This window comes from Caldicellulosiruptor sp. F32 (assembly GCF_000404025.1).
Lineage (GTDB): Bacteria > Bacillota > Thermoanaerobacteria > Caldicellulosiruptorales > Caldicellulosiruptoraceae > Caldicellulosiruptor > Caldicellulosiruptor saccharolyticus.
On sequence record NZ_APGP01000008.1, the window covers coordinates 1 to 57671 of the forward strand.

The following is a 57671-nucleotide window of genomic DNA, read 5'->3' on the forward strand; positions in this document are numbered from 1 at the left end:
ATAAATTACCATGTCATATTTTCTTCCCGTAAGATAACTCTGTAGGGTTGTTGTAATTAAAACTACAACAACCCTATGTCTTATGTTGAAAACAAAATAAGGAATGGAGTGAGCATAGCAATATGTCTAAAATTATCGTATACAATTTAAATGAATTATTTAATATTTTTGGAAACTCTACTAATTTTTATATTTCTTCATTATTAGCAAAAAACATTAATAATGTAAGTGTCATTTATCAGAGTAATAGTTACGTGTTATTTACCATTAGCGATTGTTATGATACCTATAATATACAATCAATTATAATTGTGGCATTAGAAAATAACAATATTAAAGCGACTTTTACTCATATCATAAAAAACGAAATTTCAGAAATAATTTATTTTGATGAAGAAAAATTAAGCTTGCTTGGTTATTCAGTAAAAGCCATCTCATCAAATTTAGTCGAATTGAAAATATTTCAAATTGATTTAATTAAGAATGAAGAAAAAATAGTTTACAGATATACTTTAGATTATTGTGAAGAGAATGCAAATTTAATAAACCACATACCCATCCATGTATGTGCTATAAATAATAGATATATTATGGTAATAATTCCAAATATTGATCATTTTAAAAATAAAATTGCTTTAGTTTTTGACATCATAGGAAAACAACAGATTTTTATCGATCCTTACATTATAGATGAGCACTACATTTATGAATTATTAGACATGTCCGTTGTAAGCATTAATGGCAAAAAAAATATATTAATCAAAACTGGACAAATATGTTCATTTGATAAAAGAGTATTTTTCTATTCAAAAAAGCAATATTTTGTAAACTCAACAGAAACTATTATAATTATACCCTGTGAAGAATTAATTCAGAATTTAGTCAATGGAAAATTTAAGTTTACTAAATACATAGTAGATAAAGCTGAGTATTGCGAAACATTAGATTTCCCAATTAAAGCACGTATTTATAATCCATATTATTATGCAAACAACAAATCCTATTCAATCATATACTATAAAGAAAATTTCATAACTAAAAAAACTGATATTATTTCATACAATCTGGAGACTAAAAAGAGCTCTTATATTGGTTCTTTACCATTCCCGTTAGAAAAAATACCTCCAATATACAAAGAAAAAGATAAACACTTTATTATGTACATTCCTTTTTACCCTCATGCAATTGGAGGAATACCGAGTAAATACTTTATAAAACATTATATTGAATCTAACCAACTTTCTTTTATTGAATTACCAATTTCAATTTCATCAAATGATATTTTAAATGAAGTGGTGTTTTTTAACAATGATACAATTATTGAAACAAAAAACTTTGAGTCAGGACAAAATCTTATATATTCAGTAAATAATGATATGCTTATTGCAAAAATAGGCTTTGGAGAATATTACTTATTTGTTGTAAACCCTAAAACAAATGATCTTAATGCGATTATGGTTTATCCTCGATTTTTAAAAAAAGTTAAAAAGTTGTCGAATAAAAGATATAACCATTGTAAGTAAAAATATACATTAGGAGAAATAAAAAAATATTCTCCTTATTTAATCTTTTCTATATTACGAAATATCCCGAGTATCAAATGTTTTATTAAAAATATTAAAGGTGTCGAAAAAAAAGAAATTATCTGCAGACTTAAGGAAAGAATTATAAGTGACTCATTTTTTGTAAAGGAAAGAATATTAGATTATGGAAAATTAATTGATGAAAATTTATTCTATGTTGTAATAGTTAGTAGAATAAGTCTATATTGTTCTAAAATTTCAATCTTATATATTGGAAAATGCGTTGACAAAAAAGATTATTATTTTGAATTTGAAGAAAAAGAAAACGTTATTAAAATAAATATTTTTGAAAACTATATGATTACTTGCAAAATGTGCTTTGATGAAGAAGATATATACACAAATCCCGACAATCTCCATTTAGCTTATAAATGCTATAGTTTCCCTGACAAACAATTTATTTATTCCGTAGATGGTATTCACATGTTATACAAAGAGTTAATTTTTGAAAATCCTTTTGATAAAACTGAAACACTTTTTTACTTTCACTAAAGGAAAGCTGGTAAGCACTTGCAATTAATTTAAAAAAATAGAATTTGCAAAAAATTTGGTCTTCCAAAATTACTAAAGGGTTTTGATGAGGAGTTTACAACAGGTTGGTTTTAATAGCAAAGCTTACAGATTATGAGGAACTTAATATTAAAACTTTGACAACTTTATTCATGCGATTTTTATCTGGTAATCTCGACGCATTTTTATACGCCTAATATCAACATATAAAAAAATCTCCCTTTCTTGGCATTAGCTTTTACTAATAACCTGCATGCAGCCAAGATAAGGGAGCTTTTTTCTTGTAATTTCTAAAAATAATCTTTAATCCAAATACTCCCCAACAAAAACCTCCTCAGCAGAGCCGGTCATGAAGACTGTATCATCATCCTGCCACTGTATCTCAAGAGTTCCAAAATAAAGGTGGACATTTGCTTTTCTTTCTGTAAACCCATTTAAGTTTGCTGCTATCACAGAAGCACAAGAACCCGTGCCACATGCAAATGTAGCCCCTGCACCTCTTTCCCAAGTTCTCACCTTTATATTATTCTTGTCAATCACCTGAACAAAGTTGACATTTGTCTTTCTTGGAAAAGCCTCATGCTTTTCTATTTTTGGTCCCAAGGTATAAATGTCGACCTTTTCAACATCATCAACAAACAAAATAGCGTGCGGAACACCCATCAAAAGAGATGTAATTCTGTATTCATTGCCATCAACTACAATAGATGTATTTATGGCATCACTTCCTGGGTCGCCTTGCATTGGTATATCTTTTCTTTTAAAGCTGGGCTTTCCCATATTCACTTTAACTTTATCAACAAGTCCATATTCGTTTACAAAAAGCTCTGGCTCAATTATGCCTGCCAATGTCTCAACTTTGAATTTAGTGGCTTTCACAATTCCTCTTTCATATACATACTTTGCAAAACACCTGATTCCATTTCCACACATCTCAGCTTCAGAGCCGTCAGAGTTGATAATTCTCATCCTGATGTCAGCAATATCTGAATTTAATACAAGCAGCAGACCATCTGCACCAACTCCAATGTGTCGATGACACATCCTCTTTGCAAGCAAGTTATAATCTATATCCTCTTTGCCTCTTGCATCTATTACAATAAAGTCATTTCCAAGCCCGTGCATCTTTGAAAAAAGCATTTCCTGAACCTCCTTTTAAAAAGTTTTAATTTCTCAGCGAAATTATAGGTGGTGGAACTCTTCCTCCACGTTCAATTAGTCTTTTTGGTGAACTTCTGTTGACACTCATCACCTTTGCTCTTCCCAAAAGCCCACCAAAGTTGACCTCATCTCCTTCTTTTTTGCCATATGCAGGAATTACGCGCACAGCTGTTGTTTTGTTGTTGTAAACGCCAATTGCAATCTCATCTGCAATCATAGCAGAGATAACTTCAGCTTCTACATCGCCTGGCACAACTATCATGTCAAGACCGACAGAACATACACTTGTCATTGCCTCAAGTTTTTCTAAAGAGAGTGCCCCTGCCTCTACTCCCTTTACCATTCCAGAGTCTTCTGATACAGGAATAAATGCCCCAGAAAGTCCACCTGTAAAACTTGCCGCCATAGCGCCACCTTTTTTCACAGCATCATTCAAAAGTGCTAAAGCAAATGTTGTGCCATACCCGCCAACCTTTTCAATCCCTATCTCTTCAAGTATCTCTGCAATGCTATCACCAACTTTTGGTGTTGGTGCAAGCGACAAATCTACAATCCCGGCTGGAATTTGGAGCTTTTTGCTTGCATACTGCAAAACAAGCTGACCAGCCCTTGTTATTTTAAATGCCATCTTTTTTATTGTCTCATAGACCTCATCAATTGAAGCATCTTTTTTTTCTTCTAAAGCCCTTTTTACAACACCAGGGCCTGAGATTCCCACATTTATGCAACAATCTCCCTCGCCTGTCCCATGAAACGCACCTGCCATAAATGGATTGTCATCTGGTGCGTTTGCAAACACAACAAACCTTGCGCATCCGAAACTGTCTTTGTCCTTTGTTTTTTGTGCAATGTCTTTTATTATATGCCCAAGATGGGCAATCACATCAAGGTTAATACCTGACCTTGTTGTGCCAACGTCAACCGAAGAACATAGTCTATCTGTTGTTGCCAATGCATCTGGGATAGAAGATATGAATTTTTTAGTATTTTCATCATAGCTTTTGTGAACAGAAGCAGAGTAGCCACCTATCAGATCAACCTCAAGTTCTTTGGCAATCTCATCAATGGCTACTGCTACCTTTATCAGATCTTCATATGAATAAGAAAAGGTCAAAAGTGAAATTGGTGTTAGCGCAACTCTTCTGTTGACAATTGGAAGTCCAAACATATCCTCAATCTCATTTGCCACATTTCTGAGATTTCCCGCATATTTTATAATCTTTTTTCTCATGTTCTCAATAAACCTCTGTGGAATGTCAGAGCAACAATCAAAAAGACTTATCCCAACTGTGATTGTTCGAATATCCAAGTTGCTTTGCTTTACCATATTGATAGTTTCAATTATCTCCTGTGATGTGAACATTCTGCTTTCATCTCCTCAAAAACAAAAATTACTATATCCTGTTTATGCTATTGAAAAGGTCTTCGTGCTGCAAATTTACATCAACACCTATTTCCTGCCCTTTCTTTATGAGAAGGTCTTTCAGTTCAGAAAACTTCAATTTGCACTCTTGTAGGTCAACAAGCATTATCATAGTAAAAAACCCCTGCATAATTGTCTGGCTTATATCAAGAATATTTACATTGTTCTGGGCAAGTAAGCTCGAGATTGCCGCAATTATACCAACTTTATCTTTACCAACAACCGTTATTATTGCTCTCATCATTCTTTCCCCCAAAGGTTTTTATAATAAAGTTTTTTGGACTTCAAAGCCTTTCTAAAACTTCACTGTACTCAGGAATTGCAGGAATAGCCCCTTTTTTGGTTGCACAGAGAGCACCTGCTATGTTCGCTTTTTTTACAATATTTACAATTTCATCTTCTGATAGATTTTCAACTGGCAAAGATTTTGAGATTTCATGCAAAAACATGCCGACAAAACAGTCTCCACATCCAGTTGTGTCAACAACATCAACCTTTATTGTATCAACAAAATATGACTTTCCTTTAAAGAAAACCATGCTACCCTTTTCGCCAAATGTCACAAGGAAAATCTTTACCTTGTCTTTTATTCGGTTATAAAAGTCATTTACACCCTTTTCATATAACAAAACCTCTTCCTCGGACATCTTCAGAATATCCACAAACCCATTTTCAACAGGTTCAATCATGGTCTCTAAAGCCTTTTTTTGGCTTTCCCACAGGCTACTTCTGTAGTTTGGGTCATATGAGATTGTGCTGCCACTTTGTCTTGCAATCTTTAAAAGCTCTAAGGTGGTTCTTTTGTTTTGTTCATATGTCATTGAAAGTGAGCCAAAGTGAAATATATCAGCTGACTTTACAATATTCATATCAATATCTTCCACTTTTAGGTAAACATCTGCACCATATTTTCTTGAGAACGAAAAAGACCTCTCGCCCCTGCTATCAAGCTTTACAAACGCAAGTGTTGTAAAATATTCATCTGTTATTTTAACATTTGAAATGTCAACACCGCAAGAAGAAAGAGAATCTATAATCATTTTGCCAAACATGTCATTCCCAACTTGTGAAATTAAATAGGACGTTCCTCCAAATTTTGCAACTGCTGCTGCAACATTTGCCGGTGCACCGCCTGGGTTTGCTTCAAACAGATTACCTTTTACATTCAAAAAATCTATTAAAACCTCTCCGTAGCAGACAACTTTCAAAAACTAGTAGCCCCCTTTTCTTTGAGTATAACATTATTATAGAACATTTAATATTCAGAAGTGAAGAAGATATAGAGGGATAAATAAACCTTGTGAGAAGCCTTTTAATATACTCTTAAGCATATTTTTTAAAAGTTCTTCACAGAAGAAGTGTCAAAATTTTATATATCATAATAAAAACAAGGGGCTCTTCTGCCCCTCTCAAAAGATCTCAATATCATGCACACTATCAATGCTTATATTCTTTACCTTCTCCTTCTCAAACACATCCTTTACCCTCTTTGTAACTATTAAAGATACACCACCAAGCAGGTTAAAATCACTGCCGTCCCAGTCCTCAGGCTCAAAATACCATCCAAACTTCCTTATCTTCTTAGTCCCATTTAGCCTCTCCTCTACTACCTCTCGATATAAATCCCTCCTTCTTCTCAATATATTGCTCACAACACTTATTCCCCAGTAACCTTCGCTTATTACGCCCTTCTTCTTATCCTTTATCACTACCTTAAATTTCCTCCACCCCGTAAACCCATACCTCTCCAAAATCCCTATCACCCTGCCCGTCACTACCAGTATACCACTTCCTGTGGTAAGAACATCTGATAACCTTTTATTCCTTATCCTCCAAAACTCTATCGCCCCTTCTTTTTCCACTATCTCATGCCCTCGTCTTAATATCTCTAAATATTTACCACTTAAATAGTCTTCCTGTCGCATTTCTACTTGCATTGAACGCCAACTAGGTATAAGATGATAAAAATTGTCATAAAAGCTAAAATCTAACCCTTGTAAACCCATATCTGCCCGCTATCTCCCTTCCTTTTTCTATCACTTCAATTATATCAATATCTTCTATCCTGTTTCCGTGTTTTTCCTTCAAATCGTCCATTTCTTTAAACCATACTTCATTATAATCATATTTTTTCTTCAAATGGTCCTTTGCATCCCACAGCCCCAAAAACCTCACATCGTGGACATTCAATCTCGCTCTTTTAAATATCGATTCATAAAGACCACCTTCCCCAAATAAACTCTGTGGAAATATGTGGTGAACTTGATATGCCTTGTTTGCCAAATCCTTTATGTTATCTATACCCAGATATTTATACAAGCAATCTCGTTAGTTGGATTCTTTGAAAGCACTCACACCCAGCGACTTTGCCAGCTCATTGCTGCTATTTATAAAATATACTAAATCTTCTTTATTCTTGATTTCTCTTGTATTTTTAAAAATTACAGCCAGTCTTCTTTCGGCATTCTCCAACCCCTCGTGAATACTCAAATAAACTGCCTCTCTGCCATACTCTTCTGATAATTCCATCAGTTTTTTGTAATGTGAGTCTATATAGATATTTAATCCTTGGGTAAAAAATTCGCCTATCTTATCATACAGTCTTCCTGCCGCTGATATTTCAGAATTCGACAATTTCCTGCAAATTTTTTCGGCAAACTCAGGTGAATATTTCGCAACAGAGTCCCTGAATTCTTTACTTGAATTTTTCTCTATTTCATCCAAATATTTAAGCCACTTTTCAATATCATCTGCTCTTCTTATATCATTAGCATTTAAAGTTAAAAACAGTAACCTTTCAACTCTCTCGATACCTGGAATCTCTTCGCCAGTTAGGATGTCTTCGCCTGCTAATATTTCTATGATATCTTTAATACCACAAGGATCTAATAATCCTAAAATAGCTGAAAATAGAGTTTCGCTTGTTGATGCTCCCTCAAATTTTACGATAGGCTCTATGGTTTCTAAAAACCGTGTATGTCTATCTACAATAACCTTAGGATTTACTTGGCGCAAAATTGAGCAATATTTGTGCCCTTCAAATACACAATCATTTATAAATACTATTGTTTTGTGATAATAAGCATGTATTCCAATGCTATTGTTTCTAAATGCACAGGATAAAAATAGAATGTTTTTTGAGCCTCTTTGCAGTGTTCTAAATGCCGGTTCATCTTTGCTGTTATTGCAGTTTTCGAATATACATTCATCAAACCTCAAATTTGCATCCTTGCTGTCAACTATAACAGGGGCACTATAAAATATGCTCTTATTTATCCTGACAGGTTTGATATTTGCGCAAAGCCACAGCCCGGCTGTTGAGCAGCTATGGAATGTGGTATTTGAAATCAAAAGCTGGGAACCCTGCGGAGAACAAACCGGGCTTACATATACACCCGTCTTCACATTCTTAAGTGTGCAACCATCTATCTTAACATATCCCTTGTGTCCTATGCTTAAAAAACCCGCAAATGAAGAAAGCTCTATATTCGTAATTTCGCATCTGGGTTGGTTACCACACTCCATTGGGGCTACTACCGCAAAAATGGTCATTCTTGAAGTATATTCTCTAATTGCTTTGAGTGTATTGGACTTTGATGAATTATTTGGATTTCCTATTTTCACATAAGTTTTTTTGTTAGGTCCACCTATTTTTAAAGAGCCGTAAACTTTAAACAATTCAGGGTATTTGCTGTTAACATAAATAGTTGAGCCCTCACAAATTATTAACTCTTCATCCGGTTCAATCAGAAGTTTTTCATCATTTCTTGAGCAAAAAACTATGTTTTTATTCAACATTGTAACTTTGCTTCTTTTTCTGGAATTATTTAAAGTTTGCTGCTTTTTGTAAAGAGAGTATGTTGTTGTTAAGATTACATCCTCAACTGTGTTTCTTTTCACATAAAGCGGAAGCTCTTCTCTTAAATAGAGGAGTGCTTCTTCATAGTCACATCCCCACAAAGTTGTTTCAGTGTTAGGATCAAAAGCTTCATCACCAGGAAATAGATAAAACTCAACACTATCACTCAAACCATCTTCATCGCTATCAACAACAACCGGATTTGTCCCTGCTTCTATTTCCTCAAGATCGCTCAAAAGGTCGCAGTCGGTATCATAATCGATAGGAGATGTTTTGTATTTAAGTACCTCATCGTAATCTGAAAGTCCATCCTCATCACTATCAACTTTGGTAGGATAGCTTACAAAATCCCAAATTTCTAAATTTTCCAGCAATCCACCCCATGGAAGTTCCAGTGTTATTTTCTGGGAGTTCTTTAGCTCCTCAGAGTCAGCAAGTCCATCTCCATCAGTGTCGGTAACACTGTCGTTTAAATCTGGAGCTTTTTTAAGTTTGATTATATCCAGATTGGACAAAACAATCCAGCTGCCATCATTGACATATTGGTTTGCTAAATCAATTAACTTTTCAAGTGTTGAAGAAAAGTCAGAATAGATGTCTGCAAAAATACCTTTTGTTTGGCTGGAAAAAGCAAAATACAATTCTTCAAACGACGTAGGACTTACAACTGAAACAATAATATTATCACTTTTGAGTCTTTCTATTATCTCATCTGCTGACTTTATTCCAAACCTGTTCTCAAGCTTATAGTTGGCATCTGTTAAAACAACTATGAATTTTGTGCTGTTTTCTCTAAAGCCAAGCAACCTTGCAGTTTCAAGAGCATCAATCAGCGTCTCAGGTGTATCGCCACCACCATCAACTTTTATACTGCCGAGTGCATTTTTGAAGTCATCTGCTGATGAGAAAAATCCATGACCTACTGTTGAATTTAGACCATCACATGTTATATCTTTGTATGTTACAAGCCCTAAATTTACACTAATATCTTTTGTATTTAGCTTATCTACAAAATTGTTAATGTTTCGCTTGACAGCATCTATTTCGTCTGACATTGAACCTGTTGTGTCTATAACAAACACAATATCAGCCTGCCCGGAAGGTGAAACAGTCCCACTTTTTAAGCCAGTTATATCTAAATACTTCTTAAGATTTATAAGATAGTATACACTGAAATGATTTGTTTCAACAGTAATAGTTTTTGAACTCTCATTATATGTTGCCTTTGGTAAGCTAAACTTGCCACCTTTGGTATCATAGCACACAACCACAAAATGGTTCAGCTGCTCTCCCTTTAAAACAGTGTCATTTAACCTAAACTGAAGCTGGGCTACTTCAAACGGTTCAAAACATTCAATTTTAACAGGTTCTCCTACTATAAAGCCATTTGCAAAAAATGTGGATGAATTATAAACTTTTTGGACAACAACACTGTTGACTATTTCACCCTTTGCTTTTATCTTGAGTCCAAAGACAACCTGTTCATTTTGATTAACACTTCTTAGCCTTTCGCCTGACACAACTTGGTAGATACTTTCTTCTCCATCAATCACGCCATTGCCGTCACTGTCTTTGCTAAGTGGATTTAAACCACTATCTACTTCTGTTTTATCAAACAAACCATCTTCGTCAGTATCTACTTTTATTGGATTTGTTTTTGAGATAAATATTTCATCATAATCACTAATTCCATCAAAATCTGTGTCTGCAAAAATTGAAGATGTAAAAGTCTTTTCTTCAGACAAATTATCAAGCTTATCATTGTCAAAATCTTCTTTGGAATCAATAATGCCATCACTGTCAGAATCAGAAATGAGTGGGTCTGTTTTCGAAATTTCAAGTTCAAAATAATCACTCAGTCCGTCATTATCAGAATCCTTAGAAAGTGGATTTGTGCCAAGCTCTGCTTCATAACTATCTTCAAGCCCATCTCGGTCACTATCCTGCACTTTGGGGTTCAAACCCTGCATGCTCTCTTTCTTGTCATTTATGCCATCAAAATCGCTGTCGAGGTTGCGAACATCTACTATTTCTTCGTTTGAATGACTCTCTCCAAAGCTGTTGTAAGCATACACCACGTAATAATATCTGCCATCTTCATAACATGTTGTATCTACAAAACTTGTATTTTTTGTCTTTGCTATTTCCTTGTAATTCTCTTCAGTTTCTGCTTTTCTCTTTACAACATAATATTCAGCATTGCAAACTTCATCCCATTCAAGATAAACATCTCCATAGACACTGTCTGCCATAAGAACAAATGGATACGGATACTTGTCGTGGACAACAATCCTGCAAACATCAAAACTTCCTGTCTCAGGCAGATTTGCCTTAACCCTTGTCTCTCCTACTGAAACTCCTTTTACATTGCCCTGTGAGTCCACCTCAGCAATATCAGGATTTAAGCTAATCCACTCAATCTTGCCTTTATACCCTACAGGTTCAATTATATATTCTATCTTTCTGCTTTTGCCAATCTCCACATCCAAACGAGTCTTTGCAAAAGAAATCTGATATGGCACACCAGACTCTACAACAGTGACTTTACATACAGCCTTATATCCTCCATCCTTAGTTTGTGCAATTATATTTGTGGTTCCGGCTGCAACTCCTGTTACCATACCTTTTTTGGTCTACTTCGGCAATTGAAGGGTTTTCGCTGCTAAAAATTACTTCTTGATTATCCGCCCACTCTGGAATAACTTTAGCAAATAAATATAAACTCTCACCTATTTCAATTTCCATTTCCTTCGGCTCTAAGCTGATGCCACAAACTTTTTTTGAGAATATCTGTATGTAATTTAAAACTGTTTTTGAATTACCGTGAAAAGATGTGCTGAGTGTAAGGTATTCATCATTTAAAATTACTTTCTTTTTTATCTGCTGAAATTCACCTCTTTTGAGTTTCAAATTTAAACAGAACTCCTGCCCTTCCACAATAACTGTGTTACATGTGTCCTTATTTGCACTCCCCACACTTATTACAACATCATAAGCTCCATTGGGAAGTTTTATCTGCCATTTATTGTTATGTTCTAATATCACGCCGGTACAAACAAGAGGGTCTTTGCAGGCATTATCCCTGAAGGTTTTCGCCTTCTTTTCAAATCCAAAATCAAGCCCGAATTGATTTGAAAAAACTTCACCACTGTCTGGTATAAAACCTTCTGTTAAAATATTATTTTGTCCTTTTATATACGGCTGAAAATTAATGGATATAAGAGAAGAGTTAAAATCTAAATTTACAGCCTCTTTGTAAGCTATAGCCCTTTTTTTTTCCCGAAATGTTTTTTATCTCCCAAATCACCCTGTCACCAGTAAATAATGTTGAAAAAGCAGTTGCATGTTTCCCCGGTTCGAATCTGAAAATACAGTCACCTCTTTTGATATCGCCAAATAGTTTAGAGTGCCCTTTCGGAAGTATTATTGTATTCTTATTCGGATTTTCATATCCCCATGTTGCTTTATACTGGTTATTGTCAAGCCTCTCAACTTTTGTCACAAATATCGAGATGTCTTTTAGAAGTTTATCTGAACACGAAAAAGCTTGATAGGAAAGCAAAATTGAAATTAAAAAAGACAAGAGCATAATAAAAGATATTACTCTTTTTGGCATCCTCTATCCTCCACTATTTTTTATTTTTATAATATCATATCCAGTTTATTTTTGTAAATATAGCTTGAAACAAATTAAAACTTAAGGTATGATGAAAATATGTAAATACTCGAAAGAGGTGAAAATAAATAATACATGCTTTTTAATGTTTTCTTCCAAAAATATGTTGAGGTTTTATCTGGAAAAAAATATAATAACGGTTTGTTCTATGTTGATTTTCTTGAAAAAGAAATAGAAAATACTCAGCTGGAAATTTACCAAAAAGTATATTATGGTTCTGTAAATAAAGTTTTAGGATATTACATTCCTGACAAGCAGATAGGTTTTTTAAGAATTAAAATTGAAGCAGTTTTGCAATTTATGCTTGAAATTTTAAAACTTGTTTACCAAAATGGTTTCACAATAAGTTCAGAAAAAGAACTTGCCCAAGTTGTTTATATTATTTTACAAACTATTTATTCTCGCTTCGAATTTTACCACTTCTGTGATGTTTTTGCTAGAATAAATAACTGTAGTCGAATATGGCAGAAAGAAGAAGCTTTTGCTATTGCTTATTCTTATAATTTGATTATTGAAGAGAAAAAGAGTATTAAATTTCTGAAAAGAATGAACAAAAATCTTTTTGAATTTTTGATTGACAAGCTGTTCAATTACAGACCTGTAGAAAGCAATTACGACTGGTATGGATATACTAACAAAAATACTTTTGACAGTGCTTTCAGAAATTATATATATAGTGACAATCCGCATGCAAAAACAGTGGCAGTTAATTTATTCTTCCCTGATTCCTTTTATGGTTTATGCGCTGGTATGAGAAGAAAACGAATAGAAATATGGAGCCCTAATGAAGTCTTTTTACTTGCTTGTAAAGAAATTAACAAAGTTTTGAAAGAATCCCCAGTGACCTTTGAAATTTCTTATTTGAATACGTTTTTTAAAGAGTTTGCTCGTTCTTATCTGGGTGAAAATATGTTTAAATGGCAAGATGAAGGATTTATTATTGATAAAAAGAACGGTTATTTAATTATCGACCCTGCTTCGACTGCCCTTTATTTTCAACTTCCAATTGAGATATTTAACAAGGTTAAATATGATAGTTTCTGTTATGCGAGAGCAAGAGTAGACTTAAATAGTGAAGAAGTGAAAGACAGTAAATATCTTTATTTTGTATTTATGTTAATACGAAAAGCTTCCACTTTGCACTATATCAAAGTTTTGTCACACAGTCTTTATGAAGTTGAAAAAAGGAAACATAAAAATTGAGAATAAGAAAATTATTTGCCTTTCGAAGTATTAATATTCTAATGTCCTGAATTTAACTTTTTTGGTAAAATTTAATATTGTTAAAGGCCATTTCGTTTTGGCAATTAGAGGAAATTGACAGGTGTTAATAGTTAAACGAAATTAAAAACTTTGGACAATACCTCTGTTTCTCGAAAAGTAGTTTGCTGTTGATGTCATGTTTTTTTCATTTTCGACACTTTAAGTTTTCAGAATTCCAAGTTTAGTAAATCTAAAAAAATTGGTGCACAGAAAGTCTTATCTGTGCACCGAAAATATTTTTATTTAAGTAAAGGGGGTCTTTCAGTTAAATATTTTTCCCTTTTTGTATTCTTTCATACATCAAAAACCTCAAAATGTAATACAATTTAAACAAGGTATATCCTCCTTATAGAATTCCCAGTTCCACATCCCTTCAAAACTTTAACGAAAACCTATTTATACCATCAACAAAAAGGAGGTATTATTACAGGTTTGCTACCTTGACAGGTTGTTCGAACAAACCTCTTTTTACCTCTGTAGTTGTCATGTGGCTTGCTTTGAGCATCTCTGTGATGTAGTTGCAAGCCTGCCATGGGTCAACTCTCTCACCACATGTGAACACATCTACAGCTGCATACCCAAGTTCTGGCCATGTGTGAATTGTCAGGTGTGACTCAGAAATTACAACAACGCCACTTACACCCTGTGGTGAAAACTTGTGGAATGCTACCTCTCTTACTTCTGCACCTGCCTTGAGTGCTGACTCTACCATTATCTTTTCAATAAGCTCACGGTTGTTGAGTACTTCCTTGTCACAACCGTAAAGTTCTGCTATTATGTGCCTGCCCAATGCGTGCATCTTCTCTACCTCCTTCTTGGAATTTGCTATTTTCAAGTAACAGAATTTATTTTAGCAAAATTTTTTCAAAAGTCAATATATTTTTTAAAAAAATATCATTTTCCTTTAAATTTTTAAATTAGCCCTCGTTTTCTTATTAACTTATAAGATTTTCTTTTTTTTATGCTATTATATGCATGAAATTTTTAAAACTCAACATTGAATACTTTTTCAACAGCATGTGCAAAGCCACTATTGTCACAGCTCAAAGTTATAAAGCTTGCTACCTCTTTTAACTTCTCTGTTGCATTTTCGACTGCAACCCCAATCCCTGCATATTCAATCATTGAAATGTCATTGTCACCATCACCTATTGCCATTATTTCATCTCTTTTGAGGTTATAATATTGCGCTAAAAATTTCAAAGCATTTCCCTTAGAAACATTAATATCAGTGAACTCCAAGAAAAAAGGCTTAGAAAACATAATGTTAAACTTTTTTGAAAACTCAAGAGGTAAGCTCTCTTTTAACTTTTGAAGCCTTTCATGCTCATCAAAAAACAAAACCTTTGTAACAGGTCTGTCTACAAACTCTAAAAAATTGTCCACCTTCACAGGCTCAAGACCCGTCAGGTTTTTGTAATACTCTACCTTCTCATTAAATACCTCAACATACCAGACATTGTCAATGTATATGTGAACATGTATATTCTCTTCTTTGGCAAGCCTTATAAGCTCTTTTGCATCATTTGGCTGAATCTCACATCCATATAACTTTTTATCGTCTTTTGGGTCGTAAACTAAAGCACCTTGATAAGTTATCATGGGATAAAAATTTTCAAGGTCATAGGCAATCTTTTTCACAGAAGGATAAGGCCGACCTGATGCCAATATCAAAATTACATTGTTTTTCTTCAAAAATTCAATAGCCTTTAGATTTTTGGGAGTTATCTTCAGGTCTTTTGAAAGGAGACTATCGTCAAGGTCTGTTGCAACAAGCTTTATCATCTTACAAGCACTTCTCCCTTCCTTATTGTCTCTTGCAAACCTAATAAAAAACGGTTTGGATATCACACCACATCGGGCATCAATATCCAAACCTTCATAATTTCAGTCTTGCCCTAAAATATCACAACCATTTTTAACTTATTTCTGATGTACAAATATTACATTTCCCGTCATAAGCTTTGGATAAAAGTAGGTGGATTTTTGGGGCATTTTTTCGCCACTCAATGACACCTCTTTTAACTCCTCAGCAAGTGTTGGATTTAATATAAATCCGTATTTCGCTCCACTGTCAACTACATCAATTAACTCTTTATCTGACTTTGTGTACTTCAGATTTCTTTGGTGTAATATATCCTCATCAGTGATATTTAATACATCATTTAATACAAGTTTTTGCAAAATAACAACGTCAAGGTTTTTATACGCTTTGCTTCCCTCAACATTTTTCAAGGCTTTTTCAGGATCTTTTAGCTTTATTAAGTAGTAGTTTCTATTGTAAGTATACACTAAGAACGCATACTTTCTATATGCTGCAAGCTTTTCCTTTAAAGGCTCATACTTACCTTCCTCTATATCAAAGTTTTCCTTTAACCTTTCAATAAAAATATCCTCTTCAACATCTGTTGAAAGAACAATTCTGTGGGTTGGAAGGATTACTATACCTTCATCCTCTAACGCTGTCAATGTTATCATAATGTAGTTATAATCCGCATCCTTGCTATAATCTTCTTTTTGCATCATCTCTTTTTTATACTCCAAAGCAGTCTCATACCTGTGATGACCATCTGCTATGAAAACTTTCTTGTCTGCAAAAAGTTTTTTTAGATTTTCAATAATGCTGTTGTCTGATACAATCCATATTCTCTCAAATGTACCAATACCATTATAACTCACATTCTCTTTCCTTGCCTTTATATCATCCAATATTCTTTTTATATTGAGCTGTTTATCCTCGTAAAGTCCAAATATACTGCTTATATTAGCATGTGTGTGCCGCAAAAGATTCAGCCGCTCTTGCTTTGGTTTTGACAATGTAAACTCATGAGGAATTACAATCCCTTCTTCAAAGTCAACAAGTTCAAGTAAAACTATCAAACCAGTTCTTCTATACTTTCTTCCCTCTATCTCAAACTCTTGCTCAAGCACATATACACTTTCCTTGTCCTCAAATCTCAAGATACCCCTTTGAATCCACTCATCTAAGTACTCTTTTGCGCGGGTAAACTTATTATTTTGGGCATTGTCACCTTCAAATTCTTTCCCAAACTCCACTCTTATAATATTGTACTCACTTTTTCTGTAAAGCTCTTCACGTTCGCTATCTGAAATTATATCATAAGGTGGACAAATACAGCTATCTAACTTGACCTCAGGTGAGTATCTCAAACCCCTAAATGCTCTGATATTTGCCATTTCAAGCAAAACCCTCTCTATTTAGTTTTTATAGAAAAGTTTACAGCCTTGCCATTGTAACCCTCAGGATACCATCTACATTTTTGAGCTTTTCAACCGCTTCATCTGGCAAAGCCCCATCAATCTCACATACCATAACAGCTTTTTCACCTTTTTTGTTGCGCGAAACCTGCATTGTAGCAATGTTAATTCCGTACTCCCCAACAATTGTACCAATTTTACCTATCATACCAGGCTTGTCAATATTTTGAATAAGGAGCATGTACTTTTCTGGCTTGAAGTCAACTTTGTATCCAAAGAAATCTATAATTCTTCCTTCATTGTTGTAAACTGTACCAGCAAGTTCTAATACCTTTTCATCTGTTGTAAACCTTGCAGTTATCATATTCTTGAACTTTCCGCCTTCGTGTGTTTTGCTCTCAATTACCTCAATGCCTTGTTCTTGTGCTAAAACTTGAGAATTTACATAATTTACAGTGTCCTGAACAGAAAACTCAAGATAGCCTTTTAAAAGTGCTCGTGTCAACCAAGTTGTCATTTTAGGATCAATCTGGCCACTGTAGATTATTTCAATTTTATTTGCAAAAGCTCTTTCTGCCTGGATAAAGATTTTTCCCATTGCCTCCGCAAGCTCTAAGTATGGCATAATCTCATCAAGTTTTTCCTTTTCAAACGCAGGAAGATTGACTGCGTTTTTAGCAATTCCGCCCTTTAGCACTGCAGCTACCTCTCTTGCAACAGACACAGCAACATTTACTTGGGCTTCTTGAGTTGATGCTCCTAAGTGAGGTGTTATCACAACATTGTCAAGCTCCAGCAGTGGATTGTAATAATCTTGCTTCTCAACCTCAAAGTTTGGCTCTTTTTCTAAAACATCTAAGGCTGCTGCAGCCACTATTCCTTCTTTTATAGCATTGTATAAGTCTTTTTCGTTGATAACTCCACCGCGTGCACAGTTGACTATTCTTACTCCTTTTTTCATCTTTTTGAATTCTTTTTCAGAAATTAAATTATAAGTCTCCGGTGTCTTAGGCGTGTGAATTGTTATGAGGTCAGATTCTCTCAGAAGTGTTTCAAAGTCAACCCTCTCAACACCAAACTTCTTGAACTTCTCTTCAGACACATATGGGTCGTAAGCTATTACTCTCATACCACAAGCTTTCAGTCTTTCGGAAACAAGTGCCCCAATCTTGCCAAAACCAATTATTCCAGCTGTTTTTTCGTAAAGCTCAACACCTTTGAACCTATTTCTTCTGAAATCGCCATGTTTGCAAGCCATGTATGCCTGCGGAATGTTTCTAAAAATGCTAAATATAAGGCCTATTGTGAGCTCAGCAGCCGCCATAATATTCCCCTCTGGAGCATTTACAACAATGATACCTTGTTTTGTTGCAGCCTCTACATCTACATTGTCAATACCAACGCCTGCTCTTGCAATTACTTTTAAGTTCTTGCCGCACTTTATCATCTGTTCATTGACCTTTGTTGCGCTTCGGACAATTAAAGCATCATAGTCACCTATAATGTTGCAAATCTCATCATGTGAAAGACCTATTTTCTCATCAACCTCAATTCCTTCAGCAAGCAAAATCTCTATACCCTCTTTAGCAATTCTCTCTGTTACTAAAACCTTCATTAACTTACACAACCTCCTTAGCAATTTCCTGCAAAATAGCCCTAGTTGGCTCACCAACCTCAAAATTCTTATATCCACACTCTAAAAGTGAAAGCTCAAAGCACTGAATTGTCTTTAGTAAATCAAACTCATCAACATACCCCATATGTCCTATTCTGATTATTTTACCCTTGAGATTTGCCTGCCCACCAGCTACCATTATATCATACTTTTGGTTCATTATCTTTCTTACCTTTTCAATGTCAATGCCTTCAGGTGCCTTAATAGCAGTAATTACAGCAGATGAGTACTCTTTCTTTGGTAGAAGCTCTAAATTGAGTTTATCAGCAGCAAGCTGTGTGAGTTTTGCAAGCCTTGTATGTCTCTTGAAGTTGTTCTCAAGCCCATAGTCCAATAAAAGTTTCAATCCTACATCAACTGCTCTTATTAATGTAACAGCAGGCGTGAAAGGGGTGTCTTGGCTTTCTTTTAGGAGATTGTCTTGATACTTTTTAAAGTCCCAGTAAAATTTTCTTAGTTTAGATGTCTTGTAAAACTCCCATGCCTTGTCAGACACAGAGACAAACGCAAGACCTGGTGGTGACATCAAAGCTTTTTGAGAACCTGTTACAACCACGTCAACGCCCCACTCATCAGTTTTCAAATCAATTGCACCAAGCGAACTTACAGCATCAACAATTAAAATCTTGTCTGTATTTTTTAGATACCTCGCAAGCTTTTCTATGGGGTTTGTAACACCTGTTGATGTTTCGTTGTGAGTTATAAACACACCTTTTATATCTCTGTTGCTTTCAATTATTTCAATTACTTCATCTATATTTGCAACATCCCCATAGTTATATTTCTTCTCAATAACATTCAAACCAAATGTTTTGCATATATTTATAAACCTATCACCAAAAACCCCCACTGATACAACTAAAACGGTATCGCCTTCAGAAAAGAAATTGACAGCACTTGCTTCCATTGCACCAGTACCAGATGCAGCAAAGGTAAGTACATTGTTTTTTGTCTGAAATACCTTTTTTAGGTTTTCATTCACTCTTGAAAAGATTTCACCAAATTCTTTTGTTCGATGATGAATAATCTGCTGTGACATGGCAGCAATTACCTCTGGTGGAAGTGGAGTTGGACCAGGTGTCATTAGCAGTTTTGGTTTTCTCATGGTTAATTTTCTACCCCTTTCAACAAAACTGAATGATTATTTAAGTTTGATTATATCTAAACTACTTAGCAATGTCAATAATTTGACAATCTTATTATTATACATTTTCAACACAACCAAAGCATATTTTTTTGTCAATCTAAAACAATTGCACTGCTGTGACAAACAAAACATGAAGAAACAAAAAGCCGGCAATTAGCTCACCGGCCTTTATAAATTTCAAATATAATTATTTCTTCTGGTCGTTTTCTTCACTTTCTTCATCTTTTTCATTATCTTCGTAATCTTCATCATACTCTCCATCGTCATACTCTTCTTCTAACTCATCAAGGTAAATGACCTCATTGCAATTTGGACATTCAATCTCGTCTTCATTTAAGTACTCGTCTTCTTCTAAGTAGAATGTCACCTTGCAATTTGGGCATGTTATTTCAATCAAGTCTTCATCCTCATCTTCTTCATCATAGTAGTCATCATACTCTTCATCATCATAATCTTCATACACTTCATCTTCTAACTTTTCTAAATCCTCATCAAGGGACTCAACAACATCTTCAAGCTCACAATATCTGGTATCTAACTCATTTATAGCGTCTGCAAACTCGTCCAGCACATCAATAATACTTCTTATAAGCCTTCCTTCCTTAGACTCTTCGCTAACCCCAAGCCCGTCTGCCAGGCCTCTTAAATACGCTACCTTTTCATATAAATTTTCCATTCGATTGTCCTCCTAAAAAACAAGATAACCTCTCTATACTTAATATTTACCCATTAAAAATGGTTTATACACACTAACATACAAAATTACAACATTTAATAAATTACACTCTTGACAAATACTCTTCTGTTGATGTGTCAATCTTTATCTTGTCACCAACGTTTATAAACAATGGCACCTGAATGACAGCACCTGTCTCAACCTTAGCAGGTTTTGTTGCACCTGTTTGAGTATCGCCTTTGAAGCCTGGTTCTGTGTCAATGACTTCAAGCTCAACAAACCTTGGCGGCTCAACTCCAAATACGCTACCATTGTGAGAAAGAATTGTAACTGTCATGTTCTCCTTTACAAACTTTAGTGCATCACCAACCATTTCTTGGTTTAACGCTATCTGTTCATATGTTTGTGTATCCATGAAATAATAAAGTTCCCCGTCATTGTAAAGATACTGCATTTCCCTTCTTTCAATGTGTGCAAGCGGCATTCTCTCATCAGGTCTGAATGTCTTTTCAATTACAGCTCCAGTTTTTATATTTTTTAATTTTGTTCTTACAAACGCTGCACCCTTACCAGGTTTTACATGCAAAAACTCAATAACCTGAAAGATTTGACCATCGTACTCTATTGTCAATCCTCTTCGAAAATCGCCTGCTTCAACCATCGGCTTCCCTCCGCTATAAAATTTTGCTCTTCTATTTTATCAAAAAATTTATACTTTTTTCAACCAAATTAAAACTCCTTCACATCCTCCTTATTCTCTTCACACACTTCTAAAATCTTGCCTTTTGACATAGTACCATATACCTTTTCAACCTTCGCATAAATATATTTACCAATAAGGTCAGAAGCATCGTCAAATTCTATTCTGTTCTGGTTGACATACCCAACTGCATTTTTGGGATTGAATTTATCTTCTTCCTCAACAAATGCCAAAACCTCATCACCCTCAGAAAGAGCTCCACACAGTGCCATGTAATGGTCTTCATCTTTTACAGGACATATTGTGAACTTGTTAATGTGGATATTAGAAGAAGCTTTTAGATATATTTTCTTCTTGTACTTTTCTTGAAGCTCTTTTATTCTATCTACCTCACCCTTCCTTAAAACCTCGCATACCTTGGTATTTATCTCAACAAAGAACTTTTCCTCAACTCTATTTTTAAAATACCATTCAATCTCCTTTAAGACTTTTAAACCCACTGTCTCGGGTGACAATATTTTCCCACTACCTTCACAGTAAGGACAGCACGACTGCATGATACAGCTAAGTCGTTGCCTGACCTTTTTTCTTGTCATCTCAACAAGACCCAAAGGAGTTATACCAACAACAACTGTTTTGGTCTTGTCGCGTTTCAAAGCTTCTTTTAAAGCATCTAATACAAGTTTTTGGTGCTCAGGTTTCTTCATATCAATAAAGTCAATTATTATAATTCCACCTATGTCACGGAGCCTAATCTGTCTTGCAATCTCAACTGCCGCTTCAAGATTTGTTTTTAGAATTGTCTCTGAAACATCATTTTTCCCAACAAACTTTCCTGTATTGACATCTATCACAGTCAAAGCCTCTGTCTCATCTATTACTATATACCCGCCGCTCTTCAACCATACACGCTTTGACAAAGCCTTTGACAACTTTTGCTCTATCTGAAAATATTCAAAAATGTTTGTTGCAAGATTAAAATACTCAACCTTGCTTTTAAGACTTGGCGCATAAGTAGATAAAAACTCTATTATTTTGTTATACTTTTTCCTGTCATTTATTACAAACCTGTCTACCTGATTTGTGAACATATCTCTTACAGCTTTAAAGACAAGGTCATAATCCTTGTACAAAAGAACAGGCGCACTTTCTTTGCTCTTTTGCTTTATCTTCTGCCAAAGGTTTTTCAAAAACTCAAGCTCATTTTTCAAAACCTCTTCGCTCTTGCCTTCTGCTGCAGTTCTGACAATAAGCCCCATTCCATCTGGTTTGATTTTGCACGCAATCTCTTTTAGCCTTGTTCTCTCTTCTTCAAACTCTATTCTTTTTGAAATTCCAATATACTCTGTGTTTGGTAAAAGAACTAAATACCTGCCTGGCAGTGTTATATTGGTTGTTACCCTTGGTCCTTTTTGGTCATATGCCTCTTTTATTACCTGAACAACTATTTCTTGCCCACACCGCAGGGCAAGCGGATTTGTCTTTATCTCATAGTATTCATCTGTATCGCCAAACTCAAGCCTATTTATATCTCCTAAGTACAAAAAAGCATTCTTGTCCTGGCCGATGTTTACAAATGCTGCGTCCATGCCGGGTAGGATGTTTTCAACAACCCCTTTGTAGATATTTCCAACTATGCTCTGCTGGTCATTCCTTTCGATGTAAATCTCAACAAGTTCTTTGTCTTCTAAAACTGCAACTCGGGTCTCACCAAAACTAACATCTACTATAATTTCACTTTGCATTATATCACCCTTTGATAATTTACTTTTTCTCTTTCTATTTTTACAATCTTATATTCAAGATTATATTTCTCTGAAAATGACTTTATTATATCCTCTGGCTTGATATAACTCCCATTTATGACGTTGATATGAAATACAATCTCTATATTATTTTCCTTTTTATTGCATTCGTAGTTTAAAAGATAGTCCCAGACATTTCGGAATATCACTTTTCCCTCTTTTTCACGTCTTATTTTTGGATTTTCTTTCATAAAATCTTCAAAAAGCTTACAAAAATCTTCCTTAGCTTCAATAAAACATTTATAATACATATCGCTTACTTGTATTTTATCAATTGTTTCTTCAATTTTCAACACTTTTAGTCCTTTTGGTAAAATTAAGTTTAGTTTTTCTATTACCTTTTCATCTAACTCCTCTTCAACATCAACCTCAAACATCTCTTCAGGCGAGCAAAGTCCGACTGCCATTGGCAAGATAAAGGTGATTTTCGGATGTGGGTTAAATCCTTCAGTAAATTTAAGTTTAATACCCAGTCTTCTAAATGCTCTTTCAAACAGTCTTACCATGTCAAGATGTGAGATAAAGCAAGAAGGCAGATCCCGTGAAAAGTAAAATCTATACCTTTTTACCAACACAGATTCCTCCTTTAAAAGTAGCTACCCCACATCCAACACATCTTTCAAAACATGAAGGTGTTGGTTTTGCTTCATATGCAAGCTTGCATTCTTTTATCAAAAACTCTTTTGACACACCAGTATCTATCATATCCCATGGCAGAATCTCATTAAAATCCCTTCTTCTGTCTGAATAGAACTTGTAATCAACGTTTTCTTTTTCAAAAGCTAACTGCCATTTTGAAAAGTCGAAAAACTCTCCCCACTCATCAAATTGGCAGCCAAGTTCAAGGGCATTTTTCAAAACAGCTGACAGTCTCCTATCACCTCGTGAGAGTACTGCCTCAAGTTTGCTCAAATAAAAATCATGCCAGTTGTACTCAACGTCTTTTACTTTTGACAACTTCTCTTTTAACATTTTCATCTTTCTTTTCATCTCATCAATGCTGTCCTGTGGCTCCCACTGAAATGGTGTGTGTGGTTTTGGTACAAAAAATGACGTTGAAACTGTAATTCTGATCCTCTTTTTCAATCCCAGGTCCGAATAAATCTGTCTTATATTTCTTGCAATCTCATATATCCCTATAATATCCTCGTCTGTTTCTGTTGGAAGACCTAACATGAAATAAAGTTTTACATTTTGGAATCCTCTTTCAAAAGCAAGTCTGACTGTAGAGTATATGTCTTCTTCTTTAATGTTCTTGTTTATAACATCTCTAAGTCTCTGCGTGCCTGCTTCTGGTGCAAATGTCAATGTAGGTTTTCTAACTTTTTCTATTTGTTTTAAAAGCTCTAAGGATGTTGAGTCAAGCCTGAGAGAAGGAAGAGAAATATTTACCTTTTTGTCCTCTGTAAATTGTAAGATATTCTTTGCTAAGGTTTCTATGTTGGGATAGTCACTTGTGCTCAGAGAAATAAGCGAAAGCTCGTTACACCCTGTACTTTCAATAAGCTCTTTTGAATACTCTATCACCTTCCCCATACTTCTGAACCTGACTGGCCTGTAAATTACACCAGCTTGGCAAAACCTACATCCACGTCCACATCCTCTGAAAACCTCAACAACTGCCCTGTCATGAACAACTTCAATCAAAGGTGTAATCATTTTTGTTGGAAAGTATACACTGTTCATGTCTTTTATAATTCTCTTTTTTACCTTTCCAGGCACTTGACTTGTTGTTGGTAAAATAGCCTTGATAGTACCATCTTGATTGTACTTTACTTCATAAAACGACGGGACATAACATCCTTCGATGTTTGCACACCTTAGCAAAAATTCCTCTTTTGACATTTCAGAAAATTTATACTCTTTAAAAAGGTCAACAAATTCTAAAATAACCTCTTCGCCTTCACCAATTACAAATACATCTATGAACTCCCAGAGTGGTTCAGGATTATACGTACAAGGCCCGCCTGCAATGACAATTGGCATATCTTTGGGTCTGTTTTTGCTCTCAAGAGGAATTCCAGATAACTTTAGCATCTTTAAAACATTTGTGTAGCTCATTTCATATGAAAGCGAAAAACCTATTATGTCGAATTCATCTAAGGTAGTAAAAGTCTCGAGTGTAAACAGTTTTATACCTTCCTTTTGCATCTTTTCTTGCATATCAATCCACGGCATAAAAGCACGCTCGCAATAGACGTCTTCTCTTTTGTTCAAAAGGTGATACAAAATTTTAAGTCCTAAATGTGACATGCCAATCTCATAAATGTCAGGAAAACAAAACGCAAATCTTATATCAACCTTTTTGGGGTCTTTTTCTACCATGTTTATTTCATTTCCAATATACCTTCCTGGCTTCTCGACGCTATACAGCAGCTTGAACACTTTGTCTTTAACAACCACTTTCTTACCACACCCTTTTTCAAAAATAAAATATAATAAGCTACAGGCTATCCTGTAGCTAAAAGTAATATAGAGATTTTATCTTTATTATTCCTCAAAGAATATAAAAGCAACCGTACCAGGTCCAACGTATGTGCCAATTACACTTCCAATCTGTGTTACAATAAGCTCACCCGGTGATAGCTCTTTTTTTATCATCTCTACATATTCTTTTGCCTCATCCAAATTTCCTGCATACGAAAACCCACAAAGCTGCCTTGTCAAATCAAGCCCTTTTTGTTTTATCTCATCAATTATCCGAGGTATAGCCCTTTTCATACCTCTTACCTTGTCAAATGGCTCAACAACTCCATCTACAATGTGTAATATAGGTTTTATATTGAGTACATTTCCAAGTGTTGCTTTTGCAGGTGAGATTCTCCCACCTTTTTTGAGATACTCTAAGGTCTCAACAGCAAAAAGATGTCGGATAGTTTTTTTCTTTTTCTCAATGATATCTGCTATCTCTTTGCCACTTTTCCCTTCATCTGCTAATCTTTTTGCAAGTATTGCTAAAATTCCTGTGCCAATTGAGGCAGTTCTACCATCAATGGGGTAGATTTTTTCACTTCCTATCATCTCCTTAGCAATGCAGGCAGAATTATATGTTCCAGATAGCTTCGATGAAAGATGTATTGACACAACCTCATTTCCTTTTTCAAGCTCTTCTTTGAAAACCTTTAAAAACTGCTCAGGGCTTGGCTGCGAAGTTCTGGGAAGATCAAGGCTGCTTTGTAGTTTTTGGTAAAAGCTAACTGGATCAATGTCCACCCAGTCTTTATACGCTTCGTCTTTAAAATAAACTGTAAGTGGCACCATCTTGATTCCAAACTTTTCATACATCTCAAGACTCAAATCAGCAGTTGAGTCTGTAACAATTGTAACACCCATTAAAAAATCCCCCTTATCTGTTTTCCATCATCACACCAAATTAGGAAACCCAAGCTGTCTTAGTGCTTCATAAAGGACAATTGCTACTGCATTTGAGAGATTCAAAGATCTCACATCGCTTATCATTGGTATTCTATAGGTCTTGTGGATATTCTGTTCAATGAGCCACTGGGGAAGACCTGCTGTCTCTTTTCCAAACATCAAATAGCAATTATCTGTATATGGTGCTTGAGTATAGTACTGCTTGCCTTTGGTTGAAAAGTAAAAAACATTGGCATCACGGTTTTTCTCAAAAAAGTCGTTCAAATCCTTATATATTTTTACATCTAAGTATTGCCAATAGTCAAGCCCTGCTCTTTTTAAATATTTGTCCTCTAAAGAAAATCCAAGCGGTTCTATCAAATGAAGCTTACTTCCCGTACAAGCACATGTTCTCGCAATATTTCCTGTATTGTATGGAATTTCTGGTTCATGAAGTACAATATTGATTGGCATACTAGTCTTTCAAAAGCCTCCTCCCTCTTTTAGTTTTCCATTAATGCCACGTCCATATCAATCTTATCACCATTGTCAAGCAAAAGAGGTACACATATATTTATCATCTTTGTTGTACTTAAAGTCATGTTCTCACCAATAAGTATTGAAGGCGGTGTTATCTCAACCTTAAGGCCTTTTTGTGAAAAAAGCGTCGATGTGTTTCCCATTATCATGTTTGCCATCTCACCAATTGCGCTTTTAGCAAGCTCATCAAACTCATTTACAGGATACCCACCCATCATCAGTGAAGCAATACTTTTTGCAGTACTTAAAGACATGCAAAAGTTAACTTGTCCTTTTATATTCCCTGTCATTCCAATTATAACAACTACCTGGTCCACCCTATAAGTAGGTTCTTTAATATACACTTTACCAAGTTTAAAATCAATGTTCGCAACCTGTTTTAGTACTTGCTGGCTTGCTTGAATAAATGGATTGATATACTCTACATTCACCTTTGCACTCATAACATTCTGTCTTGCCACTGTCATTAAAATTTTTTAAGACAGCAAGCAAGACCTTCCTCCTTTCTCTTATTTTAGTATTTTCTCAAATAAAAATGACCGCTTTATCATAATAGCTTTTGCAGGACAGAGCTCATGACAGCAGTAACACCTAATACACTTTTTTAAATCAACATATGCTTTCCTGCTCTTCATTTCAATTGCTTGTGCAGGACAAGCATTAAAACATTCTGCACAACCAATACAAATTTTCCTGTCAAAAATCGGCTTTGGAGTGAGAAGTCCATTTATCACATTAGCTATAAACGATGGAGCTCTTCCTCTTACAAATGAAATTTCAGGCCGAAGTGGCACTTTAAAATTTTTCACATTTACATCATCAATTTGCTCTCCCACAATCTCAATATCATTAGGGTTCAGAAGTCCTTTGCTCTTTGCTACATTCAAAAGAGGAACGTCTTTTATTTCAAGCCCAATAATTCTGCATGCAACATAATCAAGTGCAATTGCATCCTGAGAAATCAAAAGTAGTCCCAAATTCCGTGGTTTCCCAGCTGACGGTCCTTCCCCTTCCATCCCAACAATTGCATCCATGATATTTAAAATGGGCTTTGTAGCAGAATAGATGTCAAGTAACATCTCCATAAACTTGTCAACTTCTTGAAGCCTAAAATGTAGTTCTGCCTTTTGTCCACCTGGCACAAGACCAAATAGATTTTTTACAGCACCTGTATAGACCGCCATTCTATGAGTTTTTAGTTTAGAAATATTAATCAAGGCGTCTGATTCAAAGTATGGTGATATAAATGAAATCTTCTTTAAAATACTCCTTTCTAACTGAGCCTCCTTAAATGAAACATCGTAATTTAGACTTACCTTTTCATATTTTTCAAGCTCCTTTAGCCCTGATGTTTGATATATTGCCTCTAATCTTCGTTTTGTATACGGTCCACCGGGACTATCTGCTATCACAATTCTATCTACTTTTTCTTGAGCAATTTTTACAGTTGCTTCAACTACAGACGGATGAGTTGTAACAGCCTCATCAGGCCTTTTTTTCATAAGCAGATTTGGTTTTAATAAAACTTTATTTAATCTTGGAAATTCAAAGTCCAACAGATTTATGCCCTTTTCAAGCGCCTCTTTGACATTATCCACATTATACGTCTTACATCTTACAATAGCAACCCTATGCATTTACCATTTCCCCCAAAACAAACTTTTCAATAGCCTTTGCAACACCATCATTTTCATACGAATCTGTTATGTAGTCGGCAATCTCTTTTAGGCTATCTATAGCGTTTTCCATTGCAATTCCTAAGCCGGCAAACCCAATCATCTCTAAGTCATTTTCATTATCACCTATTGCAATCACCTCTTTTTTATCTATTTTAAGATAAGAGCAGACACACTCAAGCGCATTTCTCTTGTTAACCCCTTTTTTCATAATCTCTAAAATGTTGACATCTGATTTTGTAGTTTCAATATTGTAAACATTTTCTTCTATTTGCCTTCTTACATAATCTACCTTTTCGATGTCTTTGTCAATAATTACAAACTTGGTTATTAGATTGTCGCAGTTTCTTATTGTCTCCAATGAATCATCAACAATAATCTCTATTTTTTCATCATCAGGAAGTTCTTTGTTTTTTTCATAATAGAACCTTGATGAATAGTCAAGCCTTTGCGTTATCATAATATCCTTGTAGTAATAGTGATAATAAATATTGTTGGCTTTACATATCTTGGCAATCTCTATGCTACTATCATTGTCAAGCCCAATGTAATATACATCTTTATTTGTCTTAAGGTCTCTTACTATTGCACCATTGCAAGCTACAACAACCTCATCGGAAAGTCCTAAAACCTTTGCAAAGTGCATAACACCTTTTAGAATTCGTCCTGAACAAAGCACCACGTGTAATCCTTTTTGTTTTGCAAGCTTGATCGCCACTTGGTTTTTTTGAGAGATTTTCTTTTCACGGTCTAAAAGTGTCATGTCAAGGTCAATTGCAAGGAGTTTATACATCTTCTTCTTTCACCTTTTTTCAAAAAGTTTTTGGTTTATTACTTAAAAATATTATATCAAAAAAAAATAAAGGCTACCATTCACGGTAGCCTTTATTTCAAAAACTCATTTTATTAGTACATATCAGGTGCTGGTGCTGGTGGATTCTTCTCCTTTTCTGGTTTTTCAGCAACAACAGCCTCTGTTGTCAGAAGCATTGCAGCAGCTGAAGCAGCATTTTGAATAGCTGTCCTTGTAACCTTTGTTGGGTCTACAATACCTGCTTCAAACATGTCGACAAATCTTTCATTGAGTGCGTCAAAACCAACACCAGCTGGGCTCTCTTTTACTTTGTTTACAATTACTGAACCATCCAAACCTGCATTTTCTGCAATCTGTCTTAGTGGTTCTTCTAAAGCCTTCTTGACAATCATAGCACCTGTCTTTTCATCACCTGTCAATGTTTCAATTAACTTGTCAAGTGCAGGAATAGCATTGATAAATGCTGTACCACCGCCAGGAACAATACCTTCTTCAACTGCAGCCTTTGTTGCAGCCAACGCATCTTCAATTCTCAATTTCTTCTCTTTGAGCTCTGTCTCAGTTGCAGCACCAACATGGATTACCGCAACACCACCAGCAAGTTTTGCAAGTCTTTCTTGCAATTTTTCTCTATCAAAATCGGATGTTGTCTCTTCAATCTGCTTCTTAATTGACTGGATTCTTGCTTTGATTTCGCTCGGATCACCTGCACCGTCAACGATGATTGTGTTTTCTTTCTGAACTTTTACCTGTCTTGCACGACCAAGCTGGCTAATCTTAACCTCTCTTAAATCAAGACCAAGCTCTTCTGAAATTACCTGACCACCTGTTAAAATTGCAATGTCCTGAAGCATTGCTTTTCTTCTGTCACCAAAGCCAGGTGCTTTTACTGCAACACACTGGAGTGTTCCTCTGAGCTTATTTACAACAAGTGTTGCCAATGCTTCACCTTCAACATCTTCTGCAATTATCAAGAGCTTCTTGCCTTGCTGAACTATTTGTTCAAGAAGTGGCAAGATGTCCTGAATTGTTGAAATCTTCTTGTCTGTAATCAAGATGTATGGGTCGTCAAGTACTGCTTCCATCCTCTCTGTATCTGTTACCATGTAAGCAGAGATATAACCCCTGTCAAATTGCATACCTTCAACTATCTCAAGTGTTGTCTCTGTTGTCTTGGACTCTTCAACTGTGATAACACCATCGTTTGTTACCTTTTCCATTGCATCTGCAACAAGTTTACCAATTTCCTCATCGCCTGCAGAAATTGAGGCAACATATGTTATGTCTTCTTTACCTCTTACTTTTTTGCTCATCTTCTTGATTTCATCAACTACCACATCAACAGCTTTTTGAATACCTCTTCTGAGAATCATTGGATTTGCGCCAGCTGCAATGTTTTTCAAACCCTCTCTGATCATTGCTTGAGCCAACACTGTTGCAGTTGTTGTACCATCACCAGCAATGTCATTTGTCTTTGACGCAACCTCTCTTACAATCTGCGCACCCATGTTTTCGAATGGGTCCTCAAGCTCAATCTCCTTCGCAATTGTAACACCATCATTTACAATCTGAGGAGAGCCGAATTTCTTCTCAAGAACCACGTTTCTTCCCTTTGGTCCTAATGTCACTTTAACAGTGTCTGCTAATTTATTTACACCACGCTCAAGCGCCCTTCTTGCTTCCTCATCGAACAATATCATTTTTGCTGCCATAATCAATCTACCTCCTTTTTTTGTTTTTAGTCTTCAATGATTGCCAAGACATCATCTTGTCTGATTATTGTATATTCTTCACCGTCAATCTTGATTTCTGTTCCTGCGTACTTGCTAACAATTACCTTGTCACCTTTTTTGACAACCATTTCTACCTTTTCGCCATCAACAATTCCACCAGGTCCTACTTCAATAACCTCTGCAATCTGTGGTTTTTCCTTAACAGTATCTGGCAAAACTATCCCGCTCTTTGTTACCTCTTCTCTTTCTTTGAACTTAATCAAAATCCTGTCGCCAATTGGTCTTATTTTCATCTTTTCCCGACCTCCTTTTTTAGTTTTGTTAGCACTCATTGAGAGTGAGTGCTAATCACATTAAATACTATAGTATATTCTTCCTTTTCTAATCAAGTTTGATTTTACCCAAAATAGGCACAAGATATTCAATTTTCGTTGAAAATCTTAAGAAAAGATCAATTTATCTTCAAAAAACTTCACCTTGCGCAAAATTCTTTATTTTGTCATTATCATCCCTTTGAATTGCCAAATGTGAGTTTCCTATAATGGGTTGGAGAACAGCCTGTGTACTTTTTAAAAATGTCATTAAATCTTTGCAACGATGAAAAACCACACATGATTGCTATTTCACTAATCTTCAAATTAGATACAGAAAGGTATTCTTTTGCCTTCTCTATCCTTTTTGAAAGTAAATACTCCTTTGGCAAAATCCCAAACTGGCTTTTAAAAAGGCGAGAGATACTACTTTCTGACATAAAAAGTTTTTTGGCAATATCTCCTATTTTTATATCTTCCATGTAGTTTTGGTCTATATAATCTTTGATAAACTTTGCAATCTTAGAATAATCAAAACCTTTTTTGATTTCCAAATTATTCATTTCACGTGTGATATACACAAAAAGCTCTATGGACTTTATATAAAGAAGCAGTCCTTTTTTATTTTCCTTTGCCTCTTGCAAGATTGATTCTAAACAAAAAAAGACATTGCTTCTTTTTCTGATGTGAATAAAATAAAACGGTGAGGAAATGTTTTCTAAACTCTCTAAAAAACCATATATCTCTCTTAATGCCTCTATCTTAGATTTGCTCTCAGGTTTTAAATAAAAACCCATTACTATAAACTCTGCTCTAAAATTTCCCACAACCTCAAACTTGTGTCTTGTATGTGGCTTTATTATAAGAAGGTCACCTGCTCTTAGCTCTATCTTTTCATCTTCAACCCAAAAGTCAATATTACCTTTTTTAACAAATATCAATTCGTAGCTATCGTGTACATTATAATCCATCTTCCAAGAGCTATCATGTACACGCTCTAAGGTCTTTACAATCACTGGCATTATATTGTTAAGCATTTCTATCATTTTCAAACCCCACAACTTTGATATTTTCTTCAAAAGTTATCTCAAAATCTACTTACTTTGGTAAATAGTCTCAAAAATTTCTTCATATGTCATGGCTTTTTTAAAAGTAACCTTTTTGCCTATCTTAAGATGTTTTTTATCTGCATTTACAAATTTTAAAAAACTGTCAAATGAGCTTTTGTCTTGTATTACGCCATTTTGATAAAGCACATCGCTCAAATTATCCATGCTGTTTATATAAATGTCCACTTTGTCCTCTAAATTCCCTTTATTTGAATTATAATTTGCAATAAATAAAAAATACATTGAGCAGATTCCTAAAATCCATCCAATACCAATTCCAAATAAAACAAATTTATACCACTTCAGACCTTTTCCCTCCCTACAATCTTCAGTGCAAGTTTTGTCTCACCCTTGCCTATCTGAAGGGTTGAAGCAATCTCTTCAATGCTAAAGCCCTGCCTATATAGCTCAACAGCTCTTCGATAAATCTCCTCCTTTGATTGTTTCTTAGAAATAAGCTCGAGGTTCTCAAGATTCTTCATATCATTTGCATCTCGCGTGCCTTTGATATCTATTTCCTCATTTCCTGACAAACACTCATAACCCTTTTGTGATTCCTTAAAATTTTCATTTTTCTTGTCTCTTCTTATTTGAGAAGTCTCTTCTTCTGCCCATTTTACCTTGTTTTCTATTCTCTCGATTATATACTCACCAAAATTATCGAGCTCTTCAATTGTTTCAATTGCTTCATTTAAAAGCTGAGAAAGCTTTTGAGCAGTCTTTGCAGATTCAATTAGAACCTTTTCACCCTTTTCTATATCTTTCTTTATTGACTTCAAGGAAATAAATACTACAATAAGCCCAAAAAAGATAAAAAGCACAACATAAGCATCCATCATTTTTCTCCCTCTGTCAAACTCTGATATCTAAACCCTTATTTGGTTTTTTCTCTTTTTTTGCCCTTTGCCTTTCTCTTTCTTGTTTTTGGGGTATTCTTATTTCTGAAACGTTGTCCTTCCCCCTAACTCTTTTTAAATCCTCATCCACCTTTGACTGATTTTTTTGGGCATTTATATGCTTTAGCATATTTTCTTTTTGCTGTTCACCAAACACAATCTGGGAGACCTCTGTAGATTTTGGATACAAAATCTTAACATCAATTGGCCGGATGTTCATAATAAAAATCATCTCCTTTTCCTTAACTATACGGAGCTATCTTTATGTCAGCATCCTCTCTGTAAATCTTACAGTACTTTACAGGCTCTTTTATAAGCTTGGACACATTTCCTATTGTAATCTTCACGCCTGGATAAATCACATCCTGGACCTTTACCATACCTTCATTCCGCTCCTCAAGCCTTTTTTCTATCTCTTCAAACTCAAGTTGAAGTGACCTCAACCTTTCAGCTGATACAATTTTTGAGCGTGTAAACTTTTGGAGCATTTCCCTTTTCTCATCCGTAAGCCCACCAGTTGCTTCAATCTTTCTGAGAACCTCAATTCCCTGTTCACACTTTTTTATATTTTCCTTCAGCTCAGCAATTTCTTTTTTAATATCTCTATATCTTTCAATCATAATCGGGTCAACACCGACCTCAATCTCTGTGGTTGTAGACAGATATGAACCTATAACTTTTGCTTCAACTTCTTTTCCAACTTTACAAGTACCACCTACAATCGAAGCTTTTTTGCCAATTAAAGTTAATTTTCCTCCGCACTTGATGTCGCTGTGGACAATTGCCTCAGCTTGGATATCATCTGCAGCTATCACGGTCGCATTTTCAATAAACTTTGCAACTACACTCTTTTGAGAGATTATTCTGCCCTTTCCCATTCCAGTTATACCTTTGTGCAAAATCACATTTCCTTTTGCTTCAATCTCGGCTGCTTCAACAATCCCCTCAACCTCAACATTTCCCTCAGCAACAACCTTAAACCCAGACAGAACACTTCCCTTTATATGGACATTACCAACAAAGTTTATATTTCCTGTGGAATTATCAATATCAGAAGATATCTCCAATGTGTTTAGAACAACAACCTTACCCTCTATGATAGAAACCTGCCCGTCACATGCAGCCCTCAGTGTATGTCCGTCAGCATCAATGTATGTATTTTTCCCTCGCGGAAGATTTACTTTTTTACCCTTCTGTCCTCTGATCACCCCTCCAAAAACATCAATCCCGTTTTCTCCATCAACAGGGTCAATCATTGTAACAAGAACATCGTCTTTTCTGACATTTTGAACAATTCCTAAATCTTTGTAGTCAACTCTACCATCAGGAAGCTCTTTTGGCTTTATTTCACGTTTTATATCAAAATGATATATGAGCTTGCCATCAACAGGCTTCCCAGGCGGTTTTCCTTGCGCAACCACAACTGGTGATCCAAATACAGGAGCTTCAACAAGCTTCTTTACTGCATTTTCATCAATTCCATAACTAATCTTATTTGCTCTCAAGGCATTCATTACATTTTCAAATGTCAAGTCTACACCATTTTGATTGAGCATTAAAATTACGCTTGCTTTTAATTTATCAGATGTTACCATTACCTTGATGTCAACTTTAAGATTTTCTTCAGGCATAAAAAGGCTCTCCTTTCGACACAAGATTTCTTCAGCCAAGATGCTTTTCCAATTTTGCTCGCAGTTTAAGCAACGCTCGTGTGTGAAGCTGACTTACTCTTGACTCAGAAACGCCTAAAATCTTGGCTATCTCTTTTATGCTAAGTTCTTCAAAATAATAAAGAAGAATCACCATTTTTTCGTTTTCAGAAAGATTCTCTATTTCTTGTCTGAGCACCTCTTTTAGCTCCTCATTTTCAATAAATACTTCTGGATGAGAAACAAAGTCCTCAAGCCCGCCTATTTTTATCTCATAGTTTTGTTCAAGAAAACCCTCAAGTGAAAGAATTATCCCGCTACTTATTTTTTCTTTAAGTTTTTGAAACTCTGATAAAGTAAGGCCTGTTCTTTTTGCTACTTCTTCATCTGTTGGTATTTTACCTTCTTTTTCTATTTCAATATACGCCTTTTCTACTTCCTTTGCTTTTTGTCTGATGCTTCTCGGCACCCAATCCTGGCTTCTGACACAGTCAATAATAGCACCCCTTATGCGTGTATATGCATATGTTTCAAATTTAACACCTTTTTGACTGTCGTACTTTTCAATTGCATCTAAAAGGCCAAGTGAGCCGTAACTGACTAAATCATCATACTCAACATTTCCACCAAAATACATTGCCATTCTGCCTGCAATGAGTTTTACAAGTGGCATATATCTAAGTGTAAGCTGTTCTTTTATTTTTGGATCTTTTGTCTTTGAGTACTTTTCCCACAAAAATGCCTCATCCATTGTATAAATTCCCCTTAAAAATTTAGCTGTCATTTTCAATTAATCCTTTTATAAAATGTCCACAAAGATATCCTACTGCAGATACAATAAATGTGGAAAAAAATGTATATTCCCCTGACTTTTTTGTCGCAAGACATGCCAAAAAAACAATGCTTCCTCCTATCAATGCCAAAATTTCAGGTAATATTTGCTCCCATTTCAAAGCTTTGTCTTCTCCTTTAGATAGTTTTTGTTCCCTTCCCAATTGTCTTTATTTCTAACCTACCATCTTCAGAGTAGAATATTATTGTCCTACCATAATTACCGCCTGTATCTTCAGCAACAATTGGTATTTTTAGCTCATCCAAAATCTTCTTGGCAGCTTCTACATTGCGCTTTCCTATGTTCATAAACTCGCTTCTTGTCACTTCAAACATTTGCGCACCGCCCGCAAGCTTAGCAACCATGTCTTTCTTTTGAGAGCCAAGATTTTCCATCTTCTTTATCAAGAGTGGAATACCTGTGTCAGCAAACTTTGCAGGGTTACTGTTGTTTTTTACACCCCAGCTGTAAGGAAGCATTATATGTATCATACCGATTATCTTGTTTTTACTATCATATATACAAACCCCAACACATGAACCAAGACCAAGTGTTGTAAGAATGTTTGGATACTTGGTTACATTTAAGTCTGCCATTCCTACTTTAATTGTTTCTATCATCTTCTACGCTACTCCCAATGCTTTTAGCATTTTTTGATATGATTCTATTGTTGGTATTAAAAAGAAATCAGCAACAATCCTGCTACTTGACTCAAAAATCTCTGTTTCAATATAAAGAGCAGTATCACCTGTCTCACCAAATTGAATTGCAGGAAAGCTCAATATCGCTCCTGCCATGTCTTCTGCAAGCTGTGGAACAGACTGAATCATCTTAAAACCTGTTAATGAAGCCAAAGCTGTCAGGTATGCCCCAGCTAAGATGTTTCCTATCTCAGTGAGGGCAGATTTTTCAATATCTGTAAATTCGCTATAGCCGTTCAATGATGTGCCAAGGAGCATATTTACTAAAATGTGTGCTGATGCTTGCGACATCACAAGCATAATAAATCCGTCTATATCACCCTCAACATTTAAAAGTATACCAACAACAGGTATCTCCGCCCCACCTAAAATTTCGGGTACTTCTTTCAAATCTACCATTTTAACAACAGGCACCTTCATATCAATGTGCCTTCCAATCATCATGGCAAGGGCAGAGATTGCATTTCCTGTCCCAATGTTCCCAAGTTCTCTTAGGACATCTAAATACATTTCATTTATTTCATTACTTGAAAAATTCATAAAAATTAAACCTCCTCAACCTTTTCAAACAAAACATCTTCCAAATTTATTATGTTTATAAGCACGTTATTATACTTTGCTATTGAAAAAGTAAACTCGTTTCTATCTCTTGTAGCAGAATCAAAATCCTCTTTGGTAAGGTATACAACATCTAAAACCTCATCAATAATTAAACCCACTTTGAACTCATTCTTCCAGTTGACAATTAAAATCCTTGTCTCTTCCCCAAACTCTTCTTTTTTGACTCCTATCTTTTCTCTAAGGTCAATCACAGGTACAATCTCACCACGTAGGTTCACAACACCCTTTATATACTCTTTGGTATTCGGTACACGTGTAATTGGCATCATTTTTTCAATGTTTTCTATAAAGCTCACCAAAAGTCCATAGTATTCATCTGCTAACCTGAAAATAAGATACTGTTCCATACTTACACCTCACCTCTATTTTTCTTTTATACACTGAGCATGTTAGGGTCAAGTATCATGGCAACAGACCCATCCCCAAGTATTGTTGCACCAGAAACAAGCCTAATTCCCTCTAAATATTTCCCAAGTGATTTAATAACTATGTCCTGCTGACCTAAAAGCTTATCCACCACGATTCCAGTCAACTTTTCTCCGCGCTTTACTATAACAACTGTGTACTTTCTTCTTGTGTCCAAATCTGCCTCAAGCCCTACAATCTTGTGGAGATATTTTATAGGAATGACCTGATTTCTGAGCATAATTATCTCTTTGCCCTTTTGGACAACTTTAATATCATCTCTTGCAACATCAATTATCTCTTTTATTGAGGCAATAGGAATTGCATAAATCTCATCTTTAACAGTTACCAAAAGCGCTTGGATTATTGCTAATGTCAAAGGCAATCTTATTACAAACTTTGTACCTTTGCCTTTCTCTGTTTTTACCTCAATCATACCACCAAGCTGTTCAATCTTTGTCTTAACAACATCAAGACCTACACCTCTTCCTGACAGGTTTGTAACCTTGTCTTTCGTTGAAAAACTTGGTAGAAATAGAAAATCTATAATTTCTTGTTCAGATAAATCTAATTGGTCTTCTTTTAAAAGTCCTTTTTCAATTGCCTTTTTCTTAACCTTTTCTATGTCAATTCCCTTACCATCATCTTCAACCTCAATCACAACATTATTACCATCATGATAAGCAGAAAGCTTTATAAGCCCACTTCTTGGCTTTCCATTTTTTACTCTCTCTTCTGGTTCTTCTATGCCATGGTCTGCTGCATTTCTCAAAAGGTGTATAAGCGGGTCTCCAAGCTCATCCACAATAGTCCTGTCAACCTCTGTGTCCTCACCAGACATTACAAGTTCAAACTCTTTTCCAAGCTCTCTTGCCAAATCTCTCATCATTCTTGGAAATCTAGAAAATACCCTCTCAACAGGTACCATTCTTACCTTCATTACAGCATCATGAAGGCTTGTTGTAATCCTTTCTAAGTACTCAATGGACTCTTCGTATTGTCTATCATTGTACTTCTTTGCAAATCCTTCAATTCTGCTCTTGATTATTATAAGCTCGCTTACTAAGTTCATCAAAACATCCAATCTCTCTATATCAACTCTAACAGTTTTACTTGTTCTTTGAAGCCCTTCTTGTTTTTGTTCACGTACAACCTTCACAGCTTCTGTACTTTGAACCTCTTCAGTTCTGCCTACCTCCTGTTGAGTTCCCTCTACCTTGACATCTCCAACCTTTACCTCTATACCTTTTGCCTCTCTTATCTCTGAAATAGACAAAATCCTTTCTCTTATTTTCTCAAGAGGCTCTTTGCTAACAATTGTTATACTAAACTCAAAATCAAATTTTTCATCTTCAATATCCTGAACAGGTGGTTTTGAATTTATTATCTCACCCAGCTCCTCAACCGCCTTGAAAACAAGATACGCCCTTGCAGACTTTAAAAGACAGTTTGGATCAAGTTCAATATCAAATTTATAAACATTAAACCCCTGCGAATAAGCCCTCTCAATTGCTCTTATCACAAACTCATCATACTCTAACTGGGCAGTTGCTTTCTTTGCACTTACAACAATTTCTTCTTGCGGCCTACCCAAAATGCCATTTAAGCTATTTACAAGCTGAAGATTCTGTTCCGACCCTTCTGTACCTGTTGCCACAATGACATCCAAATATTCTTCTAAGGCGTCAACAGTTTTGAAAAGTACATCCATTATATTGCTATTTATTCTGACTTTGCCATCTCGTGCAGCAGCCAAAACATTTTCCATAGCATGTGTGAGCTTTTGCATATTCACAAAGCCCATTGTGCCAGCCATGCCTTTTAAGGTATGTGCAGACCTGAAAATCTCATTAATAAGCTGCAAATCTTCAGGGTTTTCTTCTAACTTTAACATGTTGTCATTCAAGCTCTGAATATGGTCTTTTGCTTCTTCTATGAACATACCTAAGTATTGAGACATATCCATAACCTTCATCACTCCTTCTTTAGCAATAAGGCTTATTTACAAAAGCCCTTTTTGTCTCATTTTTTGTTGCTCTTTGAATATAAACCGGACAATTTTGTCTATCTCATTTTGTTTGGCCTCTATGAATTTAGAACCATACATAAATCTATAAATATGATAGTCTACTCTTTCTTTCCTTAAAATTTGGGCCTTAAGTACAAGCTCTTCACCTTCAATAGGAATTTTCGTCAGTATAATGTCATGTATATTAAACTCTTCTTGAGTTAAAAAACAAACACCTCCACCACTGATGTCCTTTGTCAATGCCTTTACTATTTTTCCCTCTGAAAAACCATTTTGGGGATTTCCATTTACCTCGTCTTCTTGATGGCTTAACAATTTTACAAATATATCTAAATTTATAGGAAGTCTGAAAAACATACGTCTTTGAATTTTGCGAATGTCAGATATCTGCCTAACTTTTATCATATACTCTGGCTCTTTGAATCTATCTTCAACTACTGCGTCAAATACCCACACACCGTCTGGCATTACTTTATATATTCTCACAATTTCCTCAATGAAGAAAGTTACATATACACCTTCTCTTATGGGTGTAAATACATAAAAATACTCATCTTTTATATCGGCAATTTTGGAAACATACTGCACACCCTTTTCTTCCCATGTACGCCTGTCTATTCTAACAATCTCAATCTTATCTCCTACCTTAAAAATTTTGCGCATAAAAAGCCCCCTCTTTTATTGCTCTTTAAACTTTTTGATGATACTTTCTATGAACCTTGCAAAACCTTTTGGCATATCTTTTTCTGAGACATCTTTATTTTGGACAAGCTTTTTTGCAATGTCTTCAACCTGTTTTGAAACACTACTCTTTTCATATGATATCATAAACGGCACCTGTTTGATAACAGATTTTGAGACAATTCCATTTTCCTCTATATAACCTATATATTCTACTTCTCTTTGCAAAAACCTTTTTATAACTCCACTTAGTCTGTAAAAAATTTCGTCAGCTTCTTTGTTATTTTGTACCCTGTTCACTAAAATGTTTATCTTATGATCAAAATTTCTTGTAATTATAGCCTTGATTATTGCATATGCATCAGTGATTGAGGTTGGTTCAGGCGTTGTGATTACAATTACCTCATCTGACATCATTACAAATTCCATTACATTTTTGGATATACCAGCACCAGTGTCAATCAGCACAATATCAAAGTACTTATTAATAGTTTCTGCACTCTCTATAAGTCTAAAAAGTCTCTCCTCATCCAAGTTTGCAAGGTCAACCATACCAGAGCCACCAGAGATGAACTTTACTCCAAACGGTCCTTCTTCAACTATTGACATTATCTCTTTTTTGCCTTCTAATACATCCTTTACAGTGTACTTTGGCGATGTACCAAGAAGTACCTCAACATTTGAAAGTCCCAAATCAGCATCTATTATTAATACATTAATGCCCAGTTTCTTGAGTGCAATAGCTAAATTTACAGTCAGGTTTGTCTTTCCAACTCCACCCTTTCCACTTGTAATTGTGATAACTTTTGAAGTAATGTCATTAAACTTTTCGCTCTGTCTGTCAAAAATATTTGACTTTTTGACAAGATTCCTCAAACCTTGAGCCTGGTCTCTCATAAAACCTTACTCCCTATTATGAGTTTTGCAAAATGCTCTGGATTGAACTGTTGTATGTCATCTGGAACATTTTGCCCAGTTGTGACATAGGCAATTGGTTTTTGTGTGTAATGCTTAATATTTAAAATATTTCCATAAGTTGACACTTCATCAACTTTGGTTATTATAACCTTGTAATTGTCAATAAACGAATAAGTATTTACAATTTCTTTAAATACACTCGGTTGAGTAGTAGCACTTAAAAGCAAAAATACCTCATCAGGACTCGCTTTTTCTACAAATGCCCTGAGCTCATCCATATGCTCTTGGTTTTTATGACTCCTTCCTGCTGTGTCTACAAGTACCACGTCAGAGTCGTCAAAACTCTTTATAATCTGGTCATATTCATCTACCTCGTACCACACCTTTGTCTTTATGTTCATAATCTCAGCATATGTCTTTAGTTGCTCAACAGCAGCAATTCTATATGTGTCGGCCGTGATAAAACCCACTTTTTTGCCTTCTTCAAACATTAGCTTTGCAGCAATTTTGGCAATTGTGGTTGTCTTGCCAACACCAGTTGGCCCCACAAAGAACACAACCTGAGGCTGCTTCGAGTCAAGACTTAAAGTAACTGGTGTACCAAGGATGTTTTTTATCTCTTTGTACATATTATTTACCATATTGTTTATAGACCCGTCCCAGTTGACTTTTGCCAAAAGTCCTTCTACAATCTCCTCTTCTACGCCGTTTTTCTTCAGGTTTTCACGCATGACATCTAAAAAGTTCTTTTTAGAGACCTCTTTCACTTCAGGTATTATATTTGTATCCTTTATCACCTCTTTTATGGTCTTTTCTAAAGAGTCTATCTTCTTTTCAAGCTCTTTAATTTGACTAAGTTGAAGACTCAAAGTCAAATTCTCAGGCTTTGGCATCTCTTCTTCTCTTCTTATAACCTTTTCCTCTTCGCACGCAGCTGTCACTTCTATAAGTGGTTTTTTAAAAAAGCCAAATAGCCCCTTTTGCCTAACCTTTTTGGTAGAAAGAATCACAGCATCCTTGCCCAAATCTGCCTTTATCCTAATTAGAGCTTCCTGCATATCATGGGCCAAATACCTTTTTATCTTCATCTTTAGACTTCCACCATCCCAACAGTTTTTATTTGCACATTCGGTAAAATCTCGTTATATGAAAGCACAATAACATCTGGAAAGATATTCTCAATGAGCCTTCTAAAATAAATCCTTACTATTGGGGAACAAACTACAATGGGCTGTGACGATGTGCCCAAAAGCTTTTCAAGTATATTGCTAAGATTGTTAATAAGCCTTTGAATATAATCTGGCGCAAGATTTATAAAACTTCCTTGCTCGGTTTTCTGAATAGAATTCATAATAGCCTCTTCTACCTCAGGAGAAAGTGCCACAGCTTCTAATGTATTACCTGAGACATATTTTTTTGTGATATACCTTGCCATTGCCTGTCTGACATATTCTGTCAGGATGTCTACATCCTTTGTAGTTGGAGCATAGTCAGCGAGCGTCTCTAAAATTGTCACCATGTCCCTTATGCTAATCCGCTCTTTCAAAAGATTTGCTAAAACTTTTTGTACCTCACCTACTGTCATCAGTTTTGGAATTAGTTCATCTACAAGCACCGGGTTTGTCTCTTTGACATTGTCAATGAGTTTTTGCACATCCTGCCTTGTCAAAAGTTCATGAGCATGGCGTCTTAATATTTCTGTAAGATGGGTTGCTATGACAGACGGAAGGTCAACAACTGTATACCCTGCCATCTCAGCCTTTTCCTTCATAGAAGAAGGTATCCAAATACTATCTAATCCAAACGCAGGCTCTTTTGTGGGAATACCCTGAATTTCTTCTGTTACAAATCCTGGGTTTATAGCAAGAAGACTATCGCTCATAAGCTCTGCCCTTGCAACCTCAACACCTTTGATGTTTATTCTGTACTCATATGGCTTTAGTGAAATATTATCTCTGAGTCTAATCGTCGGAACAATTATTCCAAGCTCAAGTGCAAGCTGTCTTCTTATCATCACAACACGCTCTAAAAGGTCTCCACCTTGTTCTTTGTCTGCAAGAGGAATTATACCATACCCAAACTCAACCTCAATAGGGTCAACATATAAAAGGTTCATCACATTTTCAGGTTTTCTTAACTCTTCAACTTCTTTTTGTTCACTCTTTTCTTCTTCTATTGTCTCCACCTTTTTCAAACTGGAATTCATTCTAACCCCCATTGATATCATTGTGCCAGATAAAACAAACAAAGAGAGCTTTGGCATAGTAGGAATAAGTGCCAAGACTGCCAAAATAATTCCAACTGTGTAAAGCACTCTTGGATGATACTCAAAAAGCTGACGGATCAAATTATCAGAAAGCTTGCTCTCATCAGCTGCCTTTGTAACCACAATACCTGTTGCAGTTGATATTAAAAGGGCCGGTATTTGAGCAGCAATTCCATCGCCGACAGAAAGTAGAAGGTACTTTTGTATAGCTTCTGTGACATCCTCTCCTCTCATTGCAACACCAATTATAAGCCCACCAAGTGCGTTTATAAATGTAATCAAAATGGCAGCAATCGCATCACCTTTGACAAACTTGCTTGCACCGTCCATCGCTCCATAAAAATCAGCTTCTTTTTGTATTTTACTTCTTCGAATTTTTGCTTCTTCCTCAGTTATAATTCCTGCATTCAAATCAGCATCAACTGCCATCTGTTTTCCTGGCATCGCATCAAGTGTAAACCTTGCTGCAACCTCTGAAACTCTTTCAGCTCCTCTGGTTATTACAATGAATTGGATAATGATAATTATGAAAAATATAATAACACCAACTACAATGTTACCACCAATGACAAAGTTTCCGAAGGTATAGACAATTCTTACATTTTCACCTTGCCCCGTAAGAATTTGTCGTGTTGTCGAGATATTTAGAGAAAGTCTCAGTAGTGTTGTGAACAATAGAAGGGAAGGAAATACAGAAAAATCTAACGCTTCTTTTATGTTTATGCTGTTCAGGAAAATAACAAGTGCAAGTGCAAGGTTCACAGCTATGAGCACATCCAGCATACTTGGAGGAATAGGAAGTATCATAGCTAAGATTATTACTATTGCAAATATGGAAAGTGTAGCACCTTTAAAATTCATCTCATATTCACCTTCTGATAGTTCTTTAAACTGTAAACATATGCTAATACTTCTGCCACCGCCTGATAAAGCTCAGGCGGAATAAAATCACCAACTTCACACATATTATAAAGGCTTTGTGCAAGTTCTTTGTTTTCCACTATCTCAATCTTGTACTTTTTAGCCTCCTCTTTAATCTTTTGGGCTATGTAATCCTTACCTTTTGCAATAACCCGTGGTGCATCAAACTTTTCTGGTTCATACAAGAGTGCTACTGCATAGTGTGAAGGATTTGTTATAACAACATCTGCTTTGGGAAGCTGCTGGAACATCCTCTGAAGAGAAATTCTCCTTTGTCTCTCCCTTATTCTTGACTTTATCTGGGGATTTCCCTCAGTTTGCTTAAACTCTTCCTTGACCTCTTCCTTAGTCATCATGAGTTTTTTCTCATATTGCTGTCTTTGGAAAATGAAATCAATAACTGCAATACCAAAGAACATAATCGACATCCACAAGATGAGATTTATTGTTGAATCAAAAGAAAACTTCACTATTGAAATTAAGCTCATATCATACATTTCAAGTAGTTTTCCTGCAAATGTCTTTGTGCATAAATAACCTGTGTAGCCTATTATGAGTATCTTAAGGATTGACTTTATTAGCTCAACCACTGAGTTAATTGAAAATATCCTTTTAAACCCCTCAATTGGATTTATCTTTTGAAAGCTTACTTTCAAAGACTCAGACGTAATTAAAAATCCACTTTGGGCCCACTCAACCAAAGCTGTCATAAACATTATGACAATACAAAAAGGAAGAATCAATTTCAATGTAATGGTAATTATTGCTGAAAATAGTCTACTTGCATCAGCTATGTCTTCAATATTATAATTCAAATTGCCAAAAAAGTATTTGCCATAGCTCTGCAAAGGATGGACAAATAGAGAATATCCAAATTTCAAAAAAAGTACACTTATAAGTAAAGCAAAAGCAGAGGTAACTTCTCTGCTCTTTGCTACCATTCCACGCTTTCTTGCTTCTTGTCTTTTACGAGGAGTTGCCTTTTCTGTCTTGGTAGCAGTGTCTGCAAACAGCTGAATATTAAATACTAACCTCACTTAAAGCCCCCTCTCAAGGCATCAAAGGTATAATAACTCAGTTTATCAAGCAAGACAAATATCATCTTGTTCATAATAGGAAGGACTATAACAAGTACTACAAACCCAATTGCAATTTTAATAGGTATCCCCACCATAAATACATTCATCTGAGGCACTGCTCTCGACAATATTCCAAGTATTATGTCAACTATTAGCATACTCATCAAAATTGGCAAGCTTATCTCTATCCCAATTACAAAAAGCTCTATGAAAAATGTTATAAACTTTTGTGATAGTTTAGGTAAAATATTTGAATATCCTAATGGCACTACTTTATAACTATATACAACTGCCCTTATCAACGTGTGGTGAGCATCTGTTGCAAAGAATATCACAAGCATGTACAAATACAGAAAATTCCCTAAAAGAGGCACCTGAATCTCACTCATTGGATCAATTACATTTGCTATACCAAAACCTATTGCATTGTCAATAATCTGACCTGCAAGAAGGATTGTAGAAAATATCATATACGATATAAAACCTATTATAATCCCTACAATAAACTCCTTTGTTACCACAAAAATAAATTCTAAAAGGTTTTGGGGTACAGTATATTCAAAATGGTACAGAAGCACTACAATAATGCTTAAGAAAAATGCTAAACCTATCTTAAAATATGCAGGAATGTTTCTCCTACCAAATATAGGCGATGCAATGAAAATTCCACTCATCCTTGCTAATACTAAAAAAAATATGTATGAACCATTTAAAAAATAGCCAAAAATTCCTTCCATTTTTCTTCCCTTTTACTTTACAAACTGGTTTATATTGGTCAAAAGATATTTTGTGAACTCTACTGCCTTTGTAAGCATCCAGTGACCGAATATTAAAAGCGAAACAGCAATTGCAATAAGTTTTGGAACAAAAGTAAGAGTCTGCTCATTAATCTGTGTTGTTGCCTGCAGAATTGATATAACAATTCCAACAATCATAGACACAATCAAAATTGGTCCCGCAATGTAAAATGCCGTCAAAATAGCCTGCCTTGCAATCTCCAAAGCAACCGCTATATCCATGGCAGTTTTCAACACCTTTTTTCTTATTTGAAACTTTTAATAAGTGACTCAACAACAAGTCCCCAACCATCAACGAGTATAAAAAGCAAAATCTTGAACGGCAGAGAAATCATAACAGGAGGAATCATGAGCATTCCCATAGACATCAAAATACTTGCAACAACCATGTCAATAATCAAAAATGGCACATAAATTATAAACCCCATTTCAAATGCACTTTTGAGCTCACTTATAATAAAGGCCGGAATTACAACTCTTAAAGGTAAATTCCTAACGTTTGTAGTTGGATTTGTATTGCTGAGCTTTATAAAAAGATCTAAATCTTTTTTTCGCGTATTTTTGAGCATGAACTCTTTAATTGGTGCCTCTGCTCTTTTTAGCGCTTCTTGGGACGTAATCTGACCTTTTATGTATGGCAGATAACTCTGTGTATAAATCCTCTCTCCTACAGGTGCCATTATAAAGAATGTCAAAAATAGTGCAAGACCAATTAAAATCTGGTTTGGAGGCATTTGCTGAGTCCCTAACGCATTTCTTACAAACCCCAGCACAATCAATATCCTGGTAAACGACGTCATCATAATGAGAATTGAAGGTGCTAAAGAGAGTATTGTGAGGAATATTATAAGTTGTATGGCTGAAGACACATCTCTTGGATTGTTCATATCGCCTAAATTGAGACTAAAACTTGCTGAGGCAAGTGCTATCTCTTTTTTGAAAAAAGTTATTATCAAAATAATCAAACCTGTCGATAAAATATAAAGAAACCTCTTTTTCATCTTTTATCTTCATCGCCCTTGTCTTTTATTACATTGTAAAGACTTAAAACTTTGTCTTTTAGTCCAAACGAAGACTCAAATTTCGAATTAAAGACTTTTTTAAAACTTGCTTCCTCAGAAATTTCTTCTGCCTCGGGAAATTCTGACTTTTCTAACTCTTTCAAAAATGTGATGCTCTTTTGGGTCTTACCAAGAAGTATGTACTTTTGCCCAACTTTTATTAATATAAGCATACTATCAGAAGAAAGGGGAAGTACATCAACTATTCTTATAAACTCCCCTTTCTTAAATAGTGTCTTTTTGCTAAAAATCTTCAGAACAAAGTAAGTAAGATATATCAATACACTAATTGCAAACAAAGAAACAATTATTCTCAAAACCAGTTCCATTACTAATTTTTCTCCTTCAATACCTTAAAGTAAAAAACCGGTACATTAGCCTAGCACCTTCTTGATAGCCTCAACAATTCTTTCTGCCTGGAAGGGTTTTACAATAAAGTCACGCGCACCCGCTTGAATAGATTCTATAACCATTGCTTGCTGACCCATAGCAGAGCACATTATAATCTTTGCCTGTGGGTCAATCTTTTTTATCTCCCTTACTGCTTGTATCCCGTCCATTTCTGGCATTGTAATATCCATCATCACTAAATCTGGTTTAAGTTCTTTGTACAATTCAACAGCCTTAAGTCCGTTCTCAGCTTCGCCTGCTACTTCATATCCATTCTTTGTTATAATGTCTTTGAGCATCATTCTCATAAATGCTGCATCATCAACTATCAAAATCCTTTTCGACATGAATCTCTCTCCTTTTCTAATGTTCTTTAATGTAAAGTTTGGTTTTTGAAAAAAAGGCTTACTTATATTTTATAATCTATTTGACGGGTTGACAATATCAGTTATGCGAACACCAAAACTCTCATCAATGACAACAACTTCACCTTTAGCAATCACCTTACCATTTACAAGAATATCAACTGGCTCGCCAGCAAGTTTATCAAGCTCAATAATGGACCCTGTTGAAAACTCCAAAATCTCCCTTACAAGCTTTTGTGTTCTACCAAGCTCCACAGTAATCTCAAGCGGAACATCTAAAATTAGTTCAATATTCTCTGGGTATCTTCTCTCCTCTTCTTCATCAAAGCTCTCAAATTGAACAGGTGACACATTGTATACTCTTTCGCTTTTCTCCTCTTTTTTGGGCTGAAAACTTTGTAAAGAAGCCCCTGTTTGCTGTTTTTTAGACTGCTCACTTTTTACAGTTTTCTCAATGGTCTTTGTAGATTCTTGCGTAGATGTTTTTGGTTCACTCTTCTCCTGCACAGAAGATGTGCTAAGTGTGCTATTTAACATTGCATTTACAAGCTGCTTTGCAAAGTCAACAGGAATTAACTGCATTATCTGACTGTCAATCAAATCTCCAATTGTCATTCTAAATGCAACTTTGACTATTTCATCAGCACTTTTTAGCTCAGGAATCATCTCCTCAGCGTTCTTTGCAAAGTCTATTACAAACGCCTCTGGTGGACTTATATCAATCTTTAGATTCAACATGGAGGAAAGCGATGTTGAGGCAGAACCTACCATCTGGTTCATTGCTTCTTGTATTGCAGAAAGTTGAAGCTCAGAAAGCTCCTCTGAAAATTCAATACTCCCACTGCCTCCCATCATAAGGTCAGCTATTATCTCAACATCTTCCTTCTTTAAAACAAGCAGGTTAACCCCATCAAGTCCTTCTTTGTACACAACCTTTATAGCAACATACGGTACAGGAAATTCTTTAGGAAGCTCATCCCATTTCAAAACACTAACTATAGGTGTTGTTATACTCACCTTTTGATTTAAAAGAATACTCAAAGTAGTAGCAGCCGTGCCCATTGAAATGTTTCCTATCTCACCCAGCACATCTTTGTCCTGGTCAGAAATAGCCTCATGCAATGATGATTCGCTCATTCCCCGCAAAAGAGCGTCTATTTCATCTTGCGATAGCAAATCGCTCATCTGCTTTCATCCTCCTTTTCTACCCTTGTGACTTTGATTGCAACTCTTCCTTCTTTGCGACCAGGCACACCATAGAATTTTAATTTATCTCCAACAAATACCTCAATCTCCTGATTTTTTCTTCTATCGAGCCTAATTACATCACCTATTTGAAGCTCTAAAAATTCTCTCACTGTAATCTTTGTCCTTCCCAAAATTGCTCTGATTGTAACCTTTGTTTTTTCAATCTTTCTTTGCAAGTACTCTTTTGTCTCTTCTGATGTCTCCTTTGCAGATGTTGAAAACCAGTATTTTGTGCTTAGCCTTGGCATAATAGGCTCTATCACCATGTGTGGAAGACAGATATTCACCATTCCCTCTACCTCTCCAACCTTCATATCAATTGTCACAAGCGCAACAGTTTCATTTGGTGAGACAATTTGTGTAAACTGAGGATTTGTTTCAATTTTTTCAAGTCTTGGGTGCAAATCTACGATATTCTCCCATGCTTCCTGGAAATAGTTTATAAGCTGCTGCAAAAGTCTTTCAATCAGAGCAAGTTCAATCTCTGTAAACGTTCTTATCTTGTCAATACCTTTTCCAAATCCGCCAAGCACTCTATCTATCATTGCAAATGCTATTTCTGGAGACATTTCAAATACAATGCTACCTTTAAGTGGTGCAAAGTTGACAATCCCCATCACAACCGGGTTGGAAAGCGAATTGCTAAACTCGTAATAAGTCAGCTGCTCAACAGAAATTACATCCATCTGGACAACTGTTCTTAAGTATCCAGATAAAAAGGTGGTGACTATTCTTGAATAATTCTCAAAGATTATCTGAAGTGTTCGCAAATGGTCTTTTGCAAACTTGCTGGGTCTTTTAAAATCGTATACCCTGATATTTCTCTCTTGTTTTGGTTTTTGTATCTCTTCAAGCGAAAGCTCACCAGTGGTAAGTGAACGCAAAAGTTCATCTATTTCACTTTGTGAAAGTATATCACCCATTTTGAGTAACTACACCACCTTTTTCTTACTGGATAATAAACTCACCGAAGTTAACATTATATACTTTGTTATCAAATATCTCATTTAACCTATCCTTTATCTCTTTCCTGACCTTATCTTTTCCCTCAGGTTTTAATAGCTCATCAGCTGTCTTACTCCTTAAAACACTGTCAATTATGTCTGCAATAACAATGTTTTTATTCTTCATCTCTTCAGAAAGCTTTTTGTCGGTAACCTCAATCTGAACAGTGACTCTAATTATTCTTCCTGCATTGTTTTGAGTGTCTTGGAGATTGCTCATTATTGCCTTTCCATCATTGACATCATATGTATACGTTTTCTCAGGTTTCTTCTCAACTGTAGCTGCAGCCTTTCCTGTGGTTGATGTTGGTGATAAGTTTTTCATAACACTCAAAAAACCAATACCCATTCCAATCATCATGAGAAGTAGAACAACAAGCAAGATTAGAATTATAGAGTTTAACTTTTCGCCTTTCATTCTTCATACTCCTTTTGCATAGGTTGTATATTGAATATAACGCCCTCAAAAATCTTCTTTTTATATTCAATAACCTTTTCAATTACCTCATCTACAGACTCTTTCACAACAAGCTTCACTCCATTAGTGAGAGTTATAACAGTGTCCGGTGTAGATTCCACAAACTCTATAAAATCGGCATTTACCACAAACTCTTTGTTGTTTATCCTTCTCAATTTTATCATATATAATCAACCTCTTGAAGATATTGAAATGAAAAAGATACATATTCTTCTTTGAAAGGGAAGGAGAAGAAGGTTTTTTTGGTTGCTTACCTTTTCTCCTTCCCTTACTGGTTACCTATTCTTTTACCTCTTAATATTGACCAAATCCTGCAACAGCTCATCAGAAGCAGTGATTACTCTCGCATTTGCCTGATAGCCTCTTTGTGTGACAATCATGTCAGTAAACTCTTTTGCCAAATCAACATTTGACATCTCTAAGGTACCCTGTGAAATTGTTCCACGTGAACCTGAACCAGGCGTCCCTATCTCAGGGTCCCCTGAGTTTACAGTGTTTATATAAAGATTATCACCTATCCTCTGAAGCCCTGCAGGATTTGCAAACGTGGCAATTGCAATTTGACCAATTAGCTGATTTAAACCGTTTGAATAAATTCCTGTTATCTTGCCTGTTGCATCAATATTAAAACCTTGCAAGCTTCCTGCCGAATATCCTGTCATCTGAGCAACTCTGATTGAACTGTCCATATTACCAAATTGTGTGAGATTTTTTAAGAAGAATGCTATGTTTGTATTATCATTTACATCAAATTGTGAGCTATTCACTTTGAATGTAATCGGGTTAACTGCATTTCCAACAAAGTTAATTGTAAATGTTCCATTTGCACTATCGTATACTCTCCCGCCTGTAATTTGTATTCCCTCAACATTAGGAGTATTCTCATCGTCAAATACCTTTCCTGCTTGACCAAATGTTATAGTCCCTCTTGCTATAAAGGCATCATAATTGTTGTTTGCATCTATCATATCGTCAACGTAAACATATACCTCTTGGGGGGCTTGGGCAGTGCCAATATTCTTCTTTTCACGTGGTGCATCAACAAACCATTCCCATTGATTGTTATCCTTTTTGACAAATGTCAGTTGAAGAGTATGCTCTTTCCCTTGAGAATCATAAACTTTAAAGCTCATCGAATATTTACTCTCGGCTGGAACATTGAGCAAGTCTTCATATTTATCAATTGTCCCATTATAGGCTTTTGTGTCAGCACTCAAATTACCATCAAAACTAATCTTGTCAGTTGCTTTTGGGGGCAAAGTAGGATAAGCTAATATGTTTATCTTTGAAGGACTTTTTGTTGTATCAATCTGATTATTAACAGGGTCATACATCCACCCAAGTACATTCAGCCCATTTGCTGTAACTAAATTCCCCATTTTATCCAAACTAAAGTTTCCTGCTCTTGTAAAACGTGGTGCCCTCCCATCACCACCAACCACAAAAAATCCATCTCCTTCGATTGCCAAATCTGTCGGATTATCTGTTCTCTGTAGGCTTCCTCTTGTCATATTCATATCAACAGAGGCAACAGAAACACCAAGCCCTATTTGCATAGGGTTTGAACCGCCCCTCCCAGAGGTTGTATCAGGTGCAGAAGCCGCTTTTATGACAGATGCAAAAACAGATGCAAATGTCACCCTGCTTGATTTAAAACCTACTGTATTGACATTGGCAATATTATCACCAATAACATCCATTCTAGTCTGGTGCGCACGAAGAGAAGATATTGACGAAAACATCGACCTCATCATCTTAGTAAAATTCCCCCTTTTGTCTTGAAATTAAAATCTTTTATACTTCTGACCTTTCCTCTGTCAGTCAGAAAGGTCTTCTTTCGGGGGACCTCCCATCTTGTGGGTCCATCCCCCTTGCACCTTTGTTTATATCATCAAAACCCCATCTATGTTTGTAAAGATATTATCTTTTAGGCTATTTACATCTTTTACAGTTACAACTACTCTGTTTTTAATATTCACAATGTATGCAACATCACCATTTAGAACTAATACATCGTTCTTTAGCCCTTTTTGTTCAGCCTTTTTAATAGCTTCCTCAAGCTTTGTTAAAGTACTTGAATCAATATTGATATTCTGCGTTTGAAGTCTCTCGTTTGCATGCTTGGAGATTTTAAGACTTTGAGAAAGCAAGTCAGTGAAACCTTGAGCATTTTCTTTTCTTTCAATCTTTGTATTGTTTAATCCATTGGAATTTATATTCCCAATCCTATTTATTGTCATTTTGAGCCTTCTCCTTTTTGTAAGGAGTTTAAGATGTTCAGAAGATCATCTTTTGTTGGAACCTTGGTCATTATATCTGACAAAACCTCTTCAGCATATGTGTGATAAATCTGCTTGATATTTTCTGTAGTTACCTCAACTCCATTTACTTTAAGATATATCTTGCTCCCATCTACTCTGATACTGTCAACCCTTCCTTCTACTGCTTTTGAAGTATCAGAGGGGTTTGTAGCAACAACATACCTTCCTATCATATTCTGAGCTTTTATAAGTTCAAACGACTCATTTAGATTTTGCATCTGTTCAAGTGCAGAAAACTGGGCAAGCTGGGCAACAAATTCTTTATCTTCCATTGGTTTTAACGGGTCTTGGTATCTTAGCTGTGTCACCAAAAGGTTTAAAAACTCCTGTTTGCCAAGTGTATTGTTTGATGAAGACTGAGAAGAAGATATTCTTGAGCTTTGTGACAAAACCCCTGTTAAATTATTAATACTTGTATCTGCCATACTTATTTTCACCTCATGCTCTTAAGTTTAACACATTTTCACTAATCTCATATACCAAACTTTCTATAGTATCTACAGCATCATCTGTGTGAACAAACGAATACTGTTTTTGCGAAAATCTTTGCTGATTTTGGAATTGTTGATTGCCACTACTGTTGCCAAGGCTTACATTCAGCTGCGAAATATTTATTCCCTGGTCTTTTAAGATTGTAAGAAGATTCCCAAGTGAACTCTCCACAATCTCTTTAACATGTGGTGAGCTTACAAAAATATTTCCTGTAATATTACCATGCAAATCCTTATTTAACTCAATTACAACATTGCCAAGCCACTCTGGCTTTATAGCTACTGTCAAAGTTGTCAGGTTTTGCTTGTGGATAAACGAAATCTTTTCAGCCATCTGCTCAATTATGGAAAACTTCAAAGCCTTTACAGCATTGTTATTGTTCCTTACATCTATAGTAGAAATGACATTATTGTTATGCTGGAAAGAAGCTCTGTAAAATAACTGGTTAACATCTTGGCCTCGGTCTTTATTTTCAAGTTTGTTGTCTATCTGCAGCCCAACTTTTCCGTTGCTTTGGATGTCTGAGTCTGTGTAGATATTATTTAACAATATCCTCTGCAGGCTTTCACTATTGTCTGCACCTTTAGATACAAGATTTTTAAGCACTTCTTCAGATTTTAAAAGTACATCCTTTAGATTAACTGAATCTTCAGTTGCGTTTATAAACTGCTTAGAACTTTTGATACCTTTAGAAAGAAACTGTATTACATCTTTAATAAAGTCAGAGGCTGAATTCCCACTTGCCACGACAAAATGGTCAAAAGTATTTGTTTTTTCATCAATTTTCTGAAAGATGCTTTTCAAAGTCTCAAAAACACCATTCTTCGCTCCAACTTTGTCACCCAGATTGTCAGCACCTTCAAGTGACAAAGTTAGAGTATTATTGCTTTGAAAAATCAAATGTGCAAAAAGATCTTCAATAGCAACATTTTCAGGATTATTATTATCCTTACTTATTCGATTAGTAAGATTAAAAAGCTCATTTAAAACTTTATCCTGACCTACCACTTCTGAATTTAAAGCTTCTAAAAGATTTAAAGCCTTTTTTATGTCTTCAACAGAGGGTAAATCCTTGTGATTGATGCTACCTATAGTCTCTTGCAACAACTTACTTTGTTGGTCTGGTATATTTTGTAATAAGCCCAAGATTAGATTGAGTATTATACTAGAAAGCTGCCCATCTCCTTCTGAGTCTATTTTTTGAGCATCTTGCAAAGTTTCAAATCCATCTTGGTTTTGAACGTTTTCACTTTTCTTATCACCATGAACTATTACTCTGGGCAACCTAAAATTTGACATCGCAACAAATTTCTCACCGTCACTGTTTTCTTCAGTTTTTTGATTATCGTCTTTTACCTTATCAGTCTTTTTTGTTACACTATTGAAAATTTTTCTAAAAGACAATGAGCTATTGTTTTGTAAACTTTGTTCAGTTTTTGCAACCTTGTTACTTGGAGCTTCAAAAAACAGATTATTTAGCTTCATCAAAGCCGTATCCAACCTTTCTTCTCCCCCCTTTCGTTCGATAAAAACTAATTTTAGATTTTTATTTCAATGCTGAAAGGTCGGCTGTCACCTTTGCAGCATTTTCCGGCTTCATATTACTAATTATCTGTGAAGAGGTTTTTGTGTCAAGGCGTTTTAGAATATTCAATACAAGCCGGTATTTTGCCTTGTCGTTCATCATATTTTCAAAAATAGAGGCTGCAATCTTTGAATCAATGTTCTTGTAAATATCAACAAGGCTCGAAATATCTTGAGTTGCTGAAGAGCTTGAGGAATTTGAAATCCCTAATAATTTTATCGTCTTTTCAGACGGAATATTTGATAGTATCTCAGAGGCAGTTTCCGAAGGAATATTTTGTAAAACCAAGGCTGCTACCTCAACATTGGTGTCTAAAAGATTTTCCAATATTTTTGCAGCCTTTCTTGAGTCCATGTTTTGCAGATAACTTGAAAAATCTTTGGCCTTATTTGAAGTATCTGTTTGTTTTGCCACCATGTCATTTAGCCTTGTTGTTAGGTCCTGTATCTGCTTTTGCAAATTCGAATTCTCTTTTTGAAGCTGGTTTAGCTTGTTCTGTAAATCCTTGTTCTGTTTTTCAAGCCCAGCTATCTGCTGTTCGTAGATTTTTTCTAAATCTACTGTTTGGGCTTGGTCAGCTTTTTTACCAAAAGGTGTTTTTTTGAGCAAAGTATCAATAGCTGTCTTTGCCCCAAATAGGTTAAAGTACACAGTTGCAAAAGAAGCTCCACCTAATAGCAACAAAACTAATATAATTATTAAAAAACGTTTTCCTCTTTTCTTTTTTTTAATTTCTTGCTTTTTTTCAGCCTTTACCTCTTGAACATTTACTTTATCTGCCACTATTATCACCCAAGCTCTTGTAGATTTTGTATGAAATAATTCCATCCAGTTCCTTGTTTTCAAGCTGTTTCAGCTCATTGACAAGATTTATAAGATGCTTTTCTTTTAGCTTCTCATACTTTTTCTTTTCTATCATGCTATGTATAAGTTCCCTCTTCTTCTCTTCAACCTTCGCTTGCTGATAATATATAAGCTGATTTTGAATATCTATCCTCTTCTTTAGATTTCCCATGAACTGAGAGTAGGATCTCACCTCGTTTGGGAAAAAAACACCCATGTAAAGGCCTTTTAGCTCTTCCTTTGCCTCATTTAACCTCTCCTCAAACTCAAGCTTTTTTTCTATATACCCTTTTAAAATCTCATTCTGGTGCGCAAGTTCGCTCTTCTTTATCTCCTCTAACTGCTGTTTAATCTTTAAAATCTGCTCAAACCTGAATTTTTTCATTTTTAGCCCCAGTCCTTTTTTAGAAATCTACATTTTAAGAAATAATACTTTTTAACATCTCAAGTTCCTGTTCAAATTCGAAACTCTCCTCAACATCTTGTCTTAAAAATTCATTTATCCGCGGCATGAGATCAATCGCCCTGTCTATCTCGCTATTTGTACCTTTTGTGTAAGCACCAATTGTAATCAAATCCTCAGCTTCTTTATAAGTTGCCAAAATCCGCTTTGTCTCATTTGCCACCTCTTTGTGCTCAGGGCTTACTATGTCATTCATTACCCTGCTGATACTTGCAAGTACATCTATTGCAGGATAGTGATTTTTGTTCGCAATCGACCTCGACAAAACTATATGCCCGTCCAAAATACCCCTTGCTGTATCAGTAATTGGCTCATTAAAATCATCTCCGTCAACAAGTACTGTATAAAGAGCTGTAATAGACCCTTTTTGATTCTTACCTGCTCGTTCTAAAAGTTTTGGCATTATACTAAAGACAGAGGGAGTATAGCCTCTTGAAACAGGTGGCTCACCGATAGCAAGACCAATCTCCCTTTGTGCCATCGCAAATCGTGTAAGTGAGTCCATCATAAACAGAACATCCATGCCCTGGTCGCGAAAGTACTCGGCAATTGCCATTGCAACATAAGCAGCCTTAACCCTCTTTAGTGCTGACTCATCAGAAGTTGCAACAATCACAACAGATCTCTTTAACCCCTCTTCTTTTAAATCCTTTTCCAAAAACTCTTTAAGCTCTCTCCCTCTCTCACCAATTAGAGCCAAAACATTCACGTCAGCCTTTGCATTTCTTGCTATCATGCCAAGAAGTGTACTTTTGCCAACGCCACTTCCTGCAAATATTCCCACTCTTTGGCCTTTGCCAATTGTGATCAGAGCGTCTATCGCCTTTATCCCAAGTGGCATTACTGAATCTATCCTCGGCCTTTCAAGAGGGTTTGGCGCTCTGTTTTCAACAGGATATTTTATTTTAGATTTTATTTCACCTTTGCCGTCAATTGGCTGTCCAAGCCCATCTAAAATTCTGCCCAAAAGCTCCTCTCCTACTTTGACCTCAAAAATACTGTCTTGTGCAATGACTTTGCAACCTGGAAAGATACCTACAAGGTCAGAATACGGCATCAAAAGCACCTTGTTATCTTTAAACCCTACAACCTCTGCCAATGTCTCTGACTTTGCTGTTTTTATTTTGCAAAGCGTGCCAATACTGACAGCAGGACCTATAGACTCGATTGTCAGCCCTATAACCTGATTTACAAAACCAGTAAACTGGTAAAAATTCGTACTCTCTATTTTTGTTTTCAATCTTTCAAACATATCAATCACCTATTATTGAAAAGACTATCTCTTGAAGCTTTTCAAGCCTTGTTTTTATCCCTGTCTCGACAAATCCATAAGGTGTTTCGATCACAATGTCACCAAATGAAAGTGCCTTGTCAACTTTTACTTCTACTTTG

61 protein-coding genes (1 of these 61 running past the window's edge) are annotated in these 57671 nt (G+C 35.5%); 2 read left to right on the forward strand and 59 right to left on the reverse strand.

All coding sequences use genetic code 11. From position 1 onward, the window contains the following. Positions 1–122 precede the first annotated feature (122 nt). Entirely contained in the window at positions 123–1523 is a 1401-nt protein-coding gene (locus H964_RS00555) for a hypothetical protein (protein ID WP_039763718.1), read from the forward strand. An 873-nt stretch (positions 1524–2396) separates the two neighbouring features. On the opposite strand, the gene dapF is transcribed toward H964_RS00555, so the two are convergent. The 9 genes from dapF to H964_RS12740 form a co-directional block, all read right to left on the reverse strand. After that, positions 2397–3233: a diaminopimelate epimerase gene (gene dapF, locus H964_RS00560; protein WP_039763719.1), complete on the reverse strand. Its 837-nt coding sequence runs from the start codon at positions 3231–3233 to the stop codon at positions 2397–2399. 25 nt (positions 3234–3258) lie between these two features. After that, entirely contained in the window at positions 3259–4617 is a 1359-nt protein-coding gene (locus tag H964_RS00565; RefSeq protein WP_039763720.1) for a PFL family protein, read from the reverse strand. Between the two features lie 31 nt (positions 4618–4648). Further along, a complete protein-coding gene (locus H964_RS00570; protein WP_039763721.1) occupies positions 4649–4918 on the reverse strand; it encodes an ACT domain-containing protein in 270 nt (89 codons plus the stop codon). A gap of 43 nt (positions 4919–4961) precedes the next feature. Then, positions 4962–5885, reverse strand: coding sequence for a carbohydrate kinase family protein (locus H964_RS00575; protein ID WP_039763723.1), 924 nt, complete (start codon positions 5883–5885; stop codon positions 4962–4964). Positions 5886–6086: 201 nt separating this feature from the next. Beyond that, entirely contained in the window at positions 6087–6614 is a 528-nt protein-coding gene (locus H964_RS00580) for a hypothetical protein (RefSeq protein ID WP_237738151.1), read from the reverse strand. A 43-nt stretch (positions 6615–6657) separates the two neighbouring features. Continuing rightward, positions 6658–6996, reverse strand: coding sequence for a hypothetical protein (locus H964_RS12730; RefSeq protein ID WP_237738152.1), 339 nt, complete (start codon positions 6994–6996; stop codon positions 6658–6660). 9 nt (positions 6997–7005) lie between these two features. After that, on the reverse strand, positions 7006–11157 hold the full coding sequence (locus H964_RS00585; protein WP_237738153.1) for a VWA domain-containing protein: 4152 nt from the start codon (positions 11155–11157) through the stop codon (positions 7006–7008). Next, positions 11108–11581, reverse strand: coding sequence for an Ig-like domain-containing protein (locus tag H964_RS12735; protein WP_237738154.1), 474 nt, complete (start codon positions 11579–11581; stop codon positions 11108–11110). The genes H964_RS00585 and H964_RS12735 overlap by 50 nt, the downstream gene beginning before the upstream one ends. Before the next feature lie 184 nt (positions 11582–11765). After that, positions 11766–12152, reverse strand: coding sequence for a hypothetical protein (locus H964_RS12740; protein ID WP_237738155.1), 387 nt, complete (start codon positions 12150–12152; stop codon positions 11766–11768). Positions 12153–12287: 135 nt separating this feature from the next. Here H964_RS12740 and H964_RS00590 point away from each other — a divergent pair, with 135 nt between their 5' ends. Continuing rightward, positions 12288–13415 (forward strand): hypothetical protein, encoded by a 1128-nt coding sequence (locus tag H964_RS00590; protein WP_039763727.1) that lies wholly within the window; start codon positions 12288–12290, stop codon positions 13413–13415. A gap of 484 nt (positions 13416–13899) precedes the next feature. Here the strand turns inward: H964_RS00590 and speD are convergent, their stop codons facing one another. From speD to H964_RS00840, 50 genes are all read right to left on the reverse strand, one after another. Then, positions 13900–14274, reverse strand: a complete 375-nt coding sequence (gene speD, locus H964_RS00595; RefSeq protein ID WP_011916845.1) for an adenosylmethionine decarboxylase — start codon at positions 14272–14274, stop codon at positions 13900–13902. Positions 14275–14459: 185 nt separating this feature from the next. After that, positions 14460–15260, reverse strand: a complete 801-nt coding sequence (locus H964_RS00600; RefSeq protein WP_039763730.1) for a Cof-type HAD-IIB family hydrolase — start codon at positions 15258–15260, stop codon at positions 14460–14462. Positions 15261–15398: 138 nt separating this feature from the next. Further along, positions 15399–16673 (reverse strand): DUF1015 domain-containing protein, encoded by a 1275-nt coding sequence (locus H964_RS00605; protein WP_039763732.1) that lies wholly within the window; start codon positions 16671–16673, stop codon positions 15399–15401. 40 nt (positions 16674–16713) lie between these two features. Further along, positions 16714–18309: a phosphoglycerate dehydrogenase gene (gene serA / locus H964_RS00610; RefSeq protein ID WP_039763733.1), complete on the reverse strand. Its 1596-nt coding sequence runs from the start codon at positions 18307–18309 to the stop codon at positions 16714–16716. A 4-nt stretch (positions 18310–18313) separates the two neighbouring features. Continuing rightward, positions 18314–19474 (reverse strand): pyridoxal-phosphate-dependent aminotransferase family protein, encoded by a 1161-nt coding sequence (locus H964_RS00615; RefSeq protein WP_039763736.1) that lies wholly within the window; start codon positions 19472–19474, stop codon positions 18314–18316. Positions 19475–19703: 229 nt separating this feature from the next. After that, positions 19704–20192: a CD1247 N-terminal domain-containing protein gene (locus H964_RS00620; RefSeq protein WP_039763738.1), complete on the reverse strand. Its 489-nt coding sequence runs from the start codon at positions 20190–20192 to the stop codon at positions 19704–19706. A gap of 103 nt (positions 20193–20295) precedes the next feature. Next, entirely contained in the window at positions 20296–20853 is a 558-nt protein-coding gene (efp, locus tag H964_RS00625; RefSeq protein WP_011916839.1) for an elongation factor P, read from the reverse strand. A 68-nt stretch (positions 20854–20921) separates the two neighbouring features. Further along, positions 20922–22637: an Rne/Rng family ribonuclease gene (locus H964_RS00630; RefSeq protein ID WP_039763740.1), complete on the reverse strand. Its 1716-nt coding sequence runs from the start codon at positions 22635–22637 to the stop codon at positions 20922–20924. Further along, positions 22637–23272 carry a TIGR03936 family radical SAM-associated protein gene (locus tag H964_RS00635; RefSeq protein ID WP_039763745.1) on the reverse strand — a complete coding sequence of 212 codons (636 nt, stop codon included), beginning with the start codon at positions 23270–23272 and terminating at the stop codon, positions 22637–22639. The genes H964_RS00630 and H964_RS00635 overlap by 1 nt, the downstream gene beginning before the upstream one ends. Beyond that, positions 23253–25100, reverse strand: coding sequence for a TIGR03960 family B12-binding radical SAM protein (locus tag H964_RS00640; RefSeq protein WP_039763747.1), 1848 nt, complete (start codon positions 25098–25100; stop codon positions 23253–23255). The genes H964_RS00635 and H964_RS00640 overlap by 20 nt, the downstream gene beginning before the upstream one ends. Before the next feature lie 87 nt (positions 25101–25187). Further along, positions 25188–26030 (reverse strand): DegV family protein, encoded by an 843-nt coding sequence (locus tag H964_RS00645; protein WP_039763748.1) that lies wholly within the window; start codon positions 26028–26030, stop codon positions 25188–25190. A gap of 30 nt (positions 26031–26060) precedes the next feature. Further along, on the reverse strand, positions 26061–26525 hold the full coding sequence (gene trmL, locus H964_RS00650; protein WP_011916834.1) for a tRNA (uridine(34)/cytosine(34)/5-carboxymethylaminomethyluridine(34)-2'-O)-methyltransferase TrmL: 465 nt from the start codon (positions 26523–26525) through the stop codon (positions 26061–26063). 29 nt (positions 26526–26554) lie between these two features. Further along, complete coding sequence (locus H964_RS00655; protein ID WP_193353807.1) at positions 26555–27058, reverse strand: chemotaxis protein CheX; 504 nt, start codon at positions 27056–27058, stop codon at positions 26555–26557. Positions 27059–27100: 42 nt separating this feature from the next. Beyond that, positions 27101–28228 (reverse strand): DUF362 domain-containing protein, encoded by a 1128-nt coding sequence (locus tag H964_RS00660; protein ID WP_039763751.1) that lies wholly within the window; start codon positions 28226–28228, stop codon positions 27101–27103. Then, the gene (locus tag H964_RS00665; protein ID WP_039763753.1) at positions 28221–29060 is read right to left on the reverse strand and encodes a Cof-type HAD-IIB family hydrolase; all 840 of its coding nucleotides are present in this window, start codon (positions 29058–29060) and stop codon (positions 28221–28223) included. The genes H964_RS00660 and H964_RS00665 overlap by 8 nt, the downstream gene beginning before the upstream one ends. A 113-nt stretch (positions 29061–29173) precedes the next feature. Beyond that, entirely contained in the window at positions 29174–30793 is a 1620-nt protein-coding gene (gene groL / locus H964_RS00670; RefSeq protein ID WP_039763755.1) for a chaperonin GroEL, read from the reverse strand. Between the two features lie 26 nt (positions 30794–30819). Next, the gene (locus tag H964_RS00675) at positions 30820–31107 is read right to left on the reverse strand and encodes a co-chaperone GroES (RefSeq protein WP_011916829.1); all 288 of its coding nucleotides are present in this window, start codon (positions 31105–31107) and stop codon (positions 30820–30822) included. Positions 31108–31319: 212 nt separating this feature from the next. Further along, positions 31320–32171 carry an AraC family transcriptional regulator gene (locus tag H964_RS00680; protein WP_039763757.1) on the reverse strand — a complete coding sequence of 284 codons (852 nt, stop codon included), beginning with the start codon at positions 32169–32171 and terminating at the stop codon, positions 31320–31322. 48 nt (positions 32172–32219) lie between these two features. After that, the gene (locus H964_RS00685) at positions 32220–32477 is read right to left on the reverse strand and encodes a hypothetical protein (RefSeq protein WP_083931406.1); all 258 of its coding nucleotides are present in this window, start codon (positions 32475–32477) and stop codon (positions 32220–32222) included. Positions 32478–32536: 59 nt separating this feature from the next. Continuing rightward, on the reverse strand, positions 32537–33070 hold the full coding sequence (locus tag H964_RS00690) for a hypothetical protein (RefSeq protein WP_039763760.1): 534 nt from the start codon (positions 33068–33070) through the stop codon (positions 32537–32539). Between the two features lie 16 nt (positions 33071–33086). Next, positions 33087–33350 carry a hypothetical protein gene (locus tag H964_RS00695; protein WP_039763763.1) on the reverse strand — a complete coding sequence of 88 codons (264 nt, stop codon included), beginning with the start codon at positions 33348–33350 and terminating at the stop codon, positions 33087–33089. Positions 33351–33372: 22 nt separating this feature from the next. Next, positions 33373–34761: a DUF342 domain-containing protein gene (locus tag H964_RS00700; RefSeq protein WP_039763765.1), complete on the reverse strand. Its 1389-nt coding sequence runs from the start codon at positions 34759–34761 to the stop codon at positions 33373–33375. A gap of 31 nt (positions 34762–34792) precedes the next feature. Then, entirely contained in the window at positions 34793–35530 is a 738-nt protein-coding gene (locus tag H964_RS00705; RefSeq protein ID WP_039763767.1) for a FliA/WhiG family RNA polymerase sigma factor, read from the reverse strand. 22 nt (positions 35531–35552) lie between these two features. Then, complete coding sequence (locus H964_RS00710) at positions 35553–35732, reverse strand: hypothetical protein (RefSeq protein WP_011916822.1); 180 nt, start codon at positions 35730–35732, stop codon at positions 35553–35555. 16 nt (positions 35733–35748) lie between these two features. Next, positions 35749–36231, reverse strand: a complete 483-nt coding sequence (locus H964_RS00715; protein WP_039763770.1) for a chemotaxis protein CheD — start codon at positions 36229–36231, stop codon at positions 35749–35751. Between the two features lie 3 nt (positions 36232–36234). Further along, positions 36235–36852, reverse strand: coding sequence for a chemotaxis protein CheC (locus H964_RS00720; protein ID WP_039763772.1), 618 nt, complete (start codon positions 36850–36852; stop codon positions 36235–36237). Between the two features lie 5 nt (positions 36853–36857). Beyond that, the gene (locus tag H964_RS00725) at positions 36858–37280 is read right to left on the reverse strand and encodes a chemotaxis protein CheW (protein WP_039763774.1); all 423 of its coding nucleotides are present in this window, start codon (positions 37278–37280) and stop codon (positions 36858–36860) included. A 26-nt stretch (positions 37281–37306) separates the two neighbouring features. Further along, complete coding sequence (locus H964_RS00730) at positions 37307–39304, reverse strand: chemotaxis protein CheA (protein WP_039763777.1); 1998 nt, start codon at positions 39302–39304, stop codon at positions 37307–37309. A gap of 36 nt (positions 39305–39340) precedes the next feature. After that, positions 39341–40030, reverse strand: coding sequence for a flagellar brake protein (locus tag H964_RS00735; protein ID WP_039763779.1), 690 nt, complete (start codon positions 40028–40030; stop codon positions 39341–39343). A gap of 15 nt (positions 40031–40045) precedes the next feature. Further along, complete coding sequence (locus H964_RS00740) at positions 40046–40945, reverse strand: MinD/ParA family protein (RefSeq protein ID WP_039763781.1); 900 nt, start codon at positions 40943–40945, stop codon at positions 40046–40048. Continuing rightward, on the reverse strand, positions 40942–42054 hold the full coding sequence (gene flhF, locus H964_RS00745; protein ID WP_011916815.1) for a flagellar biosynthesis protein FlhF: 1113 nt from the start codon (positions 42052–42054) through the stop codon (positions 40942–40944). The genes H964_RS00740 and flhF overlap by 4 nt, the downstream gene beginning before the upstream one ends. 2 nt (positions 42055–42056) lie before the next feature. Next, positions 42057–44093, reverse strand: a complete 2037-nt coding sequence (gene flhA / locus H964_RS00750; RefSeq protein WP_039763784.1) for a flagellar biosynthesis protein FlhA — start codon at positions 44091–44093, stop codon at positions 42057–42059. Beyond that, a complete protein-coding gene (gene flhB, locus H964_RS00755) occupies positions 44090–45190 on the reverse strand; it encodes a flagellar biosynthesis protein FlhB (RefSeq protein ID WP_039763786.1) in 1101 nt (366 codons plus the stop codon). The genes flhA and flhB overlap by 4 nt, the downstream gene beginning before the upstream one ends. Beyond that, positions 45187–45969 (reverse strand): flagellar biosynthetic protein FliR, encoded by a 783-nt coding sequence (gene fliR / locus H964_RS00760; RefSeq protein ID WP_011916813.1) that lies wholly within the window; start codon positions 45967–45969, stop codon positions 45187–45189. The genes flhB and fliR overlap by 4 nt, the downstream gene beginning before the upstream one ends. 12 nt (positions 45970–45981) lie before the next feature. After that, positions 45982–46251: a flagellar biosynthesis protein FliQ gene (fliQ, locus tag H964_RS00765; RefSeq protein ID WP_011916812.1), complete on the reverse strand. Its 270-nt coding sequence runs from the start codon at positions 46249–46251 to the stop codon at positions 45982–45984. Between the two features lie 23 nt (positions 46252–46274). After that, complete coding sequence (fliP, locus tag H964_RS00770; RefSeq protein WP_039763789.1) at positions 46275–47030, reverse strand: flagellar type III secretion system pore protein FliP; 756 nt, start codon at positions 47028–47030, stop codon at positions 46275–46277. After that, positions 47027–47419 carry a FliO/MopB family protein gene (locus tag H964_RS00775; RefSeq protein ID WP_039763793.1) on the reverse strand — a complete coding sequence of 131 codons (393 nt, stop codon included), beginning with the start codon at positions 47417–47419 and terminating at the stop codon, positions 47027–47029. The genes fliP and H964_RS00775 overlap by 4 nt, the downstream gene beginning before the upstream one ends. 45 nt (positions 47420–47464) lie before the next feature. Beyond that, positions 47465–47827: a response regulator gene (locus tag H964_RS00780; RefSeq protein ID WP_011916809.1), complete on the reverse strand. Its 363-nt coding sequence runs from the start codon at positions 47825–47827 to the stop codon at positions 47465–47467. 69 nt (positions 47828–47896) lie between these two features. Continuing rightward, positions 47897–49030: a flagellar motor switch phosphatase FliY gene (gene fliY / locus H964_RS00785; protein WP_039763796.1), complete on the reverse strand. Its 1134-nt coding sequence runs from the start codon at positions 49028–49030 to the stop codon at positions 47897–47899. After that, positions 49027–50016, reverse strand: coding sequence for a flagellar motor switch protein FliM (gene fliM, locus H964_RS00790; RefSeq protein ID WP_039763798.1), 990 nt, complete (start codon positions 50014–50016; stop codon positions 49027–49029). Before fliM ends, fliY begins: the two co-directional genes overlap by 4 nt. Before the next feature lie 25 nt (positions 50017–50041). Beyond that, complete coding sequence (locus tag H964_RS00795) at positions 50042–50515, reverse strand: flagellar basal body-associated FliL family protein (protein ID WP_039763800.1); 474 nt, start codon at positions 50513–50515, stop codon at positions 50042–50044. Continuing rightward, positions 50512–50739 carry a flagellar FlbD family protein gene (locus H964_RS00800; protein WP_011916805.1) on the reverse strand — a complete coding sequence of 76 codons (228 nt, stop codon included), beginning with the start codon at positions 50737–50739 and terminating at the stop codon, positions 50512–50514. Before H964_RS00800 ends, H964_RS00795 begins: the two co-directional genes overlap by 4 nt. A 123-nt stretch (positions 50740–50862) precedes the next feature. After that, positions 50863–52329, reverse strand: coding sequence for a flagellar hook protein FlgE (locus H964_RS00805; RefSeq protein ID WP_039763803.1), 1467 nt, complete (start codon positions 52327–52329; stop codon positions 50863–50865). A 129-nt stretch (positions 52330–52458) separates the two neighbouring features. Beyond that, on the reverse strand, positions 52459–52815 hold the full coding sequence (locus H964_RS00810; protein ID WP_039763805.1) for a TIGR02530 family flagellar biosynthesis protein: 357 nt from the start codon (positions 52813–52815) through the stop codon (positions 52459–52461). After that, entirely contained in the window at positions 52812–53321 is a 510-nt protein-coding gene (locus H964_RS00815) for a flagellar hook capping FlgD N-terminal domain-containing protein (protein ID WP_039763807.1), read from the reverse strand. The genes H964_RS00810 and H964_RS00815 overlap by 4 nt, the downstream gene beginning before the upstream one ends. Positions 53322–53334: 13 nt before the next feature. After that, on the reverse strand, positions 53335–54888 hold the full coding sequence (locus tag H964_RS00820) for a flagellar hook-length control protein FliK (RefSeq protein ID WP_039763809.1): 1554 nt from the start codon (positions 54886–54888) through the stop codon (positions 53335–53337). Between the two features lie 46 nt (positions 54889–54934). Next, positions 54935–55756 (reverse strand): hypothetical protein, encoded by an 822-nt coding sequence (locus H964_RS00825; protein WP_039763811.1) that lies wholly within the window; start codon positions 55754–55756, stop codon positions 54935–54937. Continuing rightward, positions 55746–56201 carry a flagellar export protein FliJ gene (fliJ, locus tag H964_RS00830; protein WP_039763813.1) on the reverse strand — a complete coding sequence of 152 codons (456 nt, stop codon included), beginning with the start codon at positions 56199–56201 and terminating at the stop codon, positions 55746–55748. The genes H964_RS00825 and fliJ overlap by 11 nt, the downstream gene beginning before the upstream one ends. Positions 56202–56235: 34 nt before the next feature. Beyond that, a complete protein-coding gene (fliI, locus tag H964_RS00835; RefSeq protein WP_039763815.1) occupies positions 56236–57531 on the reverse strand; it encodes a flagellar protein export ATPase FliI in 1296 nt (431 codons plus the stop codon). A 1-nt stretch (position 57532) separates the two neighbouring features. Then, positions 57533–57671: the 3' end of a FliH/SctL family protein gene (locus tag H964_RS00840; protein WP_237738156.1), read on the reverse strand. It continues 608 nt past the right edge of the window; 139 of the gene's 747 nt are visible here — the last part of the coding sequence; its start codon lies off the right edge, out of view — the gene reads right to left on this strand; the stop codon is at positions 57533–57535.

What these genes read in the sequence shown, in the direction of transcription:
- H964_RS00555 (WP_039763718.1), top strand. Translation starts at nt 123, where the DNA reads ATGTCTAAAATTATCGTATACAATTTAAATGAATTATTTAATATTTTT.
- dapF (WP_039763719.1), bottom strand. Translation starts at nt 3,233, where the DNA reads ATGCTTTTTTCAAAGATGCACGGGCTTGGAAATGACTTTATTGTAATA.
- H964_RS00565 (WP_039763720.1), bottom strand. Translation starts at nt 4,617, where the DNA reads ATGTTCACATCACAGGAGATAATTGAAACTATCAATATGGTAAAGCAA.
- H964_RS00570 (WP_039763721.1), bottom strand. Translation starts at nt 4,918, where the DNA reads ATGAGAGCAATAATAACGGTTGTTGGTAAAGATAAAGTTGGTATAATT.
- H964_RS00580 (WP_237738151.1), bottom strand. Translation starts at nt 6,614, where the DNA reads ATGCAAGTAGAAATGCGACAGGAAGACTATTTAAGTGGTAAATATTTA.
- H964_RS00585 (WP_237738153.1), bottom strand. Translation starts at nt 11,157, where the DNA reads ATGGTAACAGGAGTTGCAGCCGGAACCACAAATATAATTGCACAAACT.
- H964_RS12740 (WP_237738155.1), bottom strand. Translation starts at nt 12,152, where the DNA reads ATGCCAAAAAGAGTAATATCTTTTATTATGCTCTTGTCTTTTTTAATT.
- H964_RS00590 (WP_039763727.1), top strand. Translation starts at nt 12,288, where the DNA reads ATGCTTTTTAATGTTTTCTTCCAAAAATATGTTGAGGTTTTATCTGGA.
- speD (WP_011916845.1), bottom strand. Translation starts at nt 14,274, where the DNA reads ATGCACGCATTGGGCAGGCACATAATAGCAGAACTTTACGGTTGTGAC.
- H964_RS00600 (WP_039763730.1), bottom strand. Translation starts at nt 15,260, where the DNA reads ATGATAAAGCTTGTTGCAACAGACCTTGACGATAGTCTCCTTTCAAAA.
- H964_RS00605 (WP_039763732.1), bottom strand. Translation starts at nt 16,673, where the DNA reads ATGGCAAATATCAGAGCATTTAGGGGTTTGAGATACTCACCTGAGGTC.
- serA (WP_039763733.1), bottom strand. Translation starts at nt 18,309, where the DNA reads ATGAAGGTTTTAGTAACAGAGAGAATTGCTAAAGAGGGTATAGAGATT.
- H964_RS00615 (WP_039763736.1), bottom strand. Translation starts at nt 19,474, where the DNA reads ATGAGAAAACCAAAACTGCTAATGACACCTGGTCCAACTCCACTTCCA.
- H964_RS00620 (WP_039763738.1), bottom strand. Translation starts at nt 20,192, where the DNA reads ATGGAAAATTTATATGAAAAGGTAGCGTATTTAAGAGGCCTGGCAGAC.
- efp (WP_011916839.1), bottom strand. Translation starts at nt 20,853, where the DNA reads ATGGTTGAAGCAGGCGATTTTCGAAGAGGATTGACAATAGAGTACGAT.
- H964_RS00630 (WP_039763740.1), bottom strand. Translation starts at nt 22,637, where the DNA reads ATGCAAAGTGAAATTATAGTAGATGTTAGTTTTGGTGAGACCCGAGTT.
- H964_RS00645 (WP_039763748.1), bottom strand. Translation starts at nt 26,030, where the DNA reads ATGGGTGTTACAATTGTTACAGACTCAACTGCTGATTTGAGTCTTGAG.
- trmL (WP_011916834.1), bottom strand. Translation starts at nt 26,525, where the DNA reads ATGCCAATCAATATTGTACTTCATGAACCAGAAATTCCATACAATACA.
- H964_RS00655 (WP_193353807.1), bottom strand. Translation starts at nt 27,058, where the DNA reads ATGACAGTGGCAAGACAGAATGTTATGAGTGCAAAGGTGAATGTAGAG.
- H964_RS00660 (WP_039763751.1), bottom strand. Translation starts at nt 28,228, where the DNA reads ATGCATAGGGTTGCTATTGTAAGATGTAAGACGTATAATGTGGATAAT.
- H964_RS00665 (WP_039763753.1), bottom strand. Translation starts at nt 29,060, where the DNA reads ATGTATAAACTCCTTGCAATTGACCTTGACATGACACTTTTAGACCGT.
- groL (WP_039763755.1), bottom strand. Translation starts at nt 30,793, where the DNA reads ATGGCAGCAAAAATGATATTGTTCGATGAGGAAGCAAGAAGGGCGCTT.
- H964_RS00675 (WP_011916829.1), bottom strand. Translation starts at nt 31,107, where the DNA reads ATGAAAATAAGACCAATTGGCGACAGGATTTTGATTAAGTTCAAAGAA.
- H964_RS00680 (WP_039763757.1), bottom strand. Translation starts at nt 32,171, where the DNA reads ATGATAGAAATGCTTAACAATATAATGCCAGTGATTGTAAAGACCTTA.
- H964_RS00685 (WP_083931406.1), bottom strand. Translation starts at nt 32,477, where the DNA reads ATGTATTTTTTATTTATTGCAAATTATAATTCAAATAAAGGGAATTTA.
- H964_RS00690 (WP_039763760.1), bottom strand. Translation starts at nt 33,070, where the DNA reads ATGGATGCTTATGTTGTGCTTTTTATCTTTTTTGGGCTTATTGTAGTA.
- H964_RS00695 (WP_039763763.1), bottom strand. Translation starts at nt 33,350, where the DNA reads ATGAACATCCGGCCAATTGATGTTAAGATTTTGTATCCAAAATCTACA.
- H964_RS00700 (WP_039763765.1), bottom strand. Translation starts at nt 34,761, where the DNA reads ATGCCTGAAGAAAATCTTAAAGTTGACATCAAGGTAATGGTAACATCT.
- H964_RS00705 (WP_039763767.1), bottom strand. Translation starts at nt 35,530, where the DNA reads ATGGATGAGGCATTTTTGTGGGAAAAGTACTCAAAGACAAAAGATCCA.
- H964_RS00715 (WP_039763770.1), bottom strand. Translation starts at nt 36,231, where the DNA reads ATGATAGAAACAATTAAAGTAGGAATGGCAGACTTAAATGTAACCAAG.
- H964_RS00720 (WP_039763772.1), bottom strand. Translation starts at nt 36,852, where the DNA reads ATGAATTTTTCAAGTAATGAAATAAATGAAATGTATTTAGATGTCCTA.
- H964_RS00725 (WP_039763774.1), bottom strand. Translation starts at nt 37,280, where the DNA reads ATGGAACAGTATCTTATTTTCAGGTTAGCAGATGAATACTATGGACTT.
- H964_RS00730 (WP_039763777.1), bottom strand. Translation starts at nt 39,304, where the DNA reads ATGGATATGTCTCAATACTTAGGTATGTTCATAGAAGAAGCAAAAGAC.
- H964_RS00735 (WP_039763779.1), bottom strand. Translation starts at nt 40,030, where the DNA reads ATGCGCAAAATTTTTAAGGTAGGAGATAAGATTGAGATTGTTAGAATA.
- H964_RS00740 (WP_039763781.1), bottom strand. Translation starts at nt 40,945, where the DNA reads ATGAGAGACCAGGCTCAAGGTTTGAGGAATCTTGTCAAAAAGTCAAAT.
- flhF (WP_011916815.1), bottom strand. Translation starts at nt 42,054, where the DNA reads ATGAAGATAAAAAGGTATTTGGCCCATGATATGCAGGAAGCTCTAATT.
- flhA (WP_039763784.1), bottom strand. Translation starts at nt 44,093, where the DNA reads ATGAATTTTAAAGGTGCTACACTTTCCATATTTGCAATAGTAATAATC.
- fliR (WP_011916813.1), bottom strand. Translation starts at nt 45,969, where the DNA reads ATGGAAGGAATTTTTGGCTATTTTTTAAATGGTTCATACATATTTTTT.
- fliQ (WP_011916812.1), bottom strand. Translation starts at nt 46,251, where the DNA reads ATGGATATAGCGGTTGCTTTGGAGATTGCAAGGCAGGCTATTTTGACG.
- fliP (WP_039763789.1), bottom strand. Translation starts at nt 47,030, where the DNA reads ATGAAAAAGAGGTTTCTTTATATTTTATCGACAGGTTTGATTATTTTG.
- H964_RS00775 (WP_039763793.1), bottom strand. Translation starts at nt 47,419, where the DNA reads ATGGAACTGGTTTTGAGAATAATTGTTTCTTTGTTTGCAATTAGTGTA.
- H964_RS00780 (WP_011916809.1), bottom strand. Translation starts at nt 47,827, where the DNA reads ATGTCGAAAAGGATTTTGATAGTTGATGATGCAGCATTTATGAGAATG.
- fliY (WP_039763796.1), bottom strand. Translation starts at nt 49,030, where the DNA reads ATGAGCGATTTGCTATCGCAAGATGAAATAGACGCTCTTTTGCGGGGA.
- fliM (WP_039763798.1), bottom strand. Translation starts at nt 50,016, where the DNA reads ATGGGTGATATACTTTCACAAAGTGAAATAGATGAACTTTTGCGTTCA.
- H964_RS00795 (WP_039763800.1), bottom strand. Translation starts at nt 50,515, where the DNA reads ATGAAAGGCGAAAAGTTAAACTCTATAATTCTAATCTTGCTTGTTGTT.
- H964_RS00800 (WP_011916805.1), bottom strand. Translation starts at nt 50,739, where the DNA reads ATGATAAAATTGAGAAGGATAAACAACAAAGAGTTTGTGGTAAATGCC.
- H964_RS00805 (WP_039763803.1), bottom strand. Translation starts at nt 52,329, where the DNA reads ATGATGAGGTCGATGTTTTCGTCAATATCTTCTCTTCGTGCGCACCAG.
- H964_RS00810 (WP_039763805.1), bottom strand. Translation starts at nt 52,815, where the DNA reads ATGACAATAAATAGGATTGGGAATATAAATTCCAATGGATTAAACAAT.
- H964_RS00815 (WP_039763807.1), bottom strand. Translation starts at nt 53,321, where the DNA reads ATGGCAGATACAAGTATTAATAATTTAACAGGGGTTTTGTCACAAAGC.
- fliJ (WP_039763813.1), bottom strand. Translation starts at nt 56,201, where the DNA reads ATGAAAAAATTCAGGTTTGAGCAGATTTTAAAGATTAAACAGCAGTTA.
- fliI (WP_039763815.1), bottom strand. Translation starts at nt 57,531, where the DNA reads ATGTTTGAAAGATTGAAAACAAAAATAGAGAGTACGAATTTTTACCAG.